Genomic DNA, 57,671 nt, shown 5'->3' with positions numbered 1-57,671 from the left:
TGAGAGCTTTTCAATGGGATTCAAGACACCTGTAGACGTTTCACAGTAGGTCAGAAATACAGCTGTGACATCCGAATGCTCGAGAAGCGATTTTTTCAGACGGTCCGCATTTACAGCTTCTCCCCACTGCTCTTCTAACACGACAACATCTATTTCATAACTTTTGCAGATTGAGACAAATCGTTCTCCAAAAGCGCCTGTCACACAGACGATGACTTTCTCACCAGGAGCAACTGTATTGATAACTGCCGCTTCAAGCCCAGACGTGCCACTTCCAGCCACAATGGAAACTTGTTGAGTCGTTCCAAATAACTGTTGGAGTCCCGGCCCGACTTGTTTCAACAAATCGCTCGTTTCCGGATCACGGTGCCCTATCATTGGCTGTTGCATAGCAAGTTGCACACGAGGAGGAACCGGTGTCGGTCCTGGTATACGTAGTATCATTTGTTCCGTTAACATGACGTCATCTCCCTAATAGAAATCTTCTTCAGTATCGTCACCAATTGAAAAAAGCTCTTCACACCTTGTCCTCTGACAAGGGGCGAAGAGCTTTGCTCACGCGGTACCACCCTCATTTACTGACTGCAGTCAGTATCTTAATGAAAAGAAGGTAACGTCTTCTACACGGACAGACATTTCCGTCTGCCTATTCAAGAGTGGAATTAAAAAAGGTGCGACTGATTTTCACCGACCATCAGCTCTCTAAAACACACGATTTTTTTAACATGTCTCTATCCAAATAGTTGAATCGATCTGAAGTTATTCTTAGTCTAACAAGCTATTTTTTATTGTCAATACTTTCAGACAACTTGTAAACGCTGTCATAAAAATTAATTTTATTGACTTCCCTCGCACCCTTTTGTACACTCATAACATTCATTTGTTTTTACACACAGAACAATCCGAGGGGGAACAGCTATGATCGTTTGTAAATTTGGTGGTACATCTATGGCGAATGCACGTCAATTTGAAAAAGTAAAAGCCATTGTGACCGCGAATCCAACACGACGCATTGTAGTGGTGTCTGCTCCTGGAAAACGGTTTTCTAACGACCAAAAAGTTACAGACCTTTTGATCGAGGCATTTTATGATTCTCAATCTCAAAACTCTGCACTCCAAGTTATAGAGCGCTTCACTTCTATCCAACAAGACCTCGATTTACCTGTGGAACTCGTCGAATTGGTCACAACCGAGCTATCGACCCGACTGGGCTCGAGTGAAGGAGACGTCAACAGTCGGTTAGATGCAGTCAAAGCATTGGGAGAAGAATTTAGTGCGCGCTTTTTTGCAGCCTACCTGTCTTCACAAGGCCTGCCGGCTCGCTTTGCGGACCCTCAAGACATTAGTCTTTTAATGACAGAACCGGGTGAGCGGGCTCAACTCCTTGAAGACTCGTATAAAGAACTTCGAAAGTTGAAAGACACAACTGAAATTCTCGTAGTCCCAGGCTTTTACGGCTATACTCAGAGCGGCAAGCTGCGTACATTTGAACGAGGTGGCTCGGATATTACAGGTTCCATACTTGCTGCAGCAGTCGATGCAGAACTGTACGAAAACTTTACAGATGTAGATTTTGTCTACGCTGCCAATCCAAATATCATTGATCGACCTGAGCAAATCGAGCTCATTACGTATAGAGAGATGCGCGAACTGTCTTATGCGGGTTTTACTGTGATTCATGACGAAGCACTGATGCCTGTGTACCGAAAACAAATTCCAGTAGAAATAAAAAATACAAACAACCCTAGTGCACCTGGTACTAAGATTGTAGCGCATCGATTACTTACTGACCGTCCCGTGACAGGTCTCACTGCAGACGAAGGCTTCTCTATTTTGTATGTGAGCAAGTATTTGATGAACAGGGAGCTCGGATTTGGTAGAAAGCTACTTCAGATTATCGAAGAAGAAGGTATCTCTTATGAACATACACCTTCGGGACTCGATGACATATCGGTCATCATCCGGAGTCACTACTTGACTCCGAAAAAAGAACAACGCATTGTGAATCGAGTCCTTCAAGAGCTTGGAGCTGAAGTGGCCTATTTTAAACACGGTCTGTCCATGATTGTACTAGTTGGTGAAGGAATGCGAAACTCTACTGGCCTTGCCGCTCGGGCTACAGCAGCGATTTCTCAGACAGGAGCCAACATTGAAATGATCAATCAAGGCTCCTCCGAAGTGAGTCTTGTATTTGGAGTTCTTGAGAAAGATAAAGAGAAAATCGTGCGGGCACTTTACGATGCGTTCTTTCAGCCTGTCAAGCTACGAGTTTGACAGAACAACTATTCTTTGGTAAGATGAGGAAGTTAAATGGTTAGACTATTGAGTTGAATCTGGCATTCTGCTCATGTTTTTGAAGATGCTTATTCTTTACTGGCGCGGCTATAGGGCCGCAATGACGAAAAAGTAGGTAGGGTTTTCGTTGCTTAAGTTAGAAGACACCAGTAGAACAATTTCCGCGGCAATCAGAAGTTTTTAATAAAATTCAATTTAATCGTTTTACCATACTAGAGGGACATGTCATTTTGACATGTCCCTCGTCCAATTTCTTGCGTATACTATAGGACACTGCTATCTTTACGATATAGTTTTTAGAAAACGGGTGATGATAATGCAACAGCTTATGAGTACAACTAAAACGGCACTTGGTCGTTTTTTTTCGGAACGTTATTATGATCAAGCCGCACAAACAGCCTACTATTTAATGCTCTCGATTTTCCCATTCTTATTATTTGTTCTATCTCTACTTAATTTTTTACCCATCAATTTAGATTCTCTATTATTGTTTATTGAACCTTACGCTCCTGGAAATACATATACCTTTATCGAGAACAATGTGTTACGAATCTTGGAAGGGAACCAAAGTGGTGTCCTTTCCATCAGTTTAATTTCTGCATTCTGGCTTGCGAGTATGGCTGTCCAGTCACTGGCTAGAAGCTTTGCTGCAGCGTATGAAAAAGAGACTACTCTCCCTTTTTGGCGGACTCTTCTTCATGACCTTGGAGTAACTGCCATCTTTATGATTATGATTCCTGTATCTTTATTTGTTCCCATCGTAGAAAAAGGACTGCTGTGGTTCGTGGCTCAAGCAGGTGAATTAGAGACATGGTCCTTGTGGATTACATTGTGGCCTATTTTAAAGTGGATCACTGGAAGTCTTTTCTTATTCTTATTCTTCTTGTTCTTTTACTCGATTTTGCCTAAAAAACGATTAGCTCTTCGCACTATTGTTCCGGGGGCATTATTTACAACACTTAGCTGGCAGTTTATTTCGTGGTTTTATGGCCAAGTGGTTGGCTATGTATCGTACACTCAAATTTATGGTCAGCTTGCTGGGATTATCATCTTGATGATTTGGCTGTATTTATCAGCAGCTGTTTTACTTATCGGCGGCCTAATTAACGCCACTTCTTATCAGACAAGAAAAGAAAACATCCGTCTCGAGTAACTCGAAACGGATGTTTTTTCTACTTCTCAAATGTAACGGCTGTTCCTGTCGCGATGCACATCATCATGCCTTCACGCAGTGTCTCAAAATCAAGATCCACTGCAATAACAGCGTCTGCACCCATTTGACTAGCTTTCACTTTCATTTCTTCAAGAGCAATTTGGCGGCCTTCGGATAATTTGTTCTCGTAAGCAGAACTCCGACCTCCTACGATATCAGTGACAGATGCAAATAGATCACGTACAACGTTGGCCCCCATAATGGCTTCCCCTGTAACAATTCCGTGATACGTTGCAATTTTTTTACCTTCTACCGTATTTGTAGTAGTTACTAACATTTCAACGCCTCCCTTTCACTTACTATTACGGTTCACAAGACAAGAAGTTTCATCTACTTTTGTTTCACTTGCTCTCTGACATAGTCTAAAAAGTGTTTAGGATTGTCTTTTACTCGGTAACTGAACATCCCTTGGAATGTGTGCAAATAAAGAAGACCTTCCCCGCTTGAAAAGGGTTTGTAAGAAATATCGTGCAACTGTTGCCATGAATAACTGCGTCTTTCACAATAGATCCCTTCAGGCGTTGCATGCAAATATTCCGTAAACTCCTCTCTCTTCTGTACAAAATAAAAATCAATTTGGCGTTCCACATGATAGTATGCAATTTTATAAGCCATCTGTTCCCTCCTCCAATCGAAAGGCTTCCAAAGGCAAGCGAACAGGTTTGTTCGAATAGTTGGCACTTAACTCTTTCCCTAAAATCGGGGCAGCTGTTAGACCAGACGAACCTAAGCCGTTCACAACGATTGTTTGCTCATTAACGTACTCGATAACTGGCAAGAAATTAGGTGTATAAGGACGCAGTCCCACTGCCATCTCTAGCTCTTTCAACTCTTGTCCAGGGAAGTACATCTTAGCAAGGTCCAGTAATTCAGCTTTCGCTTCCGCTGTTGGACTACTGTCAAATGACTCTGTGTCTTCATGAGTGGTTCCGATTGCAAATCTACCGTTTCCAAATGATACGATATAATGCGTCTTCAACCCCATGACTACGGGGTATACCTCGTCTGATTCTAAAGTGAAGTGAAGAAGCTGCGCTCGTTGATGTGAGATCGGAACTTTTTTTTGATATTCATTCCCCCAAGCACCCGCCGTATAAACCGTTATTCCTTGTCCTGATTCAGGAACTGCATTTGATGAAATCCACTTGCCGCCTAACTGCACAATTGCTTTCTTCAAAGCATCTAGGAGTTGCGCTCCGTTTACCATTCCAGCTCCTGTCAAAAAAAGTGCTGGAAATTCAGTCGTCAACTTCGGAAATAACTCACGCTGTCTTTCTGGAGTCAGGTAACTCAACTCCCCCATTTCCGGAGCGTCTTGTTGCTTCGAAAGGATCCGTTTAAATGCTTTTGGAAGGACAATCTCATCTCTAAAAAAAAGCACAGCCCCTGTCTTTTTGTAGCCTGTTTTGCTTCCTGTTAAGTTCTCTAACTCTTCTATAAAAGTGGGATAATACGCGGCTCCTGTGCGAACGAGTTCATACCACAGTTTATTTCTTCTTTGAGACACCCAAGGCGAAATGATTCCAGCTGAAACTTGAGTGGCCTGCCCTTTATCTAATCGGTCATATATGGTTACGTCATGTCCGTCTTTTACTAAATGATACGCGATAGATGCACCAGCAATCCCACCACCAACAATTTGAAATTGCATGTCATCCCTCCTCTTACCTAGTATAAAGCAATCAAATCGGAAAAAAAACTTAAGGGTCTTGTCTAAGGTCCGTGTCATGTGGGAATAGAAGAATAGAATTTGTATAAGAAATGAGGGAGCTCTATGAAATGGCAAGGAAGAGCACGAAGCAGTAATGTTGATGACCGACGAGGGATGGGCGGAAAAGGAATTGCCGGAATCGGTGGAGGTCTAGGACTAATTATCGCTATTATTTTTGCATTTATGAGTGGAGACCCAGGTGTCGTACTGGATCAGATTTCAGGCGGTCAGACAGCGGCTCCTGCACAAACTACAGCACAAGAAGATGAAGCTGCTGAATTCGTTTCAGTCGTACTCGCTGATACGGAGCGAATCTGGACAGAGATTTTTGAAGAAAATGGACTAGAATACACGGAACCCACTTTAGTATTGTACACAGGACAAGTGGACTCCGCTTGTGGAACGGCTGGTGCTTCCGTTGGCCCGTTCTACTGTCCAGGGGATTATAAGTTGTACATTGATCTGAGTTTTTATACGGAACTTTCTACAAAATATAACGCTCCTGGCGACTTTGCGATGGCCTATGTAGTCGCACACGAAGTTGGACACCATGTTCAGACACTGTTAGGTACTACCGATAAGGTCATGCCACTACGTCAACGACTATCTGAAGAAGAGTTCAATAAATATTTGGTGCGCTTTGAACTACAGGCAGATTATTTCTCAGGCGTCTGGGCTCACCACGCTGAAGGCCTTGGATACTTAGAAGAAGGCGACATCGATGAAGCCCTAGCTGCTGCTGCAGCGGTAGGTGATGATACGCTTCAGAAACGTGCGCAAGGGTATGTTGTAGAAGAAAGCTTCACCCACGGAACTTCAGAACAACGAAAATCTTGGTTCTATAAAGGTTACGAAAACGGCACCATACAAGGTGGCGACACATTCAACAGCGGTCCATAACCAGCCACTTGGCTGGTTTTTTCATTTCCTCTTCGCTCTCTTTCCACTACAATAGACTAAACAATCTAAAAGAAACGAGGGGCCCCCATGAAACTATCATTCACCAAGATGCAAGGAGCCGGTAATGACTATGTCTATATCAATGGCTTTGACTATAAATTAACTGCTGAGCAAGCCGAACAATTGGCCATTCAACTGGCAGACCGCCACTTTGGTATCGGAGGTGACGGACTTGTAATCATTGACCCAACAGATTCGGCAGATGCTCGCATGCGCATGTATAATGCAGACGGAAGTGAAGGTCGAATGTGTGGCAATGCGATCCGTTGTGTTGCCAAATATATTGTCGATGCGAAAATCGCTGAAAAAGAGACCGTGCTAATCGATACGTTAAGTGGTCCGAAAACCATCGTCATGAACTCGGTGACGCCATTAGAGAGCATTGCCACCGTAGATATGGGACCAGCAAGCTTTGCTCTTCCTGACATCCCTGTTACCAGTAAAGAAGAACAGTGGATTGCTCATCCATTTGACACTTCACAAGGGACTTTTCCAATTACAACCCTGAGTATGGGAAATCCACACGGTGTTGTTTTCATGGAAGAAATTGAATCACTTGACCTTCCAAAGTTAGGCGCTGCTTTTGAACTTCACCCTTCCTTCCCACAACGAATCAATACGGAGTTTGTGGTAGTCCATTCCCCTACTGAAATCTCCATGCGTGTTTGGGAAAGAGGATCTGGAGAAACGCTTGCTTGTGGTACAGGTGCTTGTGCAGCAGTCGCCGCCTCTGTAGTAAATGGTCACTGTGATCCCGAAACGTGGATCACTGTCCACCTCCTTGGTGGAGATTTGGACATCTATTATTCTGAAGAGACCATCTACATGCGCGGTCCAGCAACAATTGTATTCACAGGTGAAATCGAAGTAGATATATAAAAAAGTTCGGAAGCCCTCCCGGAGCTTCCGAACTTTTATTTTGTCGCATTCATTGTGATAGCCATAGATTCTAAACGTTTCTCAACATCGTAAATCGGTGTACTAATCATGATTTCCTGCACACCTGTCTGTTTCTTGAACGCTTCCAACTGCTCACGTACAGTTTCTTCAGAACCTACGATTCGGGCTCGTACAGTCCGCTCCACCATCATTTGTTCAGAAGGGCTCCAATCTAGTTGGTCCATCGCAATCGGCGGACGCATCTTGTGCTTGTGTCCTCGAACGATAGATAAGAACTGTTGAATGAGAGTAGTACTTAGTTGCTCCGCTTCTTCATTGGAAGCTGCAGCTACCACATTGACAGCCGCCATTGCATACGGTTGATCTAAATAAGTCGACGGTTTGAAATTGCGGTAGTACAGTTCAAGTGCCTGCATTAATTGATCCGGTGCAAAGTGGCTAGCAAACGCAAATGGAAGACCCATCTGAGCTGCAAGTCGTGCACTAAATGTACTTGAACCAAGTAACCAAACAGGAACGTCTGCACCTGCTCCAGGTACAGCCATTACTGCTGGCAACCGATTTTCATCGACAGGAGCTAAATAATGTAATAGCTCGGAAACAAGTTCAGGAAAATCGTCAGCTCCTTGATGATCACGACGTAAGGCGCGTGCCGTCATCATATCGGTCCCAGGTGCACGACCAAGTCCTAAATCGATTCTTCCCGGATACATGGCATCTAGTGTTCCAAACTGTTCTGCAATCACATACGGGGCATGATTAGGAAGCATGATGCCTCCTGCTCCAATACGAATCGAGTTCGTATGACCGGCCAAATAGCCGATCAATACGGAAGTCGCAGAGCTCGCAACACCTTGCATATTGTGATGTTCAGCTACCCAGTAGCGGTGGTATCCTAATTTTTCTGCTTGCTGTACTAGTCTCTTGCTATGTTGGAAGCTGTCTGCCGAAGTTTCATTTTCTCGGACAGATGCTAAATCTAAAAAAGAGAGTTTAGTCATTGATTTCACGACCTTTCCTCTCTTAGTCTAGACCTATAATGCTTAACTTCAAAATAAAATGCTTATCCGTTCCACTGGCTCATTCCGCCACGAACGTTGGTTACATTTGTAAAGCCTGCTTGCTTCAGAATTTGACATGCACGCGAACTTCTCATACCTGACTGGCAGATAACGATGGTTTCTTTTTCTTTGTCGAGCTTGGCAAGTTGATTTGGCAACGTATTAAGTGGCATATTTTTAAATTGTTTGATGTGACGCCCTTTGTATTCAGCTGGCGTTCGGACATCAATAAATTGCTTGCTGCCATCCTGTAAAACGTTTTTCAAATCTTGTGTATTGATGGATGGGACATTTTTTGATCCCATCATGCGCCATGCAATAAATCCTATGATGGCCACTATAAAAATCCATTCCATTTCGAAATCCCCTATCTGCTTTTAATCAGTAAATTGACCGCATCTTGTACAAGTTTTTCTGTATCTGCTGATCCTTGTTGAACACTTTCTCGCACACACATTTCTAGGTTGGTGCTAACCACAACACCAATTGTCTTATCCAGGGCGGATTTGACGGCTGAGAGTTGCGTAACAATGTCACTGCACTCTCGCCCCTCTTCCATCATGCGAAGAACTCCAGCCAATTGGCCTTCAGCTCGTCGCAGTCTATTTTTCACTTCATTTGGAAAGTCCATAAGTTTCGCCTTCTTTATTTTTGGAGTAGTTCCATGACACGGTTTGGATCAAACCCAAGCACCCACTGGCCATTGACATTTGTTTGAGGAACACCCATCTGTCCAGTTGTTTCAACCAATCGTTTGGCTGCGATAGGATCCTTTTGAACGTCAACGTTTGTATAGGGAATATTTTGTTGATCTAAAAAGTTTTTCATCATGTCACAGTAAGGACATGTAGTAGTTGAGTAAACTGTTACTTGATTTTGCATATTAGTTCCTTCTTTCTAAATTAGTTTTGTTCACGTAGGTAGGCACCATAACCGCCTGCCATGTGTTTTACGTCTTCAAAGCCACGAGATTTCAATACGCTAGAAGCGATTGCAGAGCGAGCACCACCTTGGCAATAGACTAGAAGTGTTTTGTCTTTCGGTACATCTGTGTCACGAATTTTTCCTAGGAAATGATGATGGGCTTCTTCTAAATGACCATCTCCCCATTCCATGTCATTTCGTACATCGAGCACATAAGTGTCTTGGTCTTTTGCTTGTTCTGTAAACTCTTTAACCGTCAATGTTTCGTAAGAGTCGTGCTCATCCCATTCTGCAACAACATCGACAGGAGCATAACCGACGATTCGATCAAAGTGAATGGATTGAAGAGATTCTACGATATCTTCTTTATCATATGGTTCACCGATAATCACCAAATCTTCATCATAGTTTGCAAGCCAGCCAACCCAATTAGTGAATGATTTATTGTAGGGAACATTGATTGAACCTGGTAAGAGCGTTTTTTCTGCGATTGTAGCAGGACGCGTATCAATGATTAAAGTTTTTTCTTGCCCTAGCGCTTTTTTAACATCTTCTGCAGAGAAATCAGGGACTCGTTTGTCTTGTGTTAAGACCGCAGGACCGATTTTGTTTACTTTTTTCATTTCCGCAAAATAAACAGGTGCTTCTGGCTGATCTTTTAATAGTTCATCAACAAAAGTTTGCTCATCATTGATTTGCATAGCCCAGTTGAATTGTTTTTCATAACCCACTGTTGAAGATGGGACTGCCCCAAGTGACTTCCCACAAGCAGAACCTGCACCGTGTGCTGGCCAAACCATTAAGTAGTCGGGTAATTCTTTGAAGCGTTGAACCGAGTGATACATATCGCGTGCTCCTGAATCTGCAGTTCCTGCAGCACCAGCTGCTTTTTCAAGTAAGTCTGGACGACCCACGTCTCCTACAAATACGAAGTCTCCTGTAAAGATTCCCATTGGTTTTGATGCGCCGCCTCCACGGTCCGTCAACACAAATGAAATGCTTTCTGGGGTATGCCCAGGTGTATGCATGACTTCAAAATCAATGTTCCCTATAGAAAACTTAGATCCATCTTTTACGAACTCTACGTTTAAGCCGTCTGTGTAGCCATACTTCCAATTCTCATCACCTTCATCAGATAGATAAAGCTTCACTCCATATTGTTCTGCTAATTGACGTGACCCTGAAACGAAGTCGGCGTGGATATGCGTTTCTGTTGCAGCTGTGATATGAAGCCCTTCTTTTTTAGCTGCTTCTACTACATCGTCTACATGGCGTGCTGGATCAATTACTAATGCTTCTCCTGTACGTTGACATCCCACTAAATACGTATACTGAGCTAACTTTTCATCGAAAAATGAACGAAATAACATGAATGAAAACCTCCATTAATCAAATTAATTTGTTGTTAATGAGAATATACCATAGGGGGTATAAAAATTCAACTACTTTGTTTCTATTTATTTTTCTCTTCTTTGACAAGTTTAAACATGCATTGACGAAGTCTTGTGATTATTGTACAATCAACACTTGTGAATTCGTGGTTCGAGAACCTCCCACGTAAAAAAACTAAGGAGATTAGAAATATGAAAATGAAAACTTTAACAGTGAATGCGATCATCGCAGCTTTATATGTAGCAGTATCGTTGGCCATTCCAGCACTTGCTTACGGAAACCTTCAGTTCCGTATTGCCGAGATGTTCAATCATTTGATCGTCTTTAATAAGCGATACTTCTTTGGAATCGTAGCCGGTGTATTTATTACCAATCTGTTCTCACCTTTGGGGATTTATGATTTGACGTTTGGTGTTGCTCATTCTGTCATCTCACTTGGTATTGTTCTACTCATCATTCCTCGTCTAAAATCAGAAACTCATAAAATGATAGCAACTGCAGTAGTCTTTACATTTACTACGTTCATCATTGCTTATGAACTCGTGCTCGTTTACGAGCTACCTTTCTATTTGACATGGCTAACAGTTGGAGCAGGTGAACTGGTCGTTATGCTAGTTGGAATTCCTGTAATTCAGGCGCTTGGTAAACGCTTAAATCTAGCGACTCTTTTAGATTGACGTGTACACATTGTGTACACGTTTTTTTATTTAATGGAATGGGTACTTGTGATAAGAAAGTACTATACATAGTGACTAGGAAAGAGGAATGACAAATGGGGAGATTTAAGAGATGGTCTAAACGAAAACGCATCGTATTTTCACTACTAGCTGTGTTTATTGTGGTATATGCCGGTATGATTTTGTGGCATACCTTTAAGCCATTGCCTGATGGTGTTTCATTTAATGGAGACTTACATCCTATAACCGATATTGAAATGGTAACAGATCTAACATATGCACTGGATGATACTGGTGAAACTCGTAAAACAGATAATGAAATCTTCAATTCTATTTACGAAATGATTGAATCTGCTGAAGAATTTGTAGTCGTAGATATGTTTTTAATGGATGGATTTTATGAGAAAGATGAAGGTTTCCCATCCATTGCAGAGGACTTATCTTCAGCGATGGCCATAAAGAAACAACAAAACCCGGATATGCCTGTGATCTTTATTACAGATCCGATTAACCGTGGATACGGTTCTTATGAAAACGAATGGTTTAAAAAAATGCGCGATGCAGGAGTAGAGATTGTCTATACAGATCTTGACCCACTTCGCGACTCTACTCCAATCTATTCGGGTGTTTACAGGACCTTTTTCCAATGGTTTGAAACTGGCGATAATGGATGGATTCCTAATGCTATGGCAAGCGAAGCTCCTAAGATGACCGTGGCATCCTATCTTACTTTATTAAACGTAAAGGCAAACCATAGAAAAGTGGTTATTACAGAAAAAGAAGGAATGGTATCATCAGCAAACCCCCATGACGCAAGTGGTCTTCATGGAAATATCGCGTTGCGTTTTACAGGTAGTGCACTGCTCAATGATTTACTAGAATCCGAAGAAGCTGTCACAAAATTTTCAGCAGGCCTAGAACTTCCGCGAGTGAATGAGGAAGCTCAAGAAGAAGAGTTTCAATATGAGGGACAAATCTTAACGGAAAAGAAAATCTTAGACGCACTTTTAACTGATATTGCGGCTACACAAGAGGGTGACCGGATTGACTTAATGATGTTCTTTATTGCCAAAAGAGACATCGTCAATGCGCTGGTCGATGCTTCAAACCGAGGGGTTCAAGTTCGCATGATTCTTGATCCAAATGAAAATTCATTCGGACGACAAAAATCTGGTCTTCCGAACAGACCGGTTGCACAAGAACTTGTAGAAGATACAGATGGAAAGCTTGAGATTCGTTGGTACAATACAGTTGTTGGCCAATACCATTCGAAGGCTATTCACATTCAAACAGATCGTTCCATTATTTCAAGTGGTTCTGCAAATTATACAGAACGAACCCTCGATGATTACAATCTCGAAACAAATATTCGAGTCATTGCTCCGACTGAAAGTGAACTATCAAGTGAGTTCACAAGTTATTTTGAGCGTTTGTGGAGCAATGAAGATGCTGAATATACGGTGCAACTGGATGACTATCAAAATGAGTTCACCTGGTGGCAGCGCTGGATCTATACTCTTCAAAAACTAATCAAAGTCACGACTTATTAATGAAAAACGTATCCCTGGGACTATTCAGGGATACGTTTTTAGTACGGATTTTTTTGATAGAAGAAATTCGGAGATTTCGTCTGATTGTTATAGGGCTTATGAAAAACATGCGTTGCTGCTGGAGACAAAGGAGGAATCAACCAACTCCACATTCCGGTCACGTCTCGCCCCTGCTTCTGTTCTTGCTGCTCAAATTGTTTAAACTGCACAGCTGCCGTATGGTGATCGACGATGCTGACTCCCGCAGTTTTAAATGAGTGCAATACTGCAAGATTGAGCTCTACTAGCGCTCGATCTTTCCACAGGCTTGATGCCGATTGTTGATTGAGTTCAAATAAATCAGCCACTTTAGGCAGCTGATTATACCGATGTTCATCTGCTAAATTGCGAGCTCCGATTTCAGTTCCCATATACCACCCGTTGAACGGGGCCGCAGGAAACTCAATACCGCCAATCTCTAATTTCATCGACGAAATGATAGGTACCGCATACCATTTCAGCTCAAGCTCATTAAACCGGACATGCTCTGGATGACTTATTGGTACTTCCAATACAACTTCTTTCGGAATCTCTACCCAAAACGGAAGGTCTTCTCCGATTTGTACTACTAGGGGCAACAAATCATAAGACGTTTCTGCACCTCTCCACCCTAACTCTTCACAAATTTTAGTGAAGGCAAGTGAATCGGAATCTCCGATGATAATTCCATCTCGTTTATATCCTGCATAGCGTAGCAATTGATGATTCCAGATTCGAACACTCGGATGGAAAATCGAAATTGTAGGTTTGATTTTGCCACCATTAGTTGCGTATTGAATGTGATGAATAAGAGCGTCCATTATTTCTTTAGGCTCACTTAATTCACGATAATCATGAACATGCATGGTCTGCCAGAAAAGACGGCCTATACATTTGTTGCTGTTGCGCCAAGCCACTTTGGAACCATAGTCGAGCTCCTCTTTAGTCAGCGTATAGGTTCCTTTGTTATCAATTTGTTGCTCTATCTGCATCCAGCGTTCTGTAAAGAAAGCTGGGTCTTTGTTTTGTTCACGACAATATAAAGTTAAAAAATCATAGGCTTTTTGTTTCATAGGATTCCCTCCGTACTGTTAATAGTACTGAAGGTCAGGTTTGAAAAGCAAAGGATGACTCTAGGTGAGGCCATTAGTTTTGTCGGAATTGTTGCAGGAGTATTTGATTACGTCCATTTTGCTTCACTTGATACAACAATTGATCCATTTCTTTATAGAGTTCCATGAAATGTTCATTTACATCTTCCGAAGTTACAAGAGCACCTCCACTTACTGTCACGACTTGGACTTCGTTATGATCCGAATAAGGGAGCTGGAGCTCTCGAATTTCTTTTTGAATCTTTTGGATGGTGTTAGTTGCTTGTGTTGCTTTCAGTAAAGGAACAATAACGATAAATTCTTCTCCTCCCAATCGAGCGACACATGCATCTTGTGATTCTGCTGTCACTGCTCGGTTTAGAGCTTGCGCCACTTGGTGCAGGGCATGATCACCTGCAAGGTGCCCGTGGCTGTCGTTGAAAACTTTAAAGTGGTCAATGTCGAGTAATGCAAGCAAATAGGTAGTGGCTTGTGAAGTGGCAAGGTAATGCCGCAATCCTTTGCGGTTGCAGACTTTCGTCAATTCATCCATGAAAACTTCTTCATTCAATTGATTGATTTCATAAGACAACTGTTCATTTAAAGTAGCCATCTTGTTTAAGTCCTGACTATGATTCAATTCCACTCGAAGCAATTCGAGTTTGTTGCGCATCGTAGAAGATTCCATCGTTTGCTCGGTTTGATGAAATTGTTTGAAATAAGAAAGTGCCGTCTGGTAATCTCGTCTTTCTTCAAAATAAAGCGACAGCTTTTGATAAATTTTCTTTAATAAGTGATGGGCTTCTATAGATACAGCTGTCTTCTCAGCCTCCTCCAAGAGTTCTAAATAACTCTGGTCATAGTCACTCAATAGTTCGGCCAAATTCATCAAAATCTCTGTAAGATAGAGTTTGTTCCCATCCGGCTGTATCTGCTGAAATGCAACACGAAAATGTTCCTCTGCTTGCTCCATTTGCCCCTTTTTCATGAATACAAGTCCGAGCTTATTCTCTACATCCGCTAGTGCTGAACGGTCATGAAGTGTCTGTAAAAAAGCTCTGCTTTCAAGTAAAAAGGTTTCTGCTTTCTCGAGTTCATTGTGATAGTACGACAACTGTCCTAAATTTTCTAAAATAATCGCTTGAAAATAGAGTTCTTCTGATTGTTTAGCATAATCTAAAGCTTGTTGGTAGTGAAGTTCAGATAACCCAAACTCCTCAGTCTCTCTGTATACTTCTCCGATATTGTTTTCAATGCGGCATAACGTAGGTAGGTTATTTTGCTGTTGTGCAAGATCCTTCGCTTTGAAAAAATAGCGTATAGCTTTTTCATAAAATCCATTGTAAAAATAAACGACTCCAATGAGATTGGTTACTTTAGCCAACCCATCATCATCTCCGAGTTGTTCATACCGATATTCGGATTCATAAGCATGGTGGAGACATTGGTCCATCTTTGTCAAATAGCGATAGCTGAGGGCAATCCAATAATGAAGCTCTGCTTGTTCAGCTTTTGTCTTTTCTCCTGAGGACAGCAGTGCTGTGGCTTGGTCTACTACGGCCTGTGGTTCTTGGATCAATTGTGATTTCCAAAGTAGTTCATAGGTTGTCATTGCACTGCCCCCTTTTATTTGATTGTATGGAATCTATTGCAAAAGGTAAATCTTTTTCCAAAAAAAATAAACTGTGGAAATCCACAGTTTATTTTAAAGAGTACCCACCATCTATGACCAAGTCGGTACCATTTATATAGCTGGCGTCTTTGGAAGCTAAAAATAACACGGCCGGCGCGATTTCCTCTGGTTTTGCATAATGACCTCTAGGGTGGTGTGATGAATTTTCATCAAAGGCACGTTGGCTACCGTAAGCTTTGATTGCGAGATCCGTCTCTGTCGGTCCTGGAGAAATGCTATTAATGCGAATTCCTTCTCCAGCGTGGCGTAGTGCCGCACTTTTCGTCATCGCAATGACGGCAGCTTTTGTTCCACTATAAGCTGGCAACATAGGATTGATTTTTGCGCCTCCTAAAATAGCGGCATTGTTGATAATCACTCCAGATTTTTGTTTGGACATCACTTGTAGCGCTTGCTGCATGTAAAGGAAGATGGCTGTTTGGTTCACGGCAATTAACTCATGCCACTTGTCGAGTTTGACTCTAGAAAGAGGTCCGGTCGCTACGGACAAGACGCCTGCATTATTGAAGAGAACATCGATTTTCCCTTCCTCCTCCATCACATGCTTGAAGAAACTCTCGATTTCTTCCGGATTTTGATTTTCAACTGGAACGAAGTGGGCGTTATTCGATGTAACATGAGCGGCTTTCTCTTCGCTGCGACCAGTAAAGTAGACTGTTGCCCCTTCTCTAGTGAATTGCTTTACGACTTCTGCTCCAATTCCAGAAGTTCCTCCATTGACAACAACCACGTGATCAGAAAATCTCATACTCATCTCTCCTTTTCTTATGTGCCACAATAGGTTACGAACGGGCCTCCATCATGCGGTGGAAGCTGTTCAAGTTGTACTTGCTGTTCTGTATAAGTGTAGGGATTTTCGAGAATTTGCAATAAGGAGATCACCTTCTCCATAGACCCCTTTTGTTCTGCCTCATCGAGTGCTTGTTGTACTAAATGATTTCGTGGAATGAGTGCCGGGTTCACTTGCTTCATTCGAGCAGTTCTTTGCTCAACTGTCTGGAAAGATGTATGGTGGTTCCATTTCGTAAGCCATGCTCTTACATCTTCTTGTTGGAAGAAACTATTTTGTGTTTCTCCTAGTGTTAGTGCCCTGAACGTCAGTGTGAAGTCCGCTTGATGCTTTTCCATGAGTTGGAGAAACTCGTTAGCAAGACGAATGGAATCTTGGTCTTTCGCGTCTCCACCTATTTTAGCCACAAGTCCCTTGTTATAGGCTTGATGGAATAGGACCGGGTACTGGTCTAATTGCTTTTGTGCAATTTCAATGGCTTCTTGCTGTGTGTCTGCTAAAAGAGGCACCAGACTTTCTGCGAATCGAGCCAAGTTCCAACCGGCAATGCCGGGTTGATTCCCATAAGCATAACGACCTTGTTGATCAATCGAACTGAATACAATGGCCGGATCATACGTATCTAAAAAGGCACAAGGCCCGTAATCAATCGTCTCTCCGCTAATCGCCATGTTGTCTGTATTCATTACGCCGTGTACAAATCCAACAAGTTGCCACTGAGCTAGAAGTTCCGCTTGTTTACTAATTACATGCTGTAACAAGCTCTCATATGGTGCTGAACCAGTCGGTATCTGAAGATGAGTCAGAGTGTAGTCAGCAAGCGCTTGAAGGTCCTCTTTCGTTCCAAACTGTGAGGCATACTGAAACGTGCCCACTCGAAGATGGCTTGTCGCCACTCGAGTAAGGACGGCACCAGGTTTTACTGTTTCTCGCTGGATGCCTTCGCCGCTATAGACTACCGCTAGACTACGCGACGTCGGAATGCGAAGATGATGCATGGCTTCACTAATGACGTATTCTCGTAACATAGGGCCGAGAGCGGCACGACCGTCTCCTCCTCGAGAGAAGGGGGTACGCCCACTCCCTTTGAGTTGAATGTCTAAGTTTTTTCCTTCTAAAGTAGTCTTCTCCCCTAAAAGAATCGCGCGGCCATCCCCAAGCATTGTGAAGTTTCCGAATTGATGCCCTGCGTAGGCTTGAGCGATCGGGTTGAGTGAGCCAGTCTCGTTACCAGCGAGCAAATCTGTATAGCTCCTAGGCTCTTCATTGAATTGTAGCTCTTTAGCCAAGGTGTCATTCCAGATCACGAGCTGCGGGTCTGCCACAGGTGTGGGTAAGACATGTTTATAAAAAGTTCCAGGTAATGCGGTGTAAGATTGAGTAAGTTCCATAATAGTGGTCCTTCCTTTTTGCAACATTGTACAAACAGTATACAATTTGTGTTGTAGAAATACGAATTTTGTGATTTTAATATTTAGATGTGGAGGGCGTTTGCTCTGAAACACGGAGGAAATCTCTTCAGTCGAAAAGAGGGTCTAATTTGAGTAATAAAACCTCAAATTTGCTTAAAGCACTTTCTAATTCGTCTAATAGAATCCCAAATTTGTCGATGAACGCTCGCTCACCCACTCTACTATGCTTCTTAAAACACAAAAAAACTCTTCTCGCCCCTATAATAGATGCGAAAAGAGTCTCCCTTTAATTATTCTTATCAAACTCCGCAAGTACACGAGGCACTTCTTCCGTCGACTTCGTGTTCATGAGCTGGTTGCGAAGCTCTCCGGCCCCGCGGAAGCCCTTCACATAAATCTTGAAGAACCGGTGAAGGCCAGAAATCGAGCGCGGCACTTGGTCTGCGTATTGATCTTGAAGATCGAGTTGATAATGCAATAACTCTAAATACTCTTCGCTCGTGTGCTCTCGTGGTTCTTTTTCAAACGCGAATGGATTTTTAAAGATACCTCGCCCAATCATGACACCGTCGATACCATATTTCTCAGCGAGTTCCAGTCCTTTTGCTCGGTCTGGAATGTCTCCGTTAATAGTCAGCGTAGTTTGTGGCGCTAGTTCATCACGCAAGGCTTTGATTTCAGGAATCAGTTCCCAATGCGCGTCCACTTGACTCATCTCTTTGCGAGTTCGTAGATGAATCGATAGATTGGCGATGTCTTGCTTTAAAATATGGGCAAGCCATTCTTTCCACTCCTCAATCTCCGTATAGCCTAGACGTGTCTTAACGCTCACAGGAAGACCTCCCGCTTTCGCTGCTTCAATAAGCTCCGCTGCAGTCTCTGGTCGAAGAATCAAACCGCTCCCTTTACCTCGAGTGGCGACGTTCGGAACGGGACACCCCATGTTGATGTCGATGCCTTTGAAGCCCATCTCCGCCATTCCTATACTCATCTGACGGAAGTAGTCTGGGTTATCTCCCCAAATGTGAGCGACCATTGGCTGTTCATCTTCTGTGAACGTCAATCGGCCACGGACACTTTGGATGCCGTCTGGGTGACAATAGCTGTCTGAGTTTGTGAATTCCGTGAAAAAGACGTCAGGGCGTCCTGCTTTTGCTACCACATGGCGAAACACCACATCCGTCACATCTTCCATTGGCGCGAGTACAAAAAATGGACGCGGCAAGTCCTGCCAAAAATTTACTTTCATTGTGTTTCAAATCCTCCTACTAAATCGTTAAATACGTGACACATTCCACATGTGTCGTGTGAGGGAACATGTCCACAGGTTGCACTTCATGGACTGTATAGCCTCCGTCTTCAAGTAAGCGTAAATCTCGTGCAAGTGTAGCTGGGTTACAAGATACATAGACGATGCGACGTGGTTTATGCATAATGAGTGTATCAATTAGTTTGCCGTCGAGTCCTTTACGAGGAGGATCCACGACGACGACATCAGGAAGTTGACCCGCTTCGTACCAGGCATCAATGACCTCTTCTGCTGCTCCGATTTCAAAAGTCGCATTGTCAAAGCCGTTTAGAACTGCATTGCGACGTGCATCTTCGACAGCGGGTGGGACAATTTCAACACCGAGTACCGATTTGGCTCTCTGTGCGAGGAACAGAGAAATAGTACCGATTCCACAGTACGCATCCATGACGGTCTCTTCTCCCGTCAACTCCGCATAATCAAGCGCTTGTTGATACAACACTTGTGTCTGCACAGGATTGATCTGGTAGAACGAGCGAGCAGAAATTTCAAACTGGATGGAACCAATAGAATCCACAATATGCGATTTACCCCAATGCACAAAGTTCTGTTCTCCAAAAATGACATTGGTACGCGCTGGATTGATGTTTTGAACAATCGATACCGTAGACGGCTCGATTTCGCGAATCAGTTGAATCAACTTTTCTGGTTGGGAGATTTTACGTGATTTCGTCACAAGAACGACCATCGTCTCTCCACTGACGTAACCCGTGCGGACTACTAAATGACGCAGTTGTCCTTGACCGGTCTTCTCATCGTAAGGCTGCAAGCCAAACTCTAAGGCACGTTCTTTTAGTGCCACCATCAGACGGTCTGCTGCTTCACTTTGAATCAGACACGTTGGTGTATCTGCAATTTCGTGTGAACCGCTCTTATAAAATCCCGCTACGACGCGTCCGTCTTCCATTCCAAAAGGAACCTGAGATTTGTTGCGGTAGCGCCACGGGTTTTCCATCCCTTTCACAGGGAGTACGGTTGTGTGAAGCTTACCGATGCGTTCCATTGCACTGCGAACTTGCTTCTCTTTAACCATCAGTTGCCCTTCGTAGCTCAAGTGTTGCAACTGGCATCCTCCACATGTTTCAAAGACTGGACAAGGCGCTGCTACACGAAACGGAGAAGGTTTCAAGACTTCGATCAGTTTCGCAAACCCATATTTTTTTAAAGCCTTGACCACATGCACTTCTACTTCTTCATCCGGTAAGGCTCCTTTAATAAAAAGTGGATAGCCGTCTACTTTTGCTACACCCTGGCCGTCATGTGTTAGATCTTCTACAAACACCGTAAGGCGATCGTTTTTAGTTACAGTCATTCGATTAACTCCGTTCTTTACTCAATATCGTCCCATTATAACACGAAAAAACTCCTGCCGCGGCAGGAGCAGTTTCTACTCTTCTTTTCGAATGATTCCGTCTTTTGGAGCCCACCAGAAGACGGCAGCAATGGAACCGAACAACACAATGAACGGGGCATAGAAAATCAAAAAGTTCGTCATGAGAATTCCTCCTAAGCGTGATTGTCTTCTTTTTTCCCGACTACGTAATCCTTGTTGAACAAGAACAGACGAAGTAGTAAGTATAGGGAAGGTAACAGCAACCCAAGACCTGCGATGAATGCAATGATTAACGCAATAGCCATCGCCTCATTTGTGAAGCTATCGTAAATGGTTAAATACGGATACAGCAGATACGGACGGTGCGACCAGCCATATGCAAAGAATGCGACGAAGAATTGACCGACTAGTAACAAGAACGCAAAGCCGTAGTTCCGCTTCTTCCATAGTAAATATACAGTTCCGATGAACAGGAGTCCGGAAATCAAGAATGCCCACCATACATCTAAAATGTTCGCATAATGCTCTGGATTGTGTGCCCGTAACTCCACGATGATTCCCGCAGCAGTGATCATCGTAGGTAACGACCAAATCAAAGCATATTTGCGTAGAAGTTTTGTAGCTTCTAAATCTTTTGCTTTATGCGCATACCAAGTTAAAAAAACGGCGGAGATGTAAAGGGTTGCCGCAATTGCAAGCACCACGATACTCCATGTCAGTGGACTTAAAAACAATTCTTGATAATCGAGGACCGGTTGGCCGTCGATCATATCGATAAAGCCACCTTCAGAAATCGTAAGCACTACTGAAAGTGATGCTGGAATTAACAATCCTGCGACACCGTACATGAATGAATACCCTTTATGACCTCGAGATCCGTAAGTTTCAAATGCATAGTACGAGCCTCGAATGGCCAGCAAGATGATGGCAATACTCGCCGGGACGAGCAGCGTCGTCCCGTAGTAAAATGCCGTCTTCGGAAAGAACCCGATGATTCCTACGAAGAAAAACACGAGGAACACATTGGTAACTTCCCAAACAGGTGACAAATAGCGCTGGATGATTTTCGTTAAAATATGTTGGCGATTTGTTAGTAAACTATAGGCGTTAAAGAACCCAGATCCGAAATCGATTGAAGCGACAATGACATACCCGAATAAGAAGAACCACAATACCGTGATTCCGATGATTTCAAGAGTTAACGTCATTTCGATTCACCTGCCAATCGCTCTGCTTCCATCTTATCTAACTCTTTTTCTACTGGGTTATTTCGGAACATGCGTCGCAATACGACGACACTACCGATACCCAAGATCAAATACAATAGCGCGAAGGCAATAACCATAATATCGACGCTACCACTTGAAGTAGCTGCTTCATCTACAGTCATAATACCGCGCAGGATCCAAGGCTGACGCCCTACTTCTGTCATCCACCAACCCGCTTGAATCGCTATCAAGCTGAGTGGTCCTCCGGCTACGATGAGCCACAGGATAAAGCGAGAATTCGCAAACTTCCACTTGCGCCATTTTGCTACAACATAGAAGGCTGAAAGCATGACCATGAACATTCCAATCGTGACCATGACGTCAAAGAAATAGTGAATATAGAGCGGCGGTCGTTCGTCTTCAGGAAACTGGTCAAGACCAATGACTTCCGCAGTTGGATCGTTGTGCGCCAAGATACTGAGTGCGTAAGGAATTTCAATGGCATATTTTACTTCCCCATCATCTAACACCCCATACAGAATCAGCGGTGCACTATCAGATGTTTCAAAGTGCCACTCTGCAGCAGCTAGTTTTTCTGGCTGATATTCTGCCAAGTATTTTCCTGAAAAGTCTCCAATGATTGCTGTCGCAATAGAGAAGACGAGTCCTACTTTAACCATCAAGTAAACTGCTTTTTTGTGATAGATATGATTCGAGCCTTTTAACAAACGGAAAGCTCCGATGGCGGCTAAAACAAACGCTGATGTCATAAGTGCCGTTGACACAACGTGTGCCACTTTCGTTGGCATCGCAGGGTTCAACATCGCAAGTAGTGGATTGATGTTCACTAGTTCTCCGTTTACCATATCGAATCCTTGCGGAGCATTCATGAACGCATTCACAATCGTGATAAAGACTGCGGACATACCGGCTCCCACTGCTACAGGAACAAGTAGTAGTAAGTGCTTCTTCTGATTTTCAAAGCGATCCCAAGTATATAGGTAAATCCCCAAGAAGATGGCTTCAAAGAAAAACGCAAAAGTTTCCATAAACAGTGGCAAGGCGATCACTTGTCCGGCTAGTTCCATAAAGTTCGGCCACAAAAGAGACAGTTGCAATCCGATAGCGGTACCGGTCACAACCCCAACGGCTACTGTAATAACGAAACCTCGCGCCCAACGACGTGCCATCAAGATGTAGTGCTCGTCGTTTTTCTTGATACCAACGTACTGTGCCAGCATAATCATTAAAGGCACTCCAACGCCGATGGTTGCGTAAATAATGTGGAACGAGAGTGTCATTTCCGTGAGCAGCCGACTAAAAAATACAGCTTCTTCATTTCCCATTTCGTTCACCTCAAGTAGTGTTTAGACTAACGTACAGTTCGTGCTATATGGCTTTATTTTACCCTACTCTTGTAGCTTTAATCTAATCAACCGAACTAGTTTTCTAGCAACTTGTTACAGGGTTATGACAGGTTGAGAAAAGACGCAAAATAGTAAAAAAAAAAACGGGCAGCTTTCGCTGTCCGTTTTAGTCACGTTCTACACGGTCCTGTTCAGGTAATAAATCAACAGGTGCCATGATTTCAATATGGCGTGCCCAGTTTTCGAACACGGCAGGTAACGTTCCGCCGTACTCACCGTCCAAGTTCAGAGATACCGTCTCTTCAGACAGCACACGAATCTTGGAGGCTTTGCGGTAAATCACGTGAGGATCATTCAAATGCTCTCCGCGGATTGCCAAGGTCGCCAAGCGAATAAATTCCGCCATATTGACTTTCTTTAAAATTAATAACGTAAATTGACCATCGTTGATGCTGGCATCTGGGGCAAGTTTTTCAAAGCCACCTACAGAATTTGTCAAACCGATCAAGAACATCATCGCTTCTTCTTCAAACACTTCATCATCAAATTCAATTCGAAGTTTTGTAGCACGGATGGATGGTAGCATCTCGATGCCTTTTAAATAATAGGCAAGCTGACCAAGCACTGTCTTCAAACGGCTTGGTACTTCATAAGTCAATTCCGTGATTCGGCCTCCACCAGCAATATTGATAAAGAAGGTATCGTTCACACGGCCAACGTCTACAGGTACGGACTGTCCCGCTGTAATAATATTGACGGCTTGCTGGATGTCTCTGGGAATATGGAGAGCACGAGCAAAATCATTCGTTGTTCCCATAGGGATCAAACCTAGCTTAGGACGCTTGTCATAGAGACTCACTCCAGCTACGACTTCATTCAATGTTCCGTCTCCGCCCGCTGCTACTATCAAATCGAATCCGTTCTCCACTGCGCGCTTGGCAGCTTCTGTGGCATCGCCTGCGCCTGTAGTGGCATGGCAGGAAGTTTCGTATCCCGCTAGCTCCATTGCTTCTAACACTTCCGGAAGGTGGCGTTTAAATAGCTCTCTTCCCGAAGTAGGATTGTAAATAATACGTGCACGCTGCATTGCATGGACCTTCTTTCTTCACATTCTCTCTGCTATAGACAGTATAATACGACAACAGGTTCCTTATGAAGTAAGTTTTGCAAACCAGGCTTCACGAATACTGCTATACGTTGCCATATGGAAGTCTGTATTGGTCTCTAACTGAGTCGTTAATTCTTGGAATATAGCTTTCTGGGCTTCTTCGAAGCCATCTGTACCCGGCTCAGGAAGCTTTGCTTTTTCATTCATGACGTAGTCTTGTACAAGAGCAGCACGAGGTCCCCATGTCGCGATAACTTCTCCCTCTTTATTTAGAACGAGATATTTTGGAATGGAACGTCCTCCGTTTGTGAGGTAACGATCAATGAGCTCGGTATCTGCATCACGCAATACAACGCGTACATCAACAGAAGCTGCTTCTGCAATCTTGCGTAGCACAGCGTTGTTCATCATAGCATCTCCGCACCAGTCTTCTGTGATGCCTAAAATGTGCACATCCGCATCGCGTAGACGATTGATGAATTCATCATCTGCTGGCACTTCAAAGCTTTCATAGACGTGGAACGATTGCTCTTTTTTGGTAGTCATCTCGTCCATATAAACGGCAAGTGGACGTCCTTCTTCAAAATATTGTTGTTCACTTTTCATAGGTAAACCCCTCCTTGTTTTTAGCATAGCATAATTTCCCAAAAGAAGGCTCGCCCTAAGGTAGGACGAGCCAGTAGTTTAGCGTTTTTGAATTTCTTCGTTCAACAGCTTGTTGACCATCGGCGGATTCGCCTGGCCTTTTGTTGCTTTCATGATTTGACCGACTAAGAAACCGATAGCACGGTCTTTTCCGTTTTTGAAGTCTTCAATAGACTGAGGGTTCGCATCAAGAGTTTGAGTGACAATGTCACGAAGTGCGCCTTCGTCTGAGATCTGAACAAGACCTTTTGCTTTGACGACTTCTTCTGCTGTACCACCGTTCTCTACTAGCTCTTTGAATACTTTTTTCGCAATCTTCGAGCTGATAGTACCGTCTTCGATCAATTTGATCATTCCGGCAAGACCAGCTGGAGTCAGTTTCGTATCTTTCAAGTCTTTTTGCTCTGCATTCAAGTATGCAGATACGTCACCCATCAACCAGTTCGTTGATAGTTTCGTATCCGCACCAAGAGCAATCGTCTCTTCAAAGAAATCGGACATTTCTTTTGTAAGAGTCATGACGCGAGCATCATACTCTGTAAGGCCTAACTCGTTTACATAACGCGCTTTACGAGCATCCGGAAGTTCAGGAAGCTCTGCCCGAACGCGGTCCATCCAAGCATCATCAATGACAATTTTCACAAGATCCGGCTCTGGGAAGTAACGGTAATCGTCCGCACCTTCTTTAACACGCATCAAAATCGTTTTCCCTGTAGACTCGTCATAACGACGTGTCTCTTGAAGGATTTCGCCACCTGTTTTTAAAACTTCAGCCTGACGAATCTGCTCATGCTCCAGACCTTTTTTCACGTAGCTGAATGAGTTCAAGTTTTTAAGTTCTGCTTTTGTTCCAAACTTCTCTTGACCATAAGGACGTAAAGAAATATTGGCATCACAACGAAGTGATCCTTCTTCCATCTTACAGTCAGATACACCTGTAAACTGGATGATAGACTTTAGTTTTTCTAAATACGCATAGGCCTCTTCCGGTGTGCGGATGTCTGGCTCGGATACGATTTCAACTAGAGGTGTCCCTTGACGGTTGAAGTCGACAAGTGAATAGCCTTGGTCGGTATGCGAAAGTTTCCCAGCATCTTCTTCTAAGTGAAGACGTGTGATTCCGATACGTTTTGTCTTGCCATCTACTTCGATTTCGATCCAGCCGTTTTCACCGATTGGTTTATCAAACTGAGAAATTTGATACGCTTTCGGATTGTCCGGATAGAAATAGTTTTTACGGTCAAACTTTGTGACTGGTGCAATATCCATGTTCAACGCCATTGCTGCACGCATGCCCCACTCTACTGCTGTTTTGTTGACGACAGGAAGGACACCAGGGTATCCCAGGTCAATCACGTGTGTGTTTGTGTTCGGCTCAGCACCAAAGTGAGCAGGTGACGGGGAGAACATCTTAGATTCTGTTTTTAATTCTACGTGGACTTCAAGTCCAATGATGGTTTCAAAGTTCATTATGCCTTTACCTCCCCTAAAGCCGGAGTTTGTTTGTGAAATTCTGTCGCCGACTCATAGGCAGACGCCACTTGATAAATTGTAGACTCATCAAAGTGTTTTCCGATAATTTGAAGACCTAGTGGCAAGCCATCAGCAAATCCACAAGGAATTGAGATTCCTGGTACTCCAGCTAGGTTGACCGGGATTGTTAAAATATCGTTCGCATACATCGTCAATGGATCGTCTACTTTTTCTCCTACTTTAAATGCTGGAGTTGGTGTAGTTGGACCGACGATGACATCGTAGTTTTCAAATACGTTTTCAAAGTCTTGTTTGATCAACGTACGCACTTTTTGTGCTTTTAAGTAGTATGCATCATAAGACCCGGCACTTAGAGAATACGTCCCAAGCATAATACGACGTTTCACTTCGTCACCAAAGCCTTGTGCACGTGTTAATTTGTATAACTCTAACAAGTTCTTCGCTTCTTCTGCACGGTACCCGTAACGAATTCCATCAAAACGAGCCAAGTTCGAAGACGCTTCAGAAGAAGATAATAGATAGTAAGTCGCTAACGCATACTCAGAGTGTGGAAGAGACACTTCTTCCCAAACCGCGCCTTGCGCTTCTAATACTTTCAATGCTTCTAGGACAGAAGCTTTCACTTCTTCACTGACTCCCTCGCCCATATACTCTTTAGGTACACCGATGCGAAGTCCTTTAATAGACTTGCCAATGGCTTCAGAGAATTTTGGAACCTCTATGTTCGCTGAAGTGGAATCCATTTCATCGACACCCGAAATAGCTTCAAGTAACAATGCGTTGTCTTCAACTGTACGAGTAATCGGTCCGATTTGATCTAGAGAAGAGGCAAATGCCACTAATCCAAAACGAGAGACACGACCATATGTCGGTTTCATTCCTACAACACCACAAAAAGCAGCCGGTTGACGAATCGAACCACCTGTATCGGATCCTAGTGCAAAAGGAACTTCGCCTGCCGCTACAGCAGCTGCAGAGCCCCCTGAAGAACCACCAGGCACGTGTTCTAAGTTCCATGGATTTTTCGTTTTTTTATAAGCCGAGTTTTCATTCGAAGATCCCATCGCGAACTCATCCATGTTGATTTTTCCAACAGTGATCAATCCTGCATCGCGAAGTTTACGAACAACTGTTGCATCATAGATTGGGTTGAAGCCTTCTAAGATTTTGCTGGCACAAGTTGTTTCTAGACCCTCTGTTACGATGTTGTCTTTGACACCGATCGGCAACCCAAATAAAGGACCGCGGTCCTCCAGAGGTGTTTGATCCATAGCATCTGCTTGTTCTAATGCTTTTTCTTTATTCAGTGCTAAAAATGCTTGTACATCCGCATCTACTGCTTCAATACGAGCGAATGCTTCTTCTGTTACTTGACGAACAGAAAGTTCTTTTGCCGCAATTTTTTCTTGCAGCTGTTTTGCTGACTGCGTAAAATAAGTCATTTCGGTCCGCCTCTCTATTCCATAATGGCAGGGACTTTTACTTGTCCTGCCTCTTGTTCTTTTACATTCTTCATCATAAGGTCGCGGTCAAGACCCGCAACGGATTTGTCTTCACGTAAAACATTTTCTAAAGGAAGGACATGTGTAGTTGGTTCTACATTTGTCGTGTCCAATTCATTCAGCTTGTCCGCAAATTGAACAATTTTAGCAAGCTGCTCTGTGAAATGTTCCACTTCTTCTTCTGTAATCGCCAATCGCGCCAAATGCGCAACGTGACGCACTTCTTCTTTTGTGATTGTTGCCACGGGGGACACCTCCATCAAATTCAATCATACAGCCCATCATATCATTTTTTGCTTTACTTGAACAGAGTATACTCTACTCGTAGATGTGAACGAATGGTTCCTCTTGATCGGCATCTCGTTTGATGAGAGCCTGCTCGCCTTCGATTGACGTAATCGTAATCTCAACAGGAAGATCCGTCACGAAATGAGCATTGATTAATCCGGAGACGTATTGAGTGAAACCAATAATCTCTGCTTTTCCAAAAAACTGAATCGGGATATCAATCGTTAGTTTCTGCAAGTAGTCGTCCTTATAGAAGGCTGTTCCAATGACGCTTGTATAGTTCGGGAAATACGTTTCTACGTCTTGTTTAAAGTTACGGAACGCCGTATCCATGTCTCGATATTGTTCACTCGAGTCATTAGTCGGGAATGTCACATACTTTTCATTAATCGATATCCAGTCTTCAATCTCCGCCCCACTAGTAGACACCCCATAGCTAAAGTAAGTACCGGGCACAATCGCATTTCGGCTATTTTGTTTGAACAGTCCAACTGTAATCGGGATGTCTTCTAGACCTGGCATTTTACGCATGCGGCTGACGATTTCTTGAGCCATGCGACGGCCATTTTCTGTGATTTCTGCATCTGAAATTTGCTGTTCAAATACCGGGCCGTAATCCACTTCCGTATAGTAATAGATGGAATTCATAGCGAGCCCGATAGAGATTCCAGCAAGCTTCATTGTATTTTCTTCTAACACTAAATAATTTTGTTCCACGATGTGTGACAAGTAGACTGGCGCTTTTTGAGCTTTTTCTCGTCCTACCAAGCCTTGATCATCAGGATTCAATCCATCTTCCGTCTGATTGCTGCGAGCTAGCCAAGAGCTGATTGTGGATCCGTCCAAATACTGCCCCTCTTGGAAATAATACTTGTCTGTTGGGTATTCATTTTGAGAGAGGCGCATCAGGCCTTTCTCCACTTCTACAATGTCATATTTAGTTGCCATATTGGAAACGACCAACCCTCGGCTTTTACTTTCCGCGTAAGGGAGAATCGTAGAATAGTAATTGTCATCTAAACGCACAGAAGGCAAAACTACTGACCGTGCCTCTGATTCTTGAGGGTCTTGCACGACTTCCGTTTCTTGTTGAGGTGTACAAGCGGTCAGTAGCAGTCCTACTACCGCAAGTCCTAGTACATAGTTCTTCATGTAAGTTCTTCCTTCCTAATCTGCCAGAGCATCCATCATCTGCTGCTCCGTCCAGACTTCTATCCCAAGTTCCGTGGCTTTATCAAGCTTTGATCCTGCGTCTTCTCCCGCAATGACGAGATCCGTCTTTTTACTGACGCTTCCAGACACTTTAGCACCTTTAGCAAGTAGCTGCTCTTTTGCCTCATTGCGACCCATCTGCTCCAGTTTTCCAGTCAGTACAATTGTCTTCCCAAAGAAAGGATGATCGGCAACAGCTTCTTTATCAATGCGTTGTCCCAAGTACGAAGTGTTAACTCCTGCGTTCTTCAGTTTGTGCATGAGTTCCACCGTTTCCGGTTGCTCAAAGTATGTGACGAGAGAGTCTGCCATTTTGTCTCCGATTTCATGAACCGCCGTAACTTGTTCTCGTGATGCTGCAATCAGTGCATCCAATGTGCCGAACTCTTCAGCCAGAAGACGCGCGGCTTTTTCGCCAATATGACGAATCCCAAGTCCAAACAACAGCTTCTCTAACGAGTTTTCTTTTGTCACAGCAATCGCCTTCACGAGATTTTCTGCAGACTTGGTTCCCATTCTATCTAGTTCTATTAGTTGTTCAACAGTCAATGTATAGAGATCCGCGACGTCATGAATCAACTGGTTCTGGAACAACTGCTCCACGACTTTCTCACCAAGTCCATCAATGTTCATGGCATTTCGAGAGGCGAAATGGCGTATTCCTTCTGTGATCTGGGCAGGGCACGTTGGATTGACACAGCGCAGCGCTACTTCTTCTTCGATACGCACAAGGTCACTGTCACATACAGGGCAGTGAGTCGGCATCACATAAGGCTCTGAATCCGCTTTACGTTCTTTATCGATAACAGAGACAACTTCCGGGATGATGTCCCCAGCTTTACGGATAATGACTGTATCTCCGATGCGAACGTCTTTTTCTTGAATTAAGTCGACGTTATGAAGAGATGCACGACGTACTGTAGTTCCTGCCACTTGAACCGCTTTTAAAATCGCTGTCGGTGTCACGACTCCCGTACGGCCTACCGTCCATTCAATATCTAAGAGCTCTGTTACGACTTCTTCAGCTGGAAACTTGTATGCAGTTGCAAAACGCGGACTTTTCGCTGTAAATCCAAGTTCTTCTTGTTGATCGTATCTATCCACTTTAATGACGATACCGTCTATCTCATAAGGCAACTCTTGGCGCTTTTCCGTCCATGTTTGTATAAACGTCTCAACCTCGCCAATAGTTTCACAGATCGTCGTCTCGCGGTTCATAGAGAATCCAAGATCTTTCATGTACTCGAGTGCCTCTGAATGCGACTGGATTCCGAGTTCTTCAGGATTCCCTAATCCGTATATAAAAACGGAAAGCTGTCTGCTCGCTGCAATTTGAGGATCCAGTTGACGTAAACTTCCTGCCGCTGCGTTTCGCGGGTTGGCAAACAACTCGAGCTGTTGTTCTTTCCGCGCTTCATTGAGTGCTTGGAAGGACGACTTCGGCATATATGCTTCTCCACGAACTTCAAGTGTTACATTCTTTTTCAGACGAAGCGGGATAGAACGGATCGTGCGGATATTCGCTGTGATGTCTTCCCCAATTGTTCCATCCCCACGTGTAGCTCCACGGACCAGTTTCCCATCCTCATAAAGTAGACTTACTGCCAAGCCATCGATTTTCAATTCGCAGACGTAACGGAAGTCCTCGCCTACCAGTTCGCGAATGCGACGATCGAATTCCTTTAGGTCTTCCGTCGAAAAGGCATTAGACAAACTTAGCATCGGTGTGCGGTGACGCACTTTTTGAAACCCTTCTAATGGCTTGCCACCGACTCGCTGCGTAGGAGAATCCGGCAAAATAAGAGATGGATATTGTTCTTCCAGCTCCAGTAGTTCACGTAAATATTGGTCATACACGGCGTCCGATACAATCGGCTCGTCCAGTACATAATAAGCATGGCCGTACTCATGCAGTAGGTCATGCAACTCTTTCATACGTTGTTCAACGTGTTCCATGGATGATTCCTCCTACTGTTTTTCAATCGGTGCAAATTTAGCTAGCAGTCGCTTGACACCTGTCGGTTTCGGGAACGCGATATCTAGCTCACGATTCTCCCCTTCACCTCGGACACTGACGACCGTACCGACTCCCCATTTTTTATGAGAGGCTTTGTCGCCGACGCGCCATTCTAGTTTATCGCCACCTGACTCTGTATATACAGGGTGTGACGGCGCCACTTTTCTTGGTTTGATGTAGCGGTTCCCTGCAACGGAAGGATGTACTTGGCTAGCCCGTTCTCCTCCCACTGGTTCAATCACGTCTGAAGAGATTTCTCCGATGAATCGGGACGGTTGGTTCATGCTTGTGCGGCCGAAGATCATGCGTGTCTGCGCACAGCTCAAATAAAGTCGTTGCTCCGCACGCGTAAGTCCTACATAAGCAAGACGGCGTTCTTCTTCCATCTCGTCTTCGTCGCCTATAGAGCGGCTGTGTGGGAAGATATTTTCTTCCATTCCGATCAAGAACACGACTGGGAACTCCAGACCTTTGGCTGCGTGAAGCGTCATTAATGTGATGCTTCCTTGACTCTGATCGGGTTGTTGGTCGAGCGTATCGATATCTGAAATGAGAGCAAGATCCGTTAAAAACGCAACGAGTGTCTTGTCGTCACTACGTTCTTCAAAAGCCTTTGTAACCGTCAAGAACTCTTCAATGTTTTCTAAGCGACTTTCCGACTCAATGCTGTTTTCTCTTTGCAACATCTCGCGGTAGCCAGAACGTTCAATTACTTCTTCCACAATTTCACTTACGGCGAGGTATTCTTGCATGGCCGTCAGCTGATCAATAAGCGTGAAGAACTCGGTAACAGACTTTAGTCCACGTCCCGTCATCCCTGGTATCAATGTTGCATTTTCTAGTGCTTCAAAAACTGTCATGTCGTGCATCAGAGCATACGTCACGATGCGTTCAAAGGATGTCGCACCTATATTGCGTTTTGGTTCATTGATGATGCGAGCGAGGGAAATATCATCATCGTTGTTGGCTATGAGACGTAAATAGGCTAATAAATCCTTAATTTCTTTACGGTCGTAGAACTTCGTACCGCCTACGATTTTATAGGTCATGTTCGACTTGACGAGCGTTTCCTCCATAGCACGTGACTGTGCATTGGTCCGGTACAGGATAGCAAAATCATGGTAATGAAAGCCTTCGTCTTGTATCAGTTGTTGAATCTTACCGACCACAAACTGTGCTTCTTCTTGCTCGTTATACGCTCGGTACAGCTGTACTTTTTCACCATCTGCGTTATCGGTACGCAGTACTTTTGGATAACGGCTTTTGTTGTTTCCGATGATTTCGTTTGCTGCTTGCAGAATTCGTTTAGTCGAGCGATAGTTCTGTTCGAGCATAATGACTTTTGCCTTCGGATAATCTTTCTCGAACGATAGAATATTGCCAATATCGGCTCCACGCCAGCGGTAGATAGACTGATCCGAGTCACCCACGACACAGATGTTTTTAAACTTCTCGGCTAGCATCTCCACAAGCTGATACTGGGCTTTGTTTGTATCTTGGTATTCATCCACATGGATGTAATGGAATTTGTTTTGATAAAATTCAAGAACTTCTGGAACGCGTGTGAACAAATCGATTGTGCGCATGATCAAGTCATCAAAGTCCATAGATTGGTTTTTCTTCAAGCGTCGTTCATAGGCTTTATATACTTGTCCCGCAATCTTCTCATACGGATTCATTGGATTCATTTCAGCTAAAAAGTCATCTGCTGACTTCAGCTGGTTTTTGGCACTACTTATGATTCCGAGTAGGGCTCGTGGCTCGTATTTTTTTGAATCAATATTTTCTTGTTTGACTATGGCTTTGACGACACTTAACTGGTCGGTGCCATCCAGGATCGTGAAGTTTTTGGAGTAGCCGATGCGGTCTGCGTCACGTCGAAGGATGCGAACACACATGGAGTGGAATGTAGAGACCCACATCTGGTCTCCGAAGCCGTCTCCGAGGATGCCGTCAATCCGCTCCTTCATTTCTTTTGCTGCTTTGTTTGTAAAAGTGATTGCTAAAATTTTGGACGGGTAAACTTGCTTTTCGACAATCAAGTACGCAATGCGGTGTGTTAGAACACGAGTCTTTCCAGACCCTGCACCCGCCATGATCAGTAAAGGACCTTCAGTATGTTTTACAGCTTCTTCTTGTTTTGGGTTCATTCCAGCTAGTAGTTGGTTTGTAATACTTTTCATAGTTCCTCCTGTGCGTATAGGGACTTGACGGCTTTTACCGTCGCAAGCGCCTGCTTTAGGTTCGTATAGAGACTGTTTCCGACAACGATTGTGTCAGCATGTCTTGCCATTTCCGTAGCTTGTTCAGGCGTTTCAATACCCCCACCGTAAAAGAGCCGAGTGTTGTGAAGCACGTCTTTGCTCGCTTCCACCACTTGTGGATCTCCATAGGTACCACTGTACTCTAGATAAAAGATAGGCAGCCTAAAAAGATGCTCCGCCATGCGCGCATAGGCAATCACGTCGTCTTTTGAAAGATCCGTCTTTGCTTGTGTGACGTGAGCCACTTTAGCGTCTGCATTGAGAACGCAGTAGCCTTCCATAAATACTTCTTCCCAGTTCATAAAGTCACCATGCTCCACTAACGCTTGATGGTGAAAATCTTTGACCCATTTGGTATCTGGGCTGTTTAAGACTGAGGGAATCAAATAATAGTCAAATCCAGGTGTGATCATATCGAGGGTAGACAGTTCGAGGCAGACAGGAAGTGCATAACGGCGGATTTTCATAAGCAGGTCTAACACATCATCTAGTTCGATGTTATCGGAGCCACCAACGATGAGTGCATCCGTTCCGGACTCACAGATTTGCTCAAGCTGTTCATCAGTCAATGTCTTTGCAGGATCTAGTTTAAATACATGTTGCCATTCCGTATAGTTCGTAAGCATGAGGTGCACCTTCTTCAGTCAGACATGCCGAAATCGACCCACTCTGGGTCGATTCCATGTCGAGTTTAGTATGTAGTGTCAGTATACCAAAAAAACAGGTCACCCTAAAGGGAAACCTGTTTGTGGTCACGAGCGACGGCCTTTTGTCGTCGGCTTAAATGACGGTTCGTCTGGATACAATCTGCCAAGCATTTCGTCGTATGTGTCATTGCCATAATCGAAGCAACGTCGCACGCGAGAAATAGTGGCTGTACTTGCACCAGTCTGGTCTTTGATCGTCTCATACGTTTTTTGAAGACGCAGAAGATGCGCTACTTCAAAACGCTGTGCAAGCGACTGGATCTCACTAATTGTACATAGATCATCAAAGAAGCGATAGCACTCCTCAATGTCTTTGAGTTCTAGTACGGCTTTAAATAATTGATCGGTCTGATGACCTCTAATTTTTTCGACTTGCATCGAATCACTTCCTTTACTCGGTATACGTTACCATATTTTGAAACCCTCTTGCCGTTGGGATGATTGACATCCACGTCTGGCCGGGTTTGTAAGTCATTTCTTGATTGCCTGTATAGAGACGGATGAGTCCATTATCTAGTTTCCAAGTGCCTTGAATCATCCCGCCATCTCGAAACAGCCAGGCATTTCCGCCGCTTTCTAACTCTAGGGCTTGTCGGCCTTCGTTGTCAATCGTCTGGTGAGGCACTTCTACCACTACGATATTGGAAAGCTCTAAAGGATTTCCGGACTCTGCATCGACAGTCGTAGTAGTACCTGAAGAACGTGTATACTGTTCTGTCGTCTCGTCATAGCTGTAAACATTGGTAAAGTTAGCATCATTACTATAACGAATCGTCACTTCAGTTGCTGACCCTGCCACTTGTGCGTCTTCGCTAAACGAATAGCTCGGCATCTGACTTGCAGCAAGTGTCAAAGTAGCACCTCGTTCTTCAGCAGCTGCTTCGATAGCCTCTCCTGAAGTATACGAGTTATGCGGTGCCTTTCGGTCTGAAGAGCGTTTGAAGTAAGTGCCGTCATACTGCATCCCATTCACATGGTCGATGACGCCTGCATCCAACATCTGTTTCGCCTCCGGGCTGTAACCGTGCGCCACATAAAATGCATGATACCCCTTTGCCAAATTGATGAAATAATCTCGAGCACTTCTTACAGGACCGACTCGCTCTGGCAACTCAATTTGATATACAGCTAACAGCCGAGTGATGGAACTTTCCGCAATGAGCTCTATGACAACATCTGCTTGTTCTAGACCAGATTGAGGCCTAGCAAGCGGATGGTTGTTGATGGTGACAACAACAGGTCGCTCGGTAGACTGTACTGCGATCGCTTGGCCTGATAGAGGCGTTTTGTAATCAAGCGATTCCGACTGCCCTTCGCTTCCTGTGCCTTGCTGTTCTGAAGGCGGCACTGCCACCTCGTCTTTACAACCAGTCAGCATGAACAAACACACTAAAACGAACACAAGCCATTTTTTCATTCGCTTTTCCCCCTAGCGCATCACAGATGGGAACAGGACTTGTTTTTTCATTACGTCCACGATCCCTCGTTGCGTCACTCGTACATAAGGAAGATGGGTTGCTTGTAAAAATAACAACGTGTAAATTGCGTCTCCATGATGGAAACCTAGCTCTGACAGCGTCTTTTTCAAGTGCTGTTCTTGTTCCATTAACTCTTCCATAACGAGTGGTGACAAACCGCCTCCAATCGGAAGCTCGATCTGAGACACAATCGTTCCGTCTTGGCTAATGGCGATGCCACCGTCTGTCTGCTGAATGGCCTTATAGGCATTGCGCATCTCATTTTTATCTTTTCCTATCAGTAAGATATCACCCATATTGGAGTACGAAGACGCGAAGCCTTGTAACGTGGAAGCGAAGCCTTTCAATAAAGTGTTTACCTTCCACTCTCCATTACGGTCGATGAGCACTAAGAAACACTGGTCATGTTCATCGGATAATCGATCATGCGTCGTGTCGATACTGACACGATAGGGCTTGATGATGACGTCGTTGATCATCTCCAGGCCAAACGGCATCGAAAATTGAAAATCGGTCTCTGCCAGTTCAATGTCAAGTGGCCCCCGGTCGAACATGGAGAAATCAGTTCCGCTAAACGTTGTCTTCCGCTCTCCATCGCGCTTTACCCAAACCCCTTTAGATAGGACACTAACAGGTGTCGGAGTGTGTTCATCTTGCAGGAAGTTGAGCGACGCCAAACGTCCTGTCGCAATGACGCCATGTAGGTTGGATAGGTTGTAGTATTTGGCTGGATTAAAGGTTGCCATTAAGTAAGCATCTACCGGTTTTACTCCGGCATCTAAAGCAACTTGAATGCATTTATCCATGACGCCGTCTTTATGGAAGCCAGGCGTACTGCCGTCTGTTGTCATCATCAAATGATCAAAAATCTTCCAGTCTTTTTCTACAATTTGCTTTAAAAGATGTGGAAGGTCTGGACGGATTGAAGAGTGACGCAGAGTTACTGCATAGCCGTGCAAGATACGCTTCTCGACTTCTTCAATTGTCATGGCTTCATGGTCTCCGTCTGCTCCAAGTAAACGCATCTTAGTCAATGTACGCTCTGAAGCCCCCGGAAAATGCCCTTCTATTTTCATGCCGTTGGCTTTTGCCTTTTGCATCCAGTACAGCATTTGGTCGTCTCCGCTGAGTAAGCGTGGCCACCCAGTCAGTTCACCACCCATAATGACATCCGGACGTTCAATCCATTCTGTAATGGCTTTTGTTGAGAACAACTCTTCTTCATGTTCTAGCTCCGTTTGAGAATCGAAACGAGCCCACCAGTAAAATGAAAATGGAAGTTTACATAAGCTATCCATAAATGAAAACGCTTTCTTGTTTTCCATCGTCAAAAACAGCGGAAGGTTGTCACTCACAAGCATCGTTGTTCCTGTTTGGGCGGCGTAGTCCGAAAAGGTCTCCGGGTTATACAGTTGGAACGGATGGCTGTGCGCTTCAATGTATCCAGGTACGATCTTTTGATTGCTTGCATCCACGATTTCTGTTCCTTCAGTCGAAGCAGGTAGTTCTTTTCCAGCATAGACAATCCGGTCTTTGACGATCCAGATGTTGCCGGTGACCCATGTTTTTAGATGGCTGTGTAAATAAGTCGCGTTTTGAATTAAAATATCTGGCGCGCCGTCTCCATTCACCACCTCAAGTTGGTGACGAATCTCTTCTATTTTCCATATCGGGTATTGCATCTGGTAACACCCTCTCTCTAGACAATTCTTTTCTAGTGTATCATAGCACTTTAGTAAAGTGAAGCGTGAAAGTAAAGGAAAACCGCCCTCCCTACAATAGAGAAGACGGTGAAATCGGGTTAATGTTTCATTGCACGCCAGCCGATATCGTTTCTATAGAAACAAGAGGGCCAAGAGATCGTTTTTAATTGTCCGTAGAGATGATCAGCAGCTTCTTGTAGTGAAGCTGCTGCTGCAGAAACGAGAATCAAGCGGCCCCCATTCCCATAGTAGCGCTCTCCTTCCGCAGCTTCCGCAAATTTAGTTCCCGCATGAAATACATCGACGTCTTTCAGTTGATGCAATTCAGGAAGCAACTGTCCTTTGACCGGTTCGTCCGGATAGCCTTCTGCTGCGACTACGACACCGATATGCTGCAGGTGATCCCACTCCGCTTGTGGATGTTGCCCCTCAAGCAAGTCGACAATGAGCTTTCCAAAATCAGATGTCAGCTTTGGCAACACGACTTGCGTCTCAGGATCGCCAAATCGCGTATTGAATTCAATCACTTTTGGGCCTTCTGTTGTCGCAATCAGACCCGCATAAAGAATACCCGTAAAAGGACGTCCTTCTTCCGTCATAGCTTGGACGGTTTTCGTGACTACGGTATCTAGAGCTTGCTGCGTCAATCCTTCAGGAAGATGAGGAACTGGGCAATACGCGCCCATCCCACCTGTATTCGGTCCCTGGTCTCCGTCGAATGCGCGTTTATGGTCTTGAGCAATCGGCATCGGAATGATGTGTCCGTCATGAACGAACGAAAGAAGCGAAAACTCTTCACCTTCTAAAAATTCTTCAATCACAATGCGAGCTGAAGCGTCGCCGAACCGCTGGCCATCGAGCATCGAGCGGACCGCTTCTTCGGCTTCTTCTAAAGTCATCGCGACCACAACGCCTTTACCAGCTGCTAAGCCGTCTGCTTTGATCACAATCGGGGCACCGTGCTCATGGATGTAGGCAAGAGCTGGCTCCACTTGATCAAACACTTCATAAAAAGCAGTTGGAATCTCGTAGCGGTGCATCAAATCTTTTGCATAAGCTTTGCTGCCTTCTAGTTCAGCAGCTGCTTGCGTTGGACCAAAGATGGTGAGACCTTCCGCTTGGAAATAATCTACAATCCCTTCTGATAGTGGCTGTTCTGGGCCGACAAAAGTGAAACTGATTTTTTCGCGTTTCACAAGTTCAACAAGTGCTGGAAAATCGAGCTGGGATAGTGCCACACAAGTAGCGTCTTTACGCATGCCGTCATTTCCTGGTACAGTGAAAACTTCTGTCACGCTTGGTGATTTTTTAAACTGTCGAACGATGGCGTGCTCACGGCCGCCACTTCCAATCACAAGTACTTTCATTCGATTTCCTCCTAGTGTTTGAAATGACGAATGCCTGTAAAGACCATTGCGATTCCTAACTCATTGGCTTTGTCGATCGAGTCCTGATCTTTGACAGAACCTCCTGGTTGGATGATTGCCGTAATACCTGCTTCAGCTGCTGCTTCTACCGTATCTGGCATTGGGAAGAACGCATCGGACGCTAAAGCGGAACCTTTCGCCTGCGCACCTGCTTGATCTAAAGCAATCTTCGCAGCTCCCACACGGTTCATCTGACCTGCTCCAACACCTAAAGTCATTTGTGAGTTTGCAACCACAATGGCATTGGACTTCACGTGTTTCACTACGTTCCAGCCAAGTTCTAACGCTTCCCACTCTTCATCAGAAGGCGCTCGATCTGTTACGACTTCCACATTAGCATGAGCTAAAGATGCTGTATCCGGTGACTGAACTAGAAGTCCGCCTTCAATTGAAACGACGTTGAATGCTTCTTGACTGCCTTCTTCGAAAGGAATCGTGAGCAAGCGAATGTTCTTTTTCGCTGTCAGCATGGCAAGTGCCTGCTCAGAGAACGAAGGAGCGATGATGATTTCTAAGAAGATCCCGCCCAATACTTTCGCAGTTGCGGCATCTACTTCACGGTTCAATGCCACGATACCACCAAAGATGCTCGTCTCATCCGCTTCATACGCCTTTTGGAAAGCTTCAGCAATCGTAGACCCAACACCAACGCCACATGGGTTCATATGTTTAACTGCTACTGCTGCCGGTTGCTCAAACTCTTTAACAAGTTGAATGGCTGCATTCGCATCTTGGATGTTGTTATAAGAAAGTTCTTTTCCGTGAAGCTGAGTTGCCGCTGCAATAGAGAATGCAGAGCCCATCTTGTTTTGATAGAAAGCAGCGAGTTGATGTGGATTCTCCCCGTAACGCAGGTCTTGTTTCTTTTCATACGTCAGTGTTAGAGATTCTGGGAATTCGTCTCCAGCCATATCACTTAGATACGCAGCAATCCATGCATCATAAGCGGCTGTATGACGAAACACTTTAGCTGCTAGACGCTGACGTGTCGTCAGTTTTGTCTGCCCGTCTGCTCGTAGTTCAGAAAGCACGACAGCATAATCTGCCGGATCTGTTACGACCGTCACATACTGATGGTTTTTCGCAGAGGCACGAAGCATACTTGGACCACCGATATCGATGTTCTCGATTGCCAGTTCCGGAGTGACATCTGGACGCTGGATCGTCGACTGGAATGGATACAGATTGACACAGACCACTTGAATTGGTTGAATCGCATGCTCTTCAAGTTGTGCCAAGTGCGCAGGATCGTCGTGTTTCGATAACAACCCTCCGTGAATTTTTGGATGAAGTGTTTTGACGCGGCCTTCTAAAATTTCTGGGAAGCCGGTAACGTCTCCTACTGCTGTTACAGGGATGCCAGCTTCTTGAAGAGCCGCTTTCGTTCCACCTGTAGACAACAGTTCATATCCAAGTTCGACGAGTTCTTTAGCAAAATCGACGATTCCTACTTTCTCTGACACACTGAGTAATGCTCGTTTCATTTCATTCTCTCCTCATTCCATAGCTGGTCTAGTGCTTCTCTGTATAATTCATGTTCCGCAGCGTGGATGCACGCCTCGGTTTGTTCTCGTGTAGCTTGTACTTCAACGGCACGTTGGGCTAGGATTGGACCCGTGTCCATTCCTGCATCAACGAAATGTACTGTGACACCTGTTACGTGGACTCCATGCTCTAGCGCCTGCCCGATCGCATCTTTCCCCGGAAACGCAGGTAATAACGACGGGTGGATGTTGACGATGCGGTTCGGAAACGCGTTTAGTAACGTGGATCCAATCAAACGCATATATCCCGCAAGTACTAGAAAGTCTACTTGCCAGCTACGCAACTGGTCAAGCAACGCTTGTTCATAAGCCTCTTTTGATACGAACGACTTTGGAGCCAAATGAAACATCGGCACTCCCCAAGAAGCAGCCCTTTCAAGAACAAAGGCGTCCGGCTTATCGCTGAACACCCCTACTAGTTCTCCTCGAAGCTTACCGTCTTGAATCGCCTGGTAAAGAGCTTGTGCATTCGAGCCATTTCCTGACGCGAATATCGCAAAACGAACGGTCATGAGGACAGACTCCCATCATGCGTCCCTGTAAATGCAACGCCTGGTTGTTCCGTCACGGTACCGATTACGAAGGCTTGCTCGCCCATTTCGTGAAGAGCAGAGAGTGTGGTCTCCACGTCTTTTTCGTCGACCGCCAAGACAAACCCAATACCCATATTGAACACACCGTACAAGTCTTTATCTTGAAGCTGACCTAATTCTTTTAGATGAGTAAAAATTTCAGGCACTGGCCAAGCGCCGAGTTGAATCTCGACTCCTAAGCCACTTGGCAACATGCGAGGTAAGTTTTCGTAGAAACCGCCACCCGTGACATGAGCCATTCCTTGGATTTTTGCTTGCCGTTTGACTGCGGCTACTTGTTTTGCGTAGATTCGCGTCGGCTCTAACAGAACATCTGCATAACTTAATTCTTCATCAAATGGAACGGAATCCGAAAGCTCCACTTGATGCTGCGAGAACAAGATATGACGTACAAGCGAGTACCCATTGGAGTGGATCCCACTAGAAGGAAGTCCTATCAGTGTCTGTCCAGCTGCAATGGCTTCACCTGAAATGACGTCCGATTTTTCGCAAGCACCGACTGCAAATCCTGCTAAATCGTACTCGTCTTCTTCGTAAAGGCCAGGCATTTCAGCAGTCTCGCCGCCGATTAAAGCAGCACCTGCTTCCACGCATCCGTCTGCTACGCCTTTGACAATTTGCTCGATCTTTTCTGGAATCGCTTTACCTAACGCTACATAGTCCAAGAAAAATAACGGCTCTGCCCCTTGTGCCACGATGTCGTTGACACACATCGCTACGCAGTCAATCCCAATCGTGTCATGCTTATCTGCTAAGAACGCAAGCTTAAGCTTAGTGCCAACACCATCTGTCCCTGAAATCAAAACGGGTTCTTTTAAGCCAAGTGCTGATAAATCGAATTGGCCTCCGAATCCTCCAAATGTTCCTTGCACACCAAGACGTGTTGTCCGTTCCACATGACTCTTCATGCGGTTAACAGCTTCATAGCCAGCCTCAATGTTCACTCCTGCTTGTTCATATGCTTTTGACATGGTAGGGCCTCCTAGCGCACAAATTCTTTTTCATGAGGTAGTTTTGTATCGGAATAGATTGATGTCGGGTATTCTCCTGTAAAACAAGCGAGACATTGGCCACAGTTCTTATACTCTGGTGAGCGGCCCACAGCTTGTAATAAACCTTCTACAGATAAGAATGACAGCGAGTCTGCTCCAATGATGTCGCGCATCTCTTCAATCGAATGATTCGCTGCAATAAGCTCCGAATCCGAGCTGATATCGATTCCATAGAAACATGGATTTTTAAGCGGCGGTGAGCTAATAACCACGTGAACTTCTTTTGCTCCCGCTTCTTTCAGCATATTGACGATACGCCTGGAGGTTGTACCACGGACGATTGAGTCATCCACCATGACGACACGTTTTCCTTGAACGACTTGGCGAACTGGAGATAACTTCATTTTCACGCCACGTTCGCGAAGTTCTTGAGAAGGCTGAATAAACGTCCGACCTACATAACGATTTTTGATTAATCCCATCTCGTATGGAATTCCCGTTTGCTCGGAGAATCCGATGGCTGCAGAAATACTAGAATCTGGTACACCAGTAACAATGTCTGCTTCAACTTGAATCTCTTTTGCGAGCTGGATGCCGAGGCGCTTACGAGCCGTATGAATGTTGATACCGTCAATATCCGAATCCGGACGAGAGAAGTAGATATATTCCATAGAACAGATTGCACGTCCACGCTCTTCTGTATAGAACGACGAGCGGACACCTGTATCATCAATGATCAACATTTCTCCAGGTTCAACCGAACGCAAGACTTCTGCTCCAATCAAATCGAACGCGCTCGTTTCCGATGCGACGACAAAGCCACCGTTCAATCTTCCAAGTGAAAGAGGACGCATCCCGTTTGGGTCTTGTGCGACCATTAAAAAGTCTTCCGTCAAAATCAAGAAAGCAAATGCTCCTTTAAGTAAGCGCAGAGCCTGCTTAGCGCGCTCTTCAAACGACTGCAAATGACTGCGTTTGATCAAGTGTGCCAATACTTCTGTATCAGACGTTGTTTGGAAGATACTCCCTTGACGCTCTAGACTGCGTTTCAAATCGGTGGCGTTAACGATATTGCCGTTATGAGCAATTGCTAGAGACCCTGTTGTGGAATTGAATAGCAAAGGTTGCACGTTAGCAAGACCGGAGCCACCCGCAGTGGCGTAACGTACATGCGAGATGGCAGCTTTTCCTTGCAAAGCTTTAAGTTTCGTTTCATCAAACACATCATTGACGAGTCCTTCGCCGCGAACAGCACGTAAGAATTCTCCGTCAGTTGCTACGATTCCAGCACCTTCTTGCCCACGGTGTTGGAGGGCATGTAGCCCGTAATAGCACATGGGTGCAGGGTCATGATGACCCCACACGCCAAATACGCCACACTCTTCATTTAGTCCTCTGAGTTCAGTAAGCATGGAATAGCTCCTTTCCAAGCTGCAAACAGCTCGGCTACTGGTTGGTCGATCCAGACCTCACCCGTAGTAGATTTCACCGTATAAGATGGAGATGCTGTAATAACACCTGCACGCTTCGCTTCTGGCATCGCCGCTTCAAAGTCTTCTGCGTGCTCTGGAGAAACCGTAACGACAAAACGTGATTGAGATTCACTAAATAGTGCTGTAACTGCAGACCCTTCTAGAGTTACATCTAAGCCTAATTCTGTTCCGAAAACGACTTCAGCTAGCGCAACACTCATTCCGCCTTCTGACACGTCATGAGCAGAAGCGACTAAACCTGAACGAATAGCAGTAAGTAGTTGATGTTGACGGCGTGCTTCGATATCTAAATCAATTGTTGGAGCTTGACCAGAAATCGCACCGTCCACTAATTTTTGAAGTTCAGAACCGCCAAATTCAGTCATCGTGTCTCCGATGATGTAAACGAGGTCTCCTGCTTGTTTTGCATATTGTGTAGTCACATGTTCTAATTCTTGAACGAGACCAACCATCCCGATTGTCGGAGTTGGGTAGACAGCGGTTCCGCTGCGTTCGTTATATAGCGATACGTTTCCACCAATAACTGGCGCATCAAGTGCTAGACACGCTGCTGAAATACCTTCTGCTGATTGATCTAACTGCCAGAAGATTTCTGGATTCTCCGGATTCCCGAAGTTTAAGCAGTCCGTGATAGCCAGTGGCTTTCCTCCAGAACAGACGATATTGCGTGCTGCTTCAGCAACTGCAATCTTGCCTCCGGTAACTGGGTCTAGGTAAATGTAACGAGAGTTACAGTCCGTAGTCATCGCAAGCGCTTTGTTGGTACCGCGAACGCGAACAACTGCTGCGTCTGATCCTGGAGTAACGACTGTTGACGTACGTACTTGGTAATCGTATTGATCATAAACCCACTCTTTAGAAGCAATCGTCGGTTGAGACAATAAGTTCGTCAATGTCTGTCCGACATCTTCTACTTGTGGTTCTGCATTTTCTTGCTCCTGGAACTTCTTAAAGTAAGCAGGCTCTTGTTTCGGTTTGTAATAGACCGGTGCTTCTTCAGCAAGCGCATCGGCTGGCACTTCTGCAACGACTTCACCGTGGTGGATCAAACGAAGCATCTTGTCATCCGTAACTTGACCGACAGCTACACAATCTAAGTCGTACTTCTCGAAGATCTCGACGATTTCTTGTTCACGACCTTTTTTCACGACCAGCAACATGCGCTCTTGAGACTCAGACAGCATCATTTCATATGCAGTCATTCCTGTCTCGCGTTGTGGAACGCGGTCAAGGTGCATCTCGATTCCGTACCCTGCTTTTGAAGCCATCTCTGCAGAAGAAGACGTCAGTCCAGCTGCTCCCATATCTTGAATACCGACAAGAGCGTCTGACTTTATAACTTCTAGGCACGCTTCTAGTAACAGTTTCTCCATGAATGGATCGCCCACTTGAACCGCCGGACGTTTCTTCTCAGACTCTTCGTTCAACTCTTCAGAAGCAAATGTCGCTCCGTGAATTCCGTCACGTCCAGTTTTAGCACCCGCATAGAGTACTGTGTTTCCTACTCCAGCAGCAATCCCGCGCTGAATGTCTTCGTGATTGATCAGTCCAACAGCCATAGCGTTTACAAGAGGATTTCCTTCATAACAAGGGTCAAACTGGATCTCGCCTCCGACAGTCGGAATCCCGATACAGTTTCCGTAACCTGCAATCCCTGCAACGACTTCTTCGAACAAGTACTTCACGCGAGGCGTCTTGAGCTCTCCGAAACGAAGAGAGTTGAGAAGTGCGATCGGACGTGCTCCCATCGAGAACACATCACGGATGATACCGCCCACACCTGTAGCTGCCCCTTGGTACGGTTCGATAGCAGATGGGTGGTTGTGAGATTCCATTTTGAAGACAACCGCTTGGCCATCTCCAATATCTACGATCCCTGCGCCTTCTCCTGGACCTTGTAACACTTGAGGGCCCGTTGTTGGGAACTTGCGAAGGACTGGTTTTGAATTTTTATACGAACAGTGCTCAGACCACATGACCGAGAACAAACCTGTCTCTGTATAGTTCGGTGTGCGTCCAAGAATCGACGTTGCCAGCTCAAACTCTTCGTCTGACATCCCCATTTGGGCGTAAAGCTTCATTTCTTTCACTTGTTCAGCTGATGGTTCAAGCATGACTGACATGGGATTCCCTCCACTGTTTTAAGATTGATCGGAACAACGCTAACCCGTCTGTACCACCCATGACTTCATGAACTGCACGCTCTGGGTGAGGCATCATGCCAAGGACATTCCCTTGTTCATTGATGATTCCTGCAATATTGGAAACCGAACCGTTTGGACCTTCGCCTGTATACTTAAAAACGATCTGGTTGTTCGCTTCTAGTTGTTTCGCTGTCTCGTCATCACAGAAATAGTTGCCTTCGCCGTGCGCAATTGGAATCTGGATGTGTTGCCCTTTTTCGTACTCTGCTGTGAACATCGTGTCATTGTTCACGACTTCAAGTTCTACCGTGCGGCAAATGAACTTCAAGTTCTTGTTGCGAAGCAAAGCACCTGGTAATAGACGTGCTTCCGTCAATACTTGGAAGCCATTGCAGACACCGAGAATTGGTTTTCCTGCTGCTGCTGCTTGTTTCACTTCTGCCATGATATTTGAAAACTGGGCGATAGCGCCGCATCGTAGGTAATCTCCATAAGAGAAGCCCCCTGGCAATAAAATCGCATCGAATCCACTGAGATCCGCTTTATCATGCCACACATACTCGACATCTTGGCCAAGCTCGTCTTTGATAGCATGATACATATCAAGATCACAGTTGGATCCTGGGAACTGGATCACTGCAAATTTCATTGCGAGACCGCCTCCTCAATCTCGTAGCGGTAATCCTCAATGACCGTGTTCGTAAGCAAGCGTTCACACATCTCTTTTACGACTTGATCTAAATCACGTGTACCTTCTTCAATTTGAAGTTCTAAAAACTTTCCAATACGGACATCTTGAACTTCCGTGTAATCCATTGCATGGAGAGCACCTTTGACTGCAGAACCTTGTGGATCAAGAACACTTTCACGTAACGTGACATAGACATTTACTTTTTTCATTGAGAATTGCCTCCTAGTCGAGAAAGAATAATGGAATAGCCGTCTGTTAAATTACCTAAGTTGCGTCTGAAAACATCTTTATCTAATTTCTGATTCGTCTCTTTGTCCCATAAACGGCATGTGTCTGGTGAAATTTCATCTGCAAGCAGGATCTCACCGTCTGCCGTGCGGCCAAATTCCACTTTGAAATCGACCAAAGTGACTCCGATAGAATCAAAAGTTTCTTGAAGAGCGGTGTTGATTTGTCGTGCCAAGTGCTCTAGTGTCTGTTTTTCACTTTCTGAAACGAGCTCCAGTAGGGCAATATGCGCATCTGTCAACAGTGGATCACCAAGCGCATCGTCTTTGTAATAGAATTCCACGAGCGGCTGCGTAAGTGGCTGGCCTTCATCAAATCCAAGACGCTTTGCCAGGCTCCCTGCTGCAATGTTACGGACGACGACTTCGAGTGGAATGATATCCACTTTACGAACTAGTTGCTCGGTCGGAGACAACTGCTCGATGAAGTGAGAAGGAATTCCTTGCTCTTTCAGTCTTTCGAATAACAGCGCCGTTATCTGGTTGTTGAGCTGTGCCTTGCCTTCAATCTCTTCTTTCTTCTCGCCATTGAACGCTGTAGCACTGTTTTTATACTGGACATATAGGACCTCAGGATCCGGAGTTAAGAAAAGCTGTTTTGCTTTCCCTTCATAAACTAGAGCACCTTTTTGCACGAAAAACCCTCCTAGTTGGTTAAGCCGACACGCTCAAAAATCGCATCTACTTGCTGAATGTGGTAGTTGTAATCGAAGCAATCGTCAATTTCTGCAGCTGATAACTTGCTTGAAATCGTTTCATTTCCTTGCACGAGTGGCTTGAAGTGAGACTGTGTCTCCCAAGCTTCCATAGCCAGTGGCTGCACCGTATCATAAGCTGCTTCACGAGACATGCCTTTATCGATAAGCGCAAGCAACACGCGTTGTGAGTAAATCAAACCAAGTGTCGAATCCATGTTGCGTTTCATATTCTCTGGGAACACCGTCAAGTTTTTCACGATGTTACCGAAACGGTTCAACATGTAGTTTAGAGTGATTGTCGCATCTGGAAGAATGACGCGCTCTGCTGATGAATGAGAGATATCGCGCTCGTGCCACAATGCTACGTTTTCCATTGCTGTTACCATGTGACCGCGAAGAAGACGTGCAAGGCCCGTCATATTTTCAGAACCGATCGGGTTGCGTTTATGAGGCATCGCAGATGAGCCTTTTTGACCTTTTGCGAAGAATTCTTCCACTTCACGAGTCTCTGATTTTTGAAGACCACGAATTTCCGTTGCGAACTTCTCGATCGAAGCACCAATCAAGGCAATCGTGCTGATGTACTGAGCGTGACGATCACGCTGTAATGTTTGAGTTGAGATCGGCGCTGCCTGAAGTCCTAGTTTTTCACATACATAGCTTTCGACGAACGGGTCGATGTTCGCATACGTTCCTACAGCACCAGAAAGCTTTCCAGTTTCAATCACTTTAGCAGCTGCTTCAAAGCGCTCTAGATTGCGTTTCATTTCCTCGCGCCATAACGCAAGCTTCAAACCGAAAGTTGTCGGCTCCGCATGGACACCGTGTGTGCGACCCATCATGACTGTGTATTTGTGTTCTTTTGCTTTGACAGCCAAGATTTCAATGAAGTTTTCGATGTCGCGGCGTAAGATGACATTGGCTTGTTTGATCAAGTAGGAAAGAGCTGTGTCCACTACATCTGTAGAAGTTAAGCCATAATGCACCCATTTCTTCTCTTCACCAAGTGTCTCGGATACGGCACGTGTGAAAGCTACTACGTCGTGGCGTGTCTCTTCTTCAATCTCTAGAATACGGTCTACTGAAAAGGTAGCGTTCTCGCGCAAGACTTTGACGTCTTCTTTCGGGATTTCACCAAGCTCTGCCCATGCTTCGCATGCTAAGATTTCCACTTCTAACCAAGCTTCGTATTTGTTTTGTTCTGTCCAAATGTTGCCCATCTCGGGACGTGTATAGCGTTCAATCATCTAGTTTCCTCCTAGGACCAAATCGTGGTCTCTTCTAATTCAAACAAGGTTCGTTCCATATCATCTGTCATGATAGTGATGTGTCCCATCTTGCGATTTTCTTTAGCTTCGTGTTTGCCATAAAGATGCAGCGACCATTCTGGATGTTTGGCCAGTTGGTTCGTTGCTGGAACAACATGTTGCCCGAGTAAGTTCACCATCACCGAAGACTCCCACAATCTTGGCTTTCTTAACGGCCAGCCGCAGATAGCACGGATATGCTGGTGAAACTGCGAGACATTGCAGGCTTCAATCGAGTAGTGTCCAGAGTTGTGCGGACGAGGTGCCAGTTCGTTGATAATCAAATCTTCTTCGACAACGAACATCTCGACAGCAAGTGTTCCGATCAGATCTAAATGCTCGGCGATTGCTTTCGCTGCTAGTTCTGCTTTTTTCTCGATGGCGTTTGTGACACGCGCCGGGACGATACTTTGATGCAAGATATGATTGACATGAATATTTTCGGCAATTGGCAGGATGTAACTTTCACCTGCGGCATTTCGATGGATGATTGTTGAAATTTCAGTCGTGAATGGAATGATTTTCTCTAGTACGCAAGGAACGCTCTCTACAATCTTTTGGGCTTCGTGCAAGTCCTCTTCCGAGGTGAGCTTCAATTGCCCTTTACCATCGTAACCACCACGAGCTGTTTTTAAGATCACAGGATACCCAAGCTGTTCAATGCCTCGGTGCAGATCTTCGACCGTTTCTACGATTGTAAACGGTGCAACCGGAACCCCCGCTTTTTCAATTTCAGTTTTTTCAATTCGACGGTCTTGTGTGATGCGAATCAGCTCTGCCCCTTGTGGAACATACGCATATTCCATCACTTTTTTTAGACCAGCGTAATCGATGTTCTCAAATTCATACGTGATAACATCACTCACTTCAGCTAGCTCTGCTAACGCCTCTTGGTCTTCATAGCCTGCAACGATGCGGATGTCTGCCACTTGGCCACAAGGAGAATCCATTGCGGGATCTAAAACGGCCACTCGAAATCCTGCTTCTTTCGCCGCGAGAGCCATCATTCTGCCAAGTTGTCCGCCGCCGATGATGCCGATGGTTTGTCCTGGATAAATGACTTTGCTCATAGCAGGTCACCTGAACTTTCTTCGACGAGCTGACGTGTCTTCTCACGTCGCTCTTCAAGGCGCTCAGCGACCAAAGCATCTGTAGATCCAAGAATCTGTGCCGCTAGAAGCCCAGCATTTGTTGCTCCAGCTTTCCCAATGGCAACCGTCGCCACAGGAACTCCTCCTGGCATCTGAACGATTGATAATAACGAATCAAGTCCATTCAGTGCTTTGGACTGTACCGGTACTCCAATGACTGGAAGTGTCGTCTTTGCGGCTACCATTCCTGGTAAGTGTGCTGCTCCACCTGCTCCTGCAATAATGACTTGAATACCACGAGCACGTGCTTGTTCCGCGTAATCAAACATCAGGTCCGGTGTCCGGTGAGCCGATACGACTTTCTTTTCATAAGGAATCGAAAGCTCTTCTAAGATGTCACATGCCTGTTTCATAGTCTCCCAATCGCTTGTGCTTCCCATGATAACGCCAACTTTTGCTGTCATGTATGAGTTCCCGCCTTTTCATTCGGTCTTGTGAAAACAAAAATTCCCCAAATAATCTGCTTCGGACATACGCACGAAAGCAGACTATTTGAGGAATTCATGAGGATCCACGTATTTACCCATCAGTAAACACACCTTTCCTGCTCGAAACATCAAAAGCCGCTTTCCCGCATAGTCCTGTCATTTACGGTGACATGGTAGAGACACTTAAGCCAATTCTTAAGCATATATGGGGAAATCTATTCATCAATCTAACGCTAGTTTAGCAGGCATTCTCGCTCGAGTCAACCCAATAACCGAACATTAAATTTTTCTGACAATTCATTGTTCGTCTTTTGGACGAATCACACAAAATTCAATCTGTTGGCGTAGTGGCACCGGTTGTCCGTTCACTTCTTCAAATACCGGCATTTCACGGCGACCAACAATTTGAAATCCACTGTTTTGCAGTCGTTCGTAGGCCTCTCCGATTGTTTCGCCTTCTTCAACTGCCATCCATTGTTTTTTCATACAAACACCTCACCTGATGAGTATACCAAAAAAGCCCCACCCAGAGGGCGAGGCTTCACTACTTAATAATTTGGTTGCATGGCTCCAGCAGAAATCTCTTCCATGTAGTGACACGCCGCTTCGTGACCTTCCTTCATCAAATCTGAAGTGCGAAGTTTCGGCTCTTCCGTCCGGCACTTGTCTGTCGCAAAAGGACAGCGTGTGTGGAAGCGGCAGCCCGCTGGAGGATCGATTGGAGACGGAACGTCCCCTTTCAATACAATACGTTCTTTCTTCTTATCCGGGTCTGGTACTGGAATGGCAGACAACAATGCTTTTGTATACGGATGTTGTGGATTTTCAAACAAGCTATGCTTATCTGCAATCTCCACAATTTTTCCGAGATACATAACAATGATACGATCTGAAATGTGACGAACCACACCTAAGTCATGAGAAATGAACAGATACGTCAAGTTGTACTGTTCCTGAAGATCTTCTAATAGGTTCAACACTTGAGCCTGAATCGAAACGTCCAGTGCTGAGACGGCTTCATCACAGATGATAAGTTTCGGATTTACAGAAAGCGCTCGTGCAATCCCAATACGCTGACGCTGTCCTCCAGAAAACTCATGTGGGAAACGGTCCGCTTGATACGGAAGAAGTCCCACAGTTTCTAGTAACTCTTCAATACGCTCACGGCGTTTGTTTGCCGGCAAGACATTCTGAATTTCCATTGCTTCATTTAATACCGACGCCACAGTTTGGCGTGGATTAATGGATGCATACGGATCTTGGAAAATGATCTGCAAATCTTTGCGGTAATCACGCATTTGACGCTTGCTGATAGTTGCTAGGTCTACTCCTTGGAACTCGACTTTTCCTTCCGTCGGTTCTTCAAGACGCAAGATTGAACGACCTGTTGTGGATTTTCCACAACCAGATTCTCCTACGATACTAACCGTCTCACCTTCATAAATCGTAAAGCTGATATCGTCTACTGCTTTTACATGGTTGACTGTTCGGCCTAAAAATCCACCTTTAATCGGGAAGTATTGTTTCAGGCCTTCAACCTTTAGCAATTCTTGTTTCGCCATAAACGTTTACCTCCTTCTCACCTGGCCACTCGTCTGAGTAAATCCAGCAGCGGATTTGGTTGCCCGAGTCATCTGTCATCAGTTCCGGCATCTTAGAGCGGCACAAATCAGTAGCTGCAGGACAACGTGGAGCAAAACGACAGCCTGTTGGCATCTCGTGCGGACTTGGTACATTTCCTTTGATCGGCACGAGTTTTTCTTGGTCGATATCATGACGAGGCAGTGAGTTCAATAGACCAATCGAGTAAGGATGCTTCGGTTGTTTAAAGAGCGTCCGAATATCCGAGTACTCCACTACTTGGCCCGCATACATAACTGCTACATAATCACATGTCTCCGCTACAACACCTAGATCGTGTGTGATGAAAATAACAGACATCCCCAGGCGCTCTTGAAGTTCTTTGATCAACTCTAAGATTTGCGCTTGAATCGTCACATCTAGAGCTGTTGTTGGTTCATCCGCAATCAGAATTTCCGGGTCACATGCGAGTGACATCGCAATCATGACACGCTGACGCATACCACCTGATAGTTCAAACGGATACGCTTTTACGCGTTTTTCCGGCGATGGAATACCAACTAATTTCAGAAGTTCCACCGAGCGTACCATAGCTTGCTTTTTGTTCATCCCTTGGTGCGAGATGAGCGCTTCACTAATTTGTTGTCCTACTGTATATACAGGATTCAACGACGTCATCGGCTCTTGGAAAATCATCGAGATTTCGTTCCCACGAAGCTCGCGCATGCGCTTTTCACTAACCTTCGTTAGATCTTCGCCTTTGTAACGAATCTCTCCACCTTTGATTTTCCCGTTTTCAGCAAGCAAACGAAGGATGGAAAGCGACGTGATACTTTTACCAGAACCGGATTCACCTACGATTCCGATTGTTTTTCCTTTCGGTACATCAAAGCTCACACCGTCTACTGCACGTACTTCGCCTTTATCTGTAGAGAAGGACGTCTGCAGGTTTCTCACTTCAAGTACATTATCTTTTGAAATCAACTCGAGACACTCCTTCCTAATTTAAATCAATACGTTTATTCAAGTAGCGATACGAAACGTCTACTAATAAGTTAACAACTACGAACAATACAGAAATCACAAGTACAGTTCCTTGGACCATCGGGAAGTCACGAGTACGAATCGCATCGATTGTCAAACGTCCCATTCCGTTGATGGCAAAAATCGTCTCAGTAAGTACGGCCCCTCCAAGGAATCCACCGAACTCAAGACCTACAACTGTAACTACTGGGATTAAAGCATTCTTCAATGCGTGACGGTAAACGACGATGCGCTCCGTCAAACCTTTCGCACGAGCTGTACGAATGTAGTCTTGTCCAATAACTTCAAGCATAGAAGAACGTGTCATACGTGCAATGATCGCCGCTCCACCTGTTCCAAGTGTTAGTACTGGTAACACAACTTGTCGCCAGTCATCTCCCCATCCAGATGGTCGCATCTTGAGAAATTCAAGCGATTCAGGCATCCAGTTTCCGATGGCAAACCACTGAATAAGTAAAAGACCGAACCAGAAGTTTGGCATGGAAAGACCGAATAACGCAACAATCATCACGGTCACGTCGGTCAAGGTGTAATGCCGTACCGCAGAGATGATTCCCGCAATAAGACCTAAGAATACCGCAACAATCGTAGAATAAAACGCTAATTCAAATGTAATCCAGAACCGTGAAGCTATTTCATCCATAACTGGACGTCCTGAACGGATTGAAGACCCTAAATCTCCTTGAACTGCATTTCCTACAAATGTTCCATATTGCACGTAAAGCGGATCATTCAATCCTAATCGCTCACGGATGTTTTCTACTGTTTGATCAGACGCGCCTTCACCAGCAATGATTTTTGCGGCGTCACCAGGTACGAGGTGCATTAACGAGAATACTAAAATCGTTACACCGATTAACACTGGAATGGTCTGAAGAAGTCTTCGGATAATATATTTAGTCAACGTTAATCACCCCTATTTTTTCATTTTTGGATCTAATGCATCTCGCACGCCATCTCCAAAGATGTTAAATGCAAGCACTACAATAACAATCATCAAACCAGGGAATAAGGCAACATGTCCAGCCTCATACATATACTGACGACCTTCATTTAACATAGCCCCCCACTCTGGTGCTGGTGGCTGTGCACCCAGCCCAAGGAAGGCTAAACCTGCTCCTGTCAGAATCGCTGTTGCGATACGTAAGGAGGCTTGTACGATGATCGGCGACATGACATTCGGTAAAATATGTTTAAAGATAATCCGAAAATCCGAAGCACCGAGCGCTCTAACAGCGTCGATATACTCTAGCTTTTTAACGGATAGAGTAGACCCGCGCACGATACGCGCAAATGCAGGTACCGAGAAAATACCAACTGCGATAATTACATTTGTTAGACTTCCTCCTAGTACTGCTACGATAGCAAGCGCCAAAAGAATACCTGGGAATGCAAGAAGTACATCCATCAAACGCATAATGATTGTATCGACTTTCCCTCCATAGTATCCAGAGACGATCCCTAGAACGACTCCAATGACTCCCCCCACAAATACCGATAGGAATCCAACATAGAGAGTTAATTTCATACCAAATACAATTCGCGTAAAAATATCGCGTCCAAAACTATCTGTTCCAAACCAATGTTCAGCTGATGGCCCTTGTAACTTATTTGCTACACTAGTTTTGTTAGGCTCCCAGTCTGTAAATGTGGAAATGATCCATGGACCAAGAAAAGCCATGATCACAAAAAACAGAATCATGATTCCACCGATGAGTGCCGCTTTGTTTTTGGCAAGTCGACGCCAAAATTGTTTGAAGCTCTCAAGCTGCGGATTCACTTTTTTGGCAGTCACAGGATGATTCACTGTTTCTTCACTCATGAAGTAAGCACCCTTTCTTATTTAACTATTCTGTCAAAAACGTAGACTAGCTTATTTTACAAGATTCACGCTTGTCTGACTAGATTCGAAATTTTAGGAGATACGTTTGGAAATAAATAATCAGAAAATAAGGATAATAAAAATGTTATATTAGACATAGCTTATTTTCATAAGAAAGCGCATTCATTCGTAATTAGAACTATATTAATATACTTCTCTATACCGGAAATTGTATTATATTGGCAAGAAAATCATAAAAATATTATTTTTTTAAATTGTATAAGCCTATCCATCCATCTTAAAGATTGGTTAATTGTAAATTATTGCCTTGTCTCACTTTCTATTGTGTGCTATATTATTTTTTGAATATTATGTTCACTCTAATATTCAAAACATTTAAAGTATAGGGGGCAATTCACGTATGGCTATTAACAAGAAGTCGCTTTTGTTCCTTCTGTTGACGCTTATGCTAGCTCTAGTATTAGCAGCATGTGCGGGCGGCAGTGATTCTGAAAATACTTCAGAAGAACCAACAGAAGAAACGGACGGTACTGAAGGTTCTGAAGGTACTGCATCTGAAGGCGCTGAAGGCGGAGACTTAATTCTTGCAGTACTATCAGATGCATCATCACTTGATCCAGCAGGTTCAAATGACGTGCCATCTTCAGTCGTTCAGGCAAACATCTATGAAACACTAGTTAACCGTGATGAAAACAACGAAATCGTACCAGGACTTGCTGAGTCATGGGAGCAAGTGGATGACACGACTTGGTCATTCAAATTGCGTGAAGGCGTTATGTTCCACGATGGTGAAGAATTCAATGCTGAAGTCGTTAAGATGAACTTAGATCGTATCTTAGACCCAGCAGTTGCATCACCACGACTGTTCTTATTCGAAATGATTACAAATGTTGAAGTTGTAAGTGACTACGAAGTCAACATCACAACTGAGTATCCATTTGCACCACTTTTAGCTCACCTTTCTCACAATGGTGGCGGTATGGTATCTCCTGCTTCAATCGAAGCAGATTATGAAGCTTTAAATGGCGGTTCTGATCCAGGTTCTGTTATTTCACAAAACCCAGTTGGAACTGGTTTCTTCAAATTTGAATCTTGGAACCCAGGTTCTGAAATCAAACTTGTAAAGAACGAAGACTATTGGGGTGAGGAAGGCGCGAAAGTAGATTCAGTTACATTCCGCGTGGTTCCAGACTCACAAGTACGTGCAGCAGACCTTGAAACTGGAAACGTTCACATCATCGATCCAGTACAACCAAACGAAGTAGAACGTATCAATAACTCAGGTGTTGCTTCTGTAAACCAAAAAGCTTCTTCAAGCTTAGCTTACCTTGGTTTCAACACAGAAAAAGCTCCATTTGATGATCCATTAGTACGCCAAGCAATCTCTAAAGCAATTGACCGCGAAGCAATCATCAGCGGTATTTATGACAACTACGGTATTCCAGCGATTGGACCACTTGCACCTGGTATCTTCGGTTACACAGAAGACATCGATGCAATCGAGTACAACATGGACGAAGCAAAAGCTCTACTTGAAGAAGCAGGTATGGCAGACGGCTTCGAAACGACTCTATGGACAAACGACAACCCACAACGTCAAGCTATCGCAGTTCTTGTTCAAGAAGCTCTAGCTGAATTGAACATTACTGTTGAAATCGAAGTTATGGAGTTCGGTACGTACCTAGAGCAAACTGCTGCTGGTCAGCACGACATGTTCATTCTTGGTTGGTCTAACCCAACTGGTGACGCTGACTACGGTATGTATGCATTGTTCCACTCTTCACAAAAAGGTAACCCAGGTAACCGTTCATTCTACGAAAACCCAGAAGTAGACGAGTTGCTTGACCAAGGTCGCCGTGAAGCGGATCCAGCTGCTCGTGAAGCTATCTACGCTGAAGTAGCTCAGTTATTAACTGACGATGCTCCAATGGCGTTCTTACTTCATACTGAGTACCTAACTGGTGTAGCTGATAACGTACAAGGTTTCGATATCGGTACAGATGGTATCTACCAACTACGTGATGTAACAATCAACGAATAATCTAGTTTTTGAAGACTGCTCTCCACTTCGGTGGAGAGCGGTTTTTTGTTGATTTGTGGTATACAAACTGTTTAAAGATTTCTGAATCTGAGGGACTTGATACTTTAAAGGGATTTTCTAGAAAGGGCGGGTTTGAGGCATTCATTCATTTGAGGAGAATTTTTCATTGGGTGGCTATGGAAATGACTTGAGGTGATTTAAAAAGTAGGCCGGTGATTGATGCTTTGATGCGAATCGTCGGCAGATGGAGCGTTTACGTCGACAGTTGTTGATTTTACGTCGGCAGTTGGCGCGTTTACGTCGAGACTTCGTTCGTTCCTAGGCGCATCGTTGGTAGATGGAACGTTTAAGGAGGCAGATATTGATTTTACGTCGGTAGATGACGCGCTTGCGTCGAGACCTAGAATGGAGTACCTACTTCAGTGGCTCGAGTTTCAGTCGCATCGCCAAGTATCTGCCGCAGTTCATTGATTATCTGCTGCAGATGGCGGCGTAAGGGCCGCAGTTGCCCGAATATCGGTCACATCTTCAGGTATCTGCCGCAGTTCAATGATTATCTGCTGTAGATGGCGGCTTATCGGCCGCAGTTGCTCGAATATCGGCCACACTTTCAAGTATCTGCACCAACAGTCTTCACCACATATGCCCTTGCTAGAAAGGCCCTTCCCCCATTAAAGGTCTTGCCCTAAGAATTGGCTGTGCACCGACACGTAATCGAGTTGCAGGCGTTAGAAATACATTCAAAGATCATTCGCACCCACAGAGGCAGAGTGCGTCTCTATGGGTACGCCTGATCTCCGAAGCATTTCTAGGCGAACGCCTTCCACATCTAAAATGAAATTGAGTTGCGCCTCCTAGAGACACACGACAAATGCCATCGCAGCCGATGAGGCCAAATGCGCCTCCTCGTCCACGCTGGCATTTCCCGGAGTCTCTGGACAGTCGGCTCCACATCTAAGAATACAAAAAAGGCCATCCCTCTCGGGATGACCTCTTTCCGTGTTGCCCAGCGACGTCCTACTCTCACAGGGGGAGACCCCCAACTACCATCGGCGCTGAAGAGCTTAACTTCCGTGTTCGGTATG

Annotated in this window: 54 protein-coding genes, 1 rRNA gene, 2 riboswitches and 1 other annotated feature (1 of these 58 running past the window's edge); of the genes, 7 read left to right on the top strand and 48 right to left on the bottom strand. The window is 44.7% G+C overall.

Annotation, left to right across the window (positions count from 1 at the left end):
- Positions 1-459: the 5' portion of a pyridoxal-phosphate-dependent aminotransferase family protein gene (locus CF394_RS15020; RefSeq protein WP_094944719.1), read on the bottom strand. 708 nt of this gene lie to the left of the window's left edge; the window shows 459 of its 1,167 coding nt (coding positions 1-459); the start codon lies at positions 457-459; its stop codon lies beyond the left edge, outside the window.
- A gap of 75 nt (positions 460-534) precedes the next feature.
- Positions 535-747, bottom strand: a binding site (T-box leader).
- Between the two features lie 171 nt (positions 748-918).
- On the opposite strand from CF394_RS15020, the gene CF394_RS15015 reads away from it, so the two are divergent.
- Both CF394_RS15015 and CF394_RS15010 read left to right on the top strand, forming a co-directional pair.
- Entirely contained in the window at positions 919-2,274 is a 1,356-nt protein-coding gene (locus CF394_RS15015; protein ID WP_094944717.1) for an aspartate kinase, read from the top strand.
- 337 nt (positions 2,275-2,611) lie between these two features.
- Complete coding sequence (locus CF394_RS15010; RefSeq protein WP_243370921.1) at positions 2,612-3,448, top strand: YihY/virulence factor BrkB family protein; 837 nt, start codon at positions 2,612-2,614, stop codon at positions 3,446-3,448.
- Positions 3,449-3,467: 19 nt separating this feature from the next.
- Here the strand turns inward: CF394_RS15010 and CF394_RS15005 are convergent, their stop codons facing one another.
- The 3 genes from CF394_RS15005 to CF394_RS14995 are packed head-to-tail and all read right to left on the bottom strand — an operon-like array spanning position 3,468 to position 5,159.
- Positions 3,468-3,785, bottom strand: coding sequence for a YbjQ family protein (locus tag CF394_RS15005; protein ID WP_094944715.1), 318 nt, complete (start codon positions 3,783-3,785; stop codon positions 3,468-3,470).
- Between the two features lie 53 nt (positions 3,786-3,838).
- On the bottom strand, positions 3,839-4,123 hold the full coding sequence (locus tag CF394_RS15000; protein ID WP_094944713.1) for a hypothetical protein: 285 nt from the start codon (positions 4,121-4,123) through the stop codon (positions 3,839-3,841).
- Complete coding sequence (locus CF394_RS14995; RefSeq protein ID WP_094944711.1) at positions 4,113-5,159, bottom strand: NAD(P)/FAD-dependent oxidoreductase; 1,047 nt, start codon at positions 5,157-5,159, stop codon at positions 4,113-4,115. Before CF394_RS14995 ends, CF394_RS15000 begins: the two co-directional genes overlap by 11 nt.
- Before the next feature lie 123 nt (positions 5,160-5,282).
- Between CF394_RS14995 and ypfJ the strand changes: the two genes are divergently transcribed.
- Positions 5,283-6,119, top strand: a complete 837-nt coding sequence (gene ypfJ, locus CF394_RS14990) for a KPN_02809 family neutral zinc metallopeptidase (protein ID WP_094944709.1) — start codon at positions 5,283-5,285, stop codon at positions 6,117-6,119.
- An 87-nt stretch (positions 6,120-6,206) separates the two neighbouring features.
- Entirely contained in the window at positions 6,207-7,058 is an 852-nt protein-coding gene (gene dapF, locus CF394_RS14985; protein ID WP_094944707.1) for a diaminopimelate epimerase, read from the top strand.
- A gap of 35 nt (positions 7,059-7,093) precedes the next feature.
- Here the strand turns inward: dapF and CF394_RS14980 are convergent, their stop codons facing one another.
- The 5 genes from CF394_RS14980 to CF394_RS14960 form a co-directional block, all read right to left on the bottom strand.
- Positions 7,094-8,080 (bottom strand): LLM class flavin-dependent oxidoreductase, encoded by a 987-nt coding sequence (locus CF394_RS14980; RefSeq protein WP_094944705.1) that lies wholly within the window; start codon positions 8,078-8,080, stop codon positions 7,094-7,096.
- A gap of 62 nt (positions 8,081-8,142) precedes the next feature.
- Positions 8,143-8,496 carry a rhodanese-like domain-containing protein gene (locus CF394_RS14975; RefSeq protein ID WP_094944703.1) on the bottom strand — a complete coding sequence of 118 codons (354 nt, stop codon included), beginning with the start codon at positions 8,494-8,496 and terminating at the stop codon, positions 8,143-8,145.
- An 11-nt stretch (positions 8,497-8,507) separates the two neighbouring features.
- A complete protein-coding gene (locus CF394_RS14970) occupies positions 8,508-8,771 on the bottom strand; it encodes a metal-sensitive transcriptional regulator (protein ID WP_094944701.1) in 264 nt (87 codons plus the stop codon).
- Between the two features lie 14 nt (positions 8,772-8,785).
- A complete protein-coding gene (locus CF394_RS14965) occupies positions 8,786-9,022 on the bottom strand; it encodes a glutaredoxin family protein (protein ID WP_094944699.1) in 237 nt (78 codons plus the stop codon).
- Positions 9,023-9,042: 20 nt separating this feature from the next.
- Complete coding sequence (locus CF394_RS14960; protein WP_094944697.1) at positions 9,043-10,434, bottom strand: MBL fold metallo-hydrolase; 1,392 nt, start codon at positions 10,432-10,434, stop codon at positions 9,043-9,045.
- A gap of 161 nt (positions 10,435-10,595) precedes the next feature.
- Positions 10,596-10,640, top strand: a riboswitch (PreQ1 riboswitch).
- Positions 10,641-10,647: 7 nt separating this feature from the next.
- Here CF394_RS14960 and CF394_RS14955 point away from each other — a divergent pair.
- Both CF394_RS14955 and CF394_RS14950 read left to right on the top strand, forming a co-directional pair.
- A complete protein-coding gene (locus tag CF394_RS14955) occupies positions 10,648-11,133 on the top strand; it encodes a QueT transporter family protein (protein ID WP_094944695.1) in 486 nt (161 codons plus the stop codon).
- A gap of 95 nt (positions 11,134-11,228) precedes the next feature.
- The gene (locus CF394_RS14950) at positions 11,229-12,683 is read left to right on the top strand and encodes a phospholipase D family protein (protein WP_094944694.1); all 1,455 of its coding nucleotides are present in this window, start codon (positions 11,229-11,231) and stop codon (positions 12,681-12,683) included.
- Positions 12,684-12,721: 38 nt separating this feature from the next.
- On the opposite strand, the gene CF394_RS14945 is transcribed toward CF394_RS14950, so the two are convergent.
- From CF394_RS14945 to nikC, 38 genes are all read right to left on the bottom strand, one after another.
- Positions 12,722-13,774: a nitric oxide synthase oxygenase gene (locus CF394_RS14945; RefSeq protein ID WP_094944692.1), complete on the bottom strand. Its 1,053-nt coding sequence runs from the start codon at positions 13,772-13,774 to the stop codon at positions 12,722-12,724.
- 73 nt (positions 13,775-13,847) lie between these two features.
- Positions 13,848-15,404: a diguanylate cyclase domain-containing protein gene (locus CF394_RS14940; protein WP_094944690.1), complete on the bottom strand. Its 1,557-nt coding sequence runs from the start codon at positions 15,402-15,404 to the stop codon at positions 13,848-13,850.
- Positions 15,405-15,492: 88 nt separating this feature from the next.
- A complete protein-coding gene (locus tag CF394_RS14935) occupies positions 15,493-16,233 on the bottom strand; it encodes an SDR family NAD(P)-dependent oxidoreductase (RefSeq protein ID WP_094944688.1) in 741 nt (246 codons plus the stop codon).
- A gap of 17 nt (positions 16,234-16,250) precedes the next feature.
- Positions 16,251-17,666 carry a protein adenylyltransferase SelO gene (locus CF394_RS14930; RefSeq protein WP_094944686.1) on the bottom strand — a complete coding sequence of 472 codons (1,416 nt, stop codon included), beginning with the start codon at positions 17,664-17,666 and terminating at the stop codon, positions 16,251-16,253.
- A 307-nt stretch (positions 17,667-17,973) separates the two neighbouring features.
- A complete protein-coding gene (locus CF394_RS14925; RefSeq protein ID WP_094944684.1) occupies positions 17,974-18,936 on the bottom strand; it encodes a tRNA dihydrouridine synthase in 963 nt (320 codons plus the stop codon).
- A 19-nt stretch (positions 18,937-18,955) separates the two neighbouring features.
- Positions 18,956-20,308, bottom strand: a complete 1,353-nt coding sequence (gene rlmD / locus CF394_RS14920; RefSeq protein ID WP_094944682.1) for a 23S rRNA (uracil(1939)-C(5))-methyltransferase RlmD — start codon at positions 20,306-20,308, stop codon at positions 18,956-18,958.
- A 75-nt stretch (positions 20,309-20,383) separates the two neighbouring features.
- Complete coding sequence (gene cydS, locus CF394_RS16360; protein WP_439332882.1) at positions 20,384-20,491, bottom strand: cytochrome bd oxidase small subunit CydS family protein; 108 nt, start codon at positions 20,489-20,491, stop codon at positions 20,384-20,386.
- A gap of 11 nt (positions 20,492-20,502) precedes the next feature.
- Positions 20,503-21,537: a cytochrome d ubiquinol oxidase subunit II gene (locus CF394_RS14915; protein ID WP_094944680.1), complete on the bottom strand. Its 1,035-nt coding sequence runs from the start codon at positions 21,535-21,537 to the stop codon at positions 20,503-20,505.
- A complete protein-coding gene (locus tag CF394_RS14910) occupies positions 21,534-22,883 on the bottom strand; it encodes a cytochrome ubiquinol oxidase subunit I (protein ID WP_094944678.1) in 1,350 nt (449 codons plus the stop codon). Before CF394_RS14910 ends, CF394_RS14915 begins: the two co-directional genes overlap by 4 nt.
- A 187-nt stretch (positions 22,884-23,070) precedes the next feature.
- Positions 23,071-23,991, bottom strand: coding sequence for a diacylglycerol kinase (locus CF394_RS14905; RefSeq protein WP_094944676.1), 921 nt, complete (start codon positions 23,989-23,991; stop codon positions 23,071-23,073).
- Positions 23,992-24,054: 63 nt separating this feature from the next.
- The gene (locus tag CF394_RS14900) at positions 24,055-24,618 is read right to left on the bottom strand and encodes a thioredoxin family protein (RefSeq protein ID WP_094944674.1); all 564 of its coding nucleotides are present in this window, start codon (positions 24,616-24,618) and stop codon (positions 24,055-24,057) included.
- Between the two features lie 78 nt (positions 24,619-24,696).
- Entirely contained in the window at positions 24,697-26,127 is a 1,431-nt protein-coding gene (gene gatB / locus CF394_RS14895) for an Asp-tRNA(Asn)/Glu-tRNA(Gln) amidotransferase subunit GatB (protein ID WP_094944672.1), read from the bottom strand.
- On the bottom strand, positions 26,127-27,593 hold the full coding sequence (gene gatA / locus CF394_RS14890; protein WP_094944670.1) for an Asp-tRNA(Asn)/Glu-tRNA(Gln) amidotransferase subunit GatA: 1,467 nt from the start codon (positions 27,591-27,593) through the stop codon (positions 26,127-26,129). The genes gatB and gatA overlap by 1 nt, the downstream gene beginning before the upstream one ends.
- Before the next feature lie 14 nt (positions 27,594-27,607).
- Positions 27,608-27,898 carry an Asp-tRNA(Asn)/Glu-tRNA(Gln) amidotransferase subunit GatC gene (gene gatC, locus CF394_RS14885; RefSeq protein ID WP_094944668.1) on the bottom strand — a complete coding sequence of 97 codons (291 nt, stop codon included), beginning with the start codon at positions 27,896-27,898 and terminating at the stop codon, positions 27,608-27,610.
- A gap of 73 nt (positions 27,899-27,971) precedes the next feature.
- Positions 27,972-29,093 (bottom strand): CamS family sex pheromone protein, encoded by a 1,122-nt coding sequence (locus tag CF394_RS14880; protein ID WP_094944666.1) that lies wholly within the window; start codon positions 29,091-29,093, stop codon positions 27,972-27,974.
- A gap of 15 nt (positions 29,094-29,108) precedes the next feature.
- Positions 29,109-31,109 (bottom strand): NAD-dependent DNA ligase LigA, encoded by a 2,001-nt coding sequence (gene ligA, locus CF394_RS14875; RefSeq protein WP_094944664.1) that lies wholly within the window; start codon positions 31,107-31,109, stop codon positions 29,109-29,111.
- Positions 31,110-31,121: 12 nt separating this feature from the next.
- Positions 31,122-33,353 (bottom strand): DNA helicase PcrA, encoded by a 2,232-nt coding sequence (gene pcrA, locus CF394_RS14870; RefSeq protein WP_094944662.1) that lies wholly within the window; start codon positions 33,351-33,353, stop codon positions 31,122-31,124.
- Positions 33,350-34,060, bottom strand: a complete 711-nt coding sequence (gene pcrB / locus CF394_RS14865) for a heptaprenylglyceryl phosphate synthase (protein WP_094944660.1) — start codon at positions 34,058-34,060, stop codon at positions 33,350-33,352. Before pcrB ends, pcrA begins: the two co-directional genes overlap by 4 nt.
- Before the next feature lie 126 nt (positions 34,061-34,186).
- A complete protein-coding gene (locus tag CF394_RS14860; RefSeq protein WP_094944658.1) occupies positions 34,187-34,519 on the bottom strand; it encodes a YerC/YecD family TrpR-related protein in 333 nt (110 codons plus the stop codon).
- 13 nt (positions 34,520-34,532) lie between these two features.
- Positions 34,533-35,558 (bottom strand): DUF3048 domain-containing protein, encoded by a 1,026-nt coding sequence (locus CF394_RS14855; RefSeq protein ID WP_094944657.1) that lies wholly within the window; start codon positions 35,556-35,558, stop codon positions 34,533-34,535.
- Positions 35,559-35,570: 12 nt separating this feature from the next.
- Entirely contained in the window at positions 35,571-37,301 is a 1,731-nt protein-coding gene (locus CF394_RS14850) for an adenine deaminase C-terminal domain-containing protein (protein WP_094944656.1), read from the bottom strand.
- A 119-nt stretch (positions 37,302-37,420) separates the two neighbouring features.
- The gene (gene purD, locus CF394_RS14845) at positions 37,421-38,689 is read right to left on the bottom strand and encodes a phosphoribosylamine--glycine ligase (protein WP_094944654.1); all 1,269 of its coding nucleotides are present in this window, start codon (positions 38,687-38,689) and stop codon (positions 37,421-37,423) included.
- 11 nt (positions 38,690-38,700) lie between these two features.
- Positions 38,701-40,233: a bifunctional phosphoribosylaminoimidazolecarboxamide formyltransferase/IMP cyclohydrolase gene (gene purH, locus CF394_RS14840; protein ID WP_094944653.1), complete on the bottom strand. Its 1,533-nt coding sequence runs from the start codon at positions 40,231-40,233 to the stop codon at positions 38,701-38,703.
- Positions 40,230-40,805 carry a phosphoribosylglycinamide formyltransferase gene (purN, locus tag CF394_RS14835; RefSeq protein WP_094944651.1) on the bottom strand — a complete coding sequence of 192 codons (576 nt, stop codon included), beginning with the start codon at positions 40,803-40,805 and terminating at the stop codon, positions 40,230-40,232. The genes purH and purN overlap by 4 nt, the downstream gene beginning before the upstream one ends.
- Positions 40,802-41,857: a phosphoribosylformylglycinamidine cyclo-ligase gene (gene purM, locus CF394_RS14830; RefSeq protein WP_094944649.1), complete on the bottom strand. Its 1,056-nt coding sequence runs from the start codon at positions 41,855-41,857 to the stop codon at positions 40,802-40,804. The genes purN and purM overlap by 4 nt, the downstream gene beginning before the upstream one ends.
- 11 nt (positions 41,858-41,868) lie before the next feature.
- Positions 41,869-43,290, bottom strand: a complete 1,422-nt coding sequence (purF, locus tag CF394_RS14825) for an amidophosphoribosyltransferase (protein ID WP_094944648.1) — start codon at positions 43,288-43,290, stop codon at positions 41,869-41,871.
- Positions 43,266-45,494 (bottom strand): phosphoribosylformylglycinamidine synthase subunit PurL, encoded by a 2,229-nt coding sequence (gene purL / locus CF394_RS14820; protein ID WP_094944647.1) that lies wholly within the window; start codon positions 45,492-45,494, stop codon positions 43,266-43,268. Before purL ends, purF begins: the two co-directional genes overlap by 25 nt.
- Positions 45,478-46,164 (bottom strand): phosphoribosylformylglycinamidine synthase subunit PurQ, encoded by a 687-nt coding sequence (purQ, locus tag CF394_RS14815; protein ID WP_094944646.1) that lies wholly within the window; start codon positions 46,162-46,164, stop codon positions 45,478-45,480. The genes purL and purQ overlap by 17 nt, the downstream gene beginning before the upstream one ends.
- The gene (gene purS, locus CF394_RS14810; protein WP_094944644.1) at positions 46,161-46,415 is read right to left on the bottom strand and encodes a phosphoribosylformylglycinamidine synthase subunit PurS; all 255 of its coding nucleotides are present in this window, start codon (positions 46,413-46,415) and stop codon (positions 46,161-46,163) included. The genes purQ and purS overlap by 4 nt, the downstream gene beginning before the upstream one ends.
- Positions 46,412-47,128, bottom strand: coding sequence for a phosphoribosylaminoimidazolesuccinocarboxamide synthase (gene purC, locus CF394_RS14805; protein WP_094944643.1), 717 nt, complete (start codon positions 47,126-47,128; stop codon positions 46,412-46,414). Before purC ends, purS begins: the two co-directional genes overlap by 4 nt.
- A gap of 11 nt (positions 47,129-47,139) precedes the next feature.
- Positions 47,140-48,438, bottom strand: a complete 1,299-nt coding sequence (purB, locus tag CF394_RS14800; protein WP_094944641.1) for an adenylosuccinate lyase — start codon at positions 48,436-48,438, stop codon at positions 47,140-47,142.
- An 11-nt stretch (positions 48,439-48,449) separates the two neighbouring features.
- The gene (purK, locus tag CF394_RS14795; protein WP_094944640.1) at positions 48,450-49,568 is read right to left on the bottom strand and encodes a 5-(carboxyamino)imidazole ribonucleotide synthase; all 1,119 of its coding nucleotides are present in this window, start codon (positions 49,566-49,568) and stop codon (positions 48,450-48,452) included.
- A complete protein-coding gene (purE, locus tag CF394_RS14790) occupies positions 49,565-50,053 on the bottom strand; it encodes a 5-(carboxyamino)imidazole ribonucleotide mutase (RefSeq protein ID WP_094944638.1) in 489 nt (162 codons plus the stop codon). The genes purK and purE overlap by 4 nt, the downstream gene beginning before the upstream one ends.
- Positions 50,054-50,205: 152 nt before the next feature.
- A riboswitch (purine riboswitch) is annotated at positions 50,206-50,306 on the bottom strand.
- Between the two features lie 68 nt (positions 50,307-50,374).
- A complete protein-coding gene (locus CF394_RS14785) occupies positions 50,375-50,563 on the bottom strand; it encodes an NETI motif-containing protein (RefSeq protein ID WP_094944636.1) in 189 nt (62 codons plus the stop codon).
- A gap of 62 nt (positions 50,564-50,625) precedes the next feature.
- Positions 50,626-51,639 carry an ABC transporter ATP-binding protein gene (locus tag CF394_RS14780; protein WP_094944635.1) on the bottom strand — a complete coding sequence of 338 codons (1,014 nt, stop codon included), beginning with the start codon at positions 51,637-51,639 and terminating at the stop codon, positions 50,626-50,628.
- Complete coding sequence (locus tag CF394_RS14775) at positions 51,611-52,639, bottom strand: ABC transporter ATP-binding protein (RefSeq protein ID WP_094944800.1); 1,029 nt, start codon at positions 52,637-52,639, stop codon at positions 51,611-51,613. The genes CF394_RS14780 and CF394_RS14775 overlap by 29 nt, the downstream gene beginning before the upstream one ends.
- A 19-nt stretch (positions 52,640-52,658) precedes the next feature.
- Entirely contained in the window at positions 52,659-53,606 is a 948-nt protein-coding gene (locus tag CF394_RS14770; protein WP_094944633.1) for an ABC transporter permease, read from the bottom strand.
- A gap of 12 nt (positions 53,607-53,618) precedes the next feature.
- On the bottom strand, positions 53,619-54,524 hold the full coding sequence (gene nikC / locus CF394_RS14765) for a nickel transporter permease (RefSeq protein ID WP_094944632.1): 906 nt from the start codon (positions 54,522-54,524) through the stop codon (positions 53,619-53,621).
- A gap of 421 nt (positions 54,525-54,945) precedes the next feature.
- Here nikC and CF394_RS14760 point away from each other — a divergent pair, with 421 nt between their 5' ends.
- On the top strand, positions 54,946-56,586 hold the full coding sequence (locus CF394_RS14760) for a glutathione ABC transporter substrate-binding protein (protein ID WP_094944630.1): 1,641 nt from the start codon (positions 54,946-54,948) through the stop codon (positions 56,584-56,586).
- Between the two features lie 1,004 nt (positions 56,587-57,590).
- Here the strand turns inward: CF394_RS14760 and rrf are convergent.
- A 5S ribosomal RNA gene (gene rrf / locus CF394_RS14755) occupies positions 57,591-57,671 on the bottom strand; the annotation flags it as partial.

Origin of the sequence: Tetzosporium hominis (assembly GCF_002265435.1) — a bacterium.
Taxonomy (GTDB): domain Bacteria; phylum Bacillota; class Bacilli; order Bacillales_A; family Planococcaceae; genus Chryseomicrobium; species Chryseomicrobium hominis.
Note: the sequence above shows the minus strand (reverse complement) of the source record. Positions and strands in the feature narration are given on the sequence as shown.

What these genes read in the sequence shown, in the direction of transcription:
- CF394_RS14900 (WP_094944674.1), bottom strand. Translation starts at nt 24,618, where the DNA reads ATGAAAAGTGAACAACAATATTTTGAAGAAGGACGTCCACTTGCCGTT.
- CF394_RS14880 (WP_094944666.1), bottom strand. Translation starts at nt 29,093, where the DNA reads ATGAAGAACTATGTACTAGGACTTGCGGTAGTAGGACTGCTACTGACC.
- purE (WP_094944638.1), bottom strand. Translation starts at nt 50,053, where the DNA reads ATGACAGCAAAAGTTGGCGTTATCATGGGAAGCACAAGCGATTGGGAG.
- CF394_RS14760 (WP_094944630.1), top strand. Translation starts at nt 54,946, where the DNA reads ATGGCTATTAACAAGAAGTCGCTTTTGTTCCTTCTGTTGACGCTTATG.
- purN (WP_094944651.1), bottom strand. Translation starts at nt 40,805, where the DNA reads ATGACCGTTCGTTTTGCGATATTCGCGTCAGGAAATGGCTCGAATGCA.
- CF394_RS14995 (WP_094944711.1), bottom strand. Translation starts at nt 5,159, where the DNA reads ATGCAATTTCAAATTGTTGGTGGTGGGATTGCTGGTGCATCTATCGCG.
- CF394_RS14940 (WP_094944690.1), bottom strand. Translation starts at nt 15,404, where the DNA reads ATGACAACCTATGAACTACTTTGGAAATCACAATTGATCCAAGAACCA.
- CF394_RS14930 (WP_094944686.1), bottom strand. Translation starts at nt 17,666, where the DNA reads ATGGAACTTACTCAATCTTACACCGCATTACCTGGAACTTTTTATAAA.
- purH (WP_094944653.1), bottom strand. Translation starts at nt 40,233, where the DNA reads ATGAAACGAGCATTACTCAGTGTGTCAGAGAAAGTAGGAATCGTCGAT.
- purK (WP_094944640.1), bottom strand. Translation starts at nt 49,568, where the DNA reads ATGAGCAAAGTCATTTATCCAGGACAAACCATCGGCATCATCGGCGGC.
- CF394_RS14970 (WP_094944701.1), bottom strand. Translation starts at nt 8,771, where the DNA reads ATGGACTTTCCAAATGAAGTGAAAAATAGACTGCGACGAGCTGAAGGC.
- dapF (WP_094944707.1), top strand. Translation starts at nt 6,207, where the DNA reads ATGAAACTATCATTCACCAAGATGCAAGGAGCCGGTAATGACTATGTC.
- CF394_RS14925 (WP_094944684.1), bottom strand. Translation starts at nt 18,936, where the DNA reads ATGAAAGTAAATTTTTGGCAGGACTTGCCGCGTCCATTTTTTGTACTC.
- CF394_RS14965 (WP_094944699.1), bottom strand. Translation starts at nt 9,022, where the DNA reads ATGCAAAATCAAGTAACAGTTTACTCAACTACTACATGTCCTTACTGT.
- cydS (WP_439332882.1), bottom strand. Translation starts at nt 20,491, where the DNA reads ATGACGAACTTTTTGATTTTCTATGCCCCGTTCATTGTGTTGTTCGGT.
- gatA (WP_094944670.1), bottom strand. Translation starts at nt 27,593, where the DNA reads ATGACTTATTTTACGCAGTCAGCAAAACAGCTGCAAGAAAAAATTGCG.
- purM (WP_094944649.1), bottom strand. Translation starts at nt 41,857, where the DNA reads ATGTCAAAAGCATATGAACAAGCAGGAGTGAACATTGAGGCTGGCTAT.
- ligA (WP_094944664.1), bottom strand. Translation starts at nt 31,109, where the DNA reads ATGGAACACGTTGAACAACGTATGAAAGAGTTGCATGACCTACTGCAT.
- purQ (WP_094944646.1), bottom strand. Translation starts at nt 46,164, where the DNA reads ATGAAATTTGCAGTGATCCAGTTCCCAGGATCCAACTGTGATCTTGAT.
- rlmD (WP_094944682.1), bottom strand. Translation starts at nt 20,308, where the DNA reads ATGACTGTAACTAAAAACGATCGCCTTACGGTGTTTGTAGAAGATCTA.
- CF394_RS14935 (WP_094944688.1), bottom strand. Translation starts at nt 16,233, where the DNA reads ATGAGATTTTCTGATCACGTGGTTGTTGTCAATGGAGGAACTTCTGGA.
- CF394_RS15005 (WP_094944715.1), bottom strand. Translation starts at nt 3,785, where the DNA reads ATGTTAGTAACTACTACAAATACGGTAGAAGGTAAAAAAATTGCAACG.
- CF394_RS14955 (WP_094944695.1), top strand. Translation starts at nt 10,648, where the DNA reads ATGAAAATGAAAACTTTAACAGTGAATGCGATCATCGCAGCTTTATAT.
- CF394_RS14850 (WP_094944656.1), bottom strand. Translation starts at nt 37,301, where the DNA reads ATGCAATACCCGATATGGAAAATAGAAGAGATTCGTCACCAACTTGAG.
- CF394_RS14975 (WP_094944703.1), bottom strand. Translation starts at nt 8,496, where the DNA reads ATGGAATGGATTTTTATAGTGGCCATCATAGGATTTATTGCATGGCGC.
- gatB (WP_094944672.1), bottom strand. Translation starts at nt 26,127, where the DNA reads ATGAACTTTGAAACCATCATTGGACTTGAAGTCCACGTAGAATTAAAA.
- CF394_RS14960 (WP_094944697.1), bottom strand. Translation starts at nt 10,434, where the DNA reads ATGTTATTTCGTTCATTTTTCGATGAAAAGTTAGCTCAGTATACGTAT.
- CF394_RS14945 (WP_094944692.1), bottom strand. Translation starts at nt 13,774, where the DNA reads ATGAAACAAAAAGCCTATGATTTTTTAACTTTATATTGTCGTGAACAA.
- purF (WP_094944648.1), bottom strand. Translation starts at nt 43,290, where the DNA reads ATGCTTACTGAACTCAGAGGACTAAATGAAGAGTGTGGCGTATTTGGC.
- purD (WP_094944654.1), bottom strand. Translation starts at nt 38,689, where the DNA reads ATGAAAGTACTTGTGATTGGAAGTGGCGGCCGTGAGCACGCCATCGTT.
- CF394_RS14780 (WP_094944635.1), bottom strand. Translation starts at nt 51,639, where the DNA reads ATGGCGAAACAAGAATTGCTAAAGGTTGAAGGCCTGAAACAATACTTC.
- CF394_RS15010 (WP_243370921.1), top strand. Translation starts at nt 2,612, where the DNA reads ATGCAACAGCTTATGAGTACAACTAAAACGGCACTTGGTCGTTTTTTT.
- CF394_RS14905 (WP_094944676.1), bottom strand. Translation starts at nt 23,991, where the DNA reads ATGCAGCGTGCACGTATTATTTACAATCCTACTTCGGGAAGAGAGCTA.
- pcrB (WP_094944660.1), bottom strand. Translation starts at nt 34,060, where the DNA reads ATGCTTACGAACTATACGGAATGGCAACATGTATTTAAACTAGATCCT.
- CF394_RS15015 (WP_094944717.1), top strand. Translation starts at nt 919, where the DNA reads ATGATCGTTTGTAAATTTGGTGGTACATCTATGGCGAATGCACGTCAA.
- purS (WP_094944644.1), bottom strand. Translation starts at nt 46,415, where the DNA reads ATGAAAAAAGTAAATGTCTATGTCACGTTACGTGAAAGTGTTCTTGAT.
- nikC (WP_094944632.1), bottom strand. Translation starts at nt 54,524, where the DNA reads ATGAGTGAAGAAACAGTGAATCATCCTGTGACTGCCAAAAAAGTGAAT.
- pcrA (WP_094944662.1), bottom strand. Translation starts at nt 33,353, where the DNA reads ATGAAAAGTATTACAAACCAACTACTAGCTGGAATGAACCCAAAACAA.
- ypfJ (WP_094944709.1), top strand. Translation starts at nt 5,283, where the DNA reads ATGAAATGGCAAGGAAGAGCACGAAGCAGTAATGTTGATGACCGACGA.
- CF394_RS14860 (WP_094944658.1), bottom strand. Translation starts at nt 34,519, where the DNA reads ATGCAAGTCGAAAAAATTAGAGGTCATCAGACCGATCAATTATTTAAA.
- CF394_RS15000 (WP_094944713.1), bottom strand. Translation starts at nt 4,123, where the DNA reads ATGGCTTATAAAATTGCATACTATCATGTGGAACGCCAAATTGATTTT.
- CF394_RS14785 (WP_094944636.1), bottom strand. Translation starts at nt 50,563, where the DNA reads ATGAAAAAACAATGGATGGCAGTTGAAGAAGGCGAAACAATCGGAGAG.
- CF394_RS14910 (WP_094944678.1), bottom strand. Translation starts at nt 22,883, where the DNA reads ATGGGAAATGAAGAAGCTGTATTTTTTAGTCGGCTGCTCACGGAAATG.
- CF394_RS14915 (WP_094944680.1), bottom strand. Translation starts at nt 21,537, where the DNA reads ATGACGTTAACTCTTGAAATCATCGGAATCACGGTATTGTGGTTCTTC.
- CF394_RS14980 (WP_094944705.1), bottom strand. Translation starts at nt 8,080, where the DNA reads ATGACTAAACTCTCTTTTTTAGATTTAGCATCTGTCCGAGAAAATGAA.
- CF394_RS14950 (WP_094944694.1), top strand. Translation starts at nt 11,229, where the DNA reads ATGGGGAGATTTAAGAGATGGTCTAAACGAAAACGCATCGTATTTTCA.
- purL (WP_094944647.1), bottom strand. Translation starts at nt 45,494, where the DNA reads ATGTCAGTCATGCTTGAACCATCAGCTGAACAAGTGAAAGAAATGAAG.
- CF394_RS14855 (WP_094944657.1), bottom strand. Translation starts at nt 35,558, where the DNA reads ATGAAAAAATGGCTTGTGTTCGTTTTAGTGTGTTTGTTCATGCTGACT.
- purB (WP_094944641.1), bottom strand. Translation starts at nt 48,438, where the DNA reads ATGATTGAACGCTATACACGTCCCGAGATGGGCAACATTTGGACAGAA.